This is a genomic window from Mycobacterium sp. MMS18-G62, assembly GCF_053877835.1.
The window spans coordinates 2,603,609-2,660,403 of record NZ_CM132662.1; the positions used below are offsets into that span (position 1 = coordinate 2,603,609).

General features: G+C 65.1%; 55 protein-coding genes and 1 pseudogene (2 of these 56 running past the window's edge). 28 read left to right on the forward strand and 28 right to left on the reverse strand.

Going from position 1 to position 56,795, the window contains the following annotated elements:
- Together ACWW36_RS13100 and ACWW36_RS13105 are read right to left on the reverse strand one after the other, a co-directional pair.
- Positions 1-706: the 5' portion of a cyclopropane mycolic acid synthase family methyltransferase gene (locus ACWW36_RS13100; protein ID WP_456141947.1), read on the reverse strand. Its footprint begins 179 nt before the window's first position; 706 of the gene's 885 nt are visible here — the first part of the coding sequence; the start codon lies at positions 704-706; the stop codon falls past the left edge of the window.
- Between the two features lie 86 nt (positions 707-792).
- Positions 793-1,725 carry a cyclopropane mycolic acid synthase family methyltransferase gene (locus tag ACWW36_RS13105; RefSeq protein WP_456141948.1) on the reverse strand — a complete coding sequence of 311 codons (933 nt, stop codon included), beginning with the start codon at positions 1,723-1,725 and terminating at the stop codon, positions 793-795.
- Positions 1,726-2,031: 306 nt separating this feature from the next.
- Between ACWW36_RS13105 and ACWW36_RS13110 the strand changes: the two genes are divergently transcribed.
- Positions 2,032-3,465 (forward strand): protein kinase domain-containing protein, encoded by a 1,434-nt coding sequence (locus ACWW36_RS13110; protein ID WP_456141949.1) that lies wholly within the window; start codon positions 2,032-2,034, stop codon positions 3,463-3,465.
- On the opposite strand, the gene ACWW36_RS13115 is transcribed toward ACWW36_RS13110, so the two are convergent.
- Positions 3,453-4,310, reverse strand: a complete 858-nt coding sequence (locus ACWW36_RS13115; RefSeq protein WP_456141950.1) for a hypothetical protein — start codon at positions 4,308-4,310, stop codon at positions 3,453-3,455. The genes ACWW36_RS13110 and ACWW36_RS13115 overlap by 13 nt on opposite strands.
- 68 nt (positions 4,311-4,378) lie before the next feature.
- Between ACWW36_RS13115 and ACWW36_RS13120 the strand changes: the two genes are divergently transcribed.
- Positions 4,379-5,515, forward strand: coding sequence for a BTAD domain-containing putative transcriptional regulator (locus ACWW36_RS13120; RefSeq protein WP_456141951.1), 1,137 nt, complete (start codon positions 4,379-4,381; stop codon positions 5,513-5,515).
- Here ACWW36_RS13120 and ACWW36_RS13125 read toward each other — a convergent pair.
- The 6 genes from ACWW36_RS13125 to ACWW36_RS13150 all read right to left on the reverse strand — a co-directional run bounded on the left by ACWW36_RS13125 (position 5,512) and on the right by ACWW36_RS13150 (position 10,686).
- Positions 5,512-6,279 carry an esterase gene (locus tag ACWW36_RS13125; protein WP_456141952.1) on the reverse strand — a complete coding sequence of 256 codons (768 nt, stop codon included), beginning with the start codon at positions 6,277-6,279 and terminating at the stop codon, positions 5,512-5,514. The two genes, ACWW36_RS13120 and ACWW36_RS13125, sit on opposite strands and share 4 nt — an antisense overlap.
- A gap of 19 nt (positions 6,280-6,298) precedes the next feature.
- On the reverse strand, positions 6,299-6,808 hold the full coding sequence (locus tag ACWW36_RS13130; protein WP_456141953.1) for a DUF4232 domain-containing protein: 510 nt from the start codon (positions 6,806-6,808) through the stop codon (positions 6,299-6,301).
- A 3-nt stretch (positions 6,809-6,811) separates the two neighbouring features.
- Positions 6,812-8,092 (reverse strand): hypothetical protein, encoded by a 1,281-nt coding sequence (locus tag ACWW36_RS13135; protein WP_456141954.1) that lies wholly within the window; start codon positions 8,090-8,092, stop codon positions 6,812-6,814.
- A 94-nt stretch (positions 8,093-8,186) separates the two neighbouring features.
- Entirely contained in the window at positions 8,187-9,089 is a 903-nt protein-coding gene (locus tag ACWW36_RS13140) for an NHL repeat-containing protein (RefSeq protein WP_456141955.1), read from the reverse strand.
- Positions 9,090-9,102: 13 nt separating this feature from the next.
- Positions 9,103-9,558 carry a DUF6636 domain-containing protein gene (locus ACWW36_RS13145; protein ID WP_456141956.1) on the reverse strand — a complete coding sequence of 152 codons (456 nt, stop codon included), beginning with the start codon at positions 9,556-9,558 and terminating at the stop codon, positions 9,103-9,105.
- A 192-nt stretch (positions 9,559-9,750) separates the two neighbouring features.
- Positions 9,751-10,686: an alpha/beta fold hydrolase gene (locus ACWW36_RS13150; RefSeq protein ID WP_456141957.1), complete on the reverse strand. Its 936-nt coding sequence runs from the start codon at positions 10,684-10,686 to the stop codon at positions 9,751-9,753.
- A gap of 79 nt (positions 10,687-10,765) precedes the next feature.
- On the opposite strand from ACWW36_RS13150, the gene ACWW36_RS13155 reads away from it, so the two are divergent.
- From ACWW36_RS13155 to ACWW36_RS13165, 3 genes are all read left to right on the forward strand, one after another.
- Positions 10,766-11,317, forward strand: a complete 552-nt coding sequence (locus tag ACWW36_RS13155; protein ID WP_456141958.1) for a YceI family protein — start codon at positions 10,766-10,768, stop codon at positions 11,315-11,317.
- A 181-nt stretch (positions 11,318-11,498) separates the two neighbouring features.
- Entirely contained in the window at positions 11,499-12,965 is a 1,467-nt protein-coding gene (locus ACWW36_RS13160; RefSeq protein ID WP_456141959.1) for a DUF4407 domain-containing protein, read from the forward strand.
- 22 nt (positions 12,966-12,987) lie between these two features.
- Positions 12,988-14,346, forward strand: coding sequence for a cytochrome P450 (locus tag ACWW36_RS13165; protein WP_456141960.1), 1,359 nt, complete (start codon positions 12,988-12,990; stop codon positions 14,344-14,346).
- Here the strand turns inward: ACWW36_RS13165 and ACWW36_RS13170 are convergent.
- Complete coding sequence (locus ACWW36_RS13170; RefSeq protein ID WP_456141961.1) at positions 14,294-15,097, reverse strand: aminoglycoside phosphotransferase family protein; 804 nt, start codon at positions 15,095-15,097, stop codon at positions 14,294-14,296. The two genes, ACWW36_RS13165 and ACWW36_RS13170, sit on opposite strands and share 53 nt — an antisense overlap.
- 76 nt (positions 15,098-15,173) lie before the next feature.
- Here ACWW36_RS13170 and ACWW36_RS13175 point away from each other — a divergent pair, with 76 nt between their 5' ends.
- Positions 15,174-17,606 carry a CocE/NonD family hydrolase gene (locus ACWW36_RS13175; RefSeq protein ID WP_456141962.1) on the forward strand — a complete coding sequence of 811 codons (2,433 nt, stop codon included), beginning with the start codon at positions 15,174-15,176 and terminating at the stop codon, positions 17,604-17,606.
- Here the strand turns inward: ACWW36_RS13175 and ACWW36_RS13180 are convergent.
- From ACWW36_RS13180 to ACWW36_RS13190, 3 genes are all read right to left on the reverse strand, one after another.
- Entirely contained in the window at positions 17,603-18,496 is an 894-nt protein-coding gene (locus ACWW36_RS13180) for a hypothetical protein (protein WP_456141963.1), read from the reverse strand. The genes ACWW36_RS13175 and ACWW36_RS13180 overlap by 4 nt on opposite strands.
- Before the next feature lie 646 nt (positions 18,497-19,142).
- On the reverse strand, positions 19,143-19,529 hold the full coding sequence (locus ACWW36_RS13185; protein ID WP_456141964.1) for a DUF2237 family protein: 387 nt from the start codon (positions 19,527-19,529) through the stop codon (positions 19,143-19,145).
- Between the two features lie 80 nt (positions 19,530-19,609).
- The gene (locus ACWW36_RS13190; RefSeq protein WP_456141965.1) at positions 19,610-19,942 is read right to left on the reverse strand and encodes a hemophore-related protein; all 333 of its coding nucleotides are present in this window, start codon (positions 19,940-19,942) and stop codon (positions 19,610-19,612) included.
- A gap of 377 nt (positions 19,943-20,319) precedes the next feature.
- Here ACWW36_RS13190 and stpK7 point away from each other — a divergent pair, with 377 nt between their 5' ends.
- Positions 20,320-22,122, forward strand: a complete 1,803-nt coding sequence (stpK7, locus tag ACWW36_RS13195; protein WP_456141966.1) for a serine/threonine protein kinase StpK7 — start codon at positions 20,320-20,322, stop codon at positions 22,120-22,122.
- Between the two features lie 117 nt (positions 22,123-22,239).
- Here the strand turns inward: stpK7 and ACWW36_RS13200 are convergent, their stop codons facing one another.
- Genes ACWW36_RS13200 through ACWW36_RS13215 form a run of 4 tightly spaced genes read right to left on the reverse strand, consistent with a single transcriptional unit; the run spans position 22,240 to position 27,097 of the window.
- Positions 22,240-23,256: an NAD(P)/FAD-dependent oxidoreductase gene (locus tag ACWW36_RS13200; RefSeq protein ID WP_456141967.1), complete on the reverse strand. Its 1,017-nt coding sequence runs from the start codon at positions 23,254-23,256 to the stop codon at positions 22,240-22,242.
- Positions 23,253-23,762, reverse strand: coding sequence for an isoprenylcysteine carboxyl methyltransferase family protein (locus ACWW36_RS13205; protein WP_456141968.1), 510 nt, complete (start codon positions 23,760-23,762; stop codon positions 23,253-23,255). Before ACWW36_RS13205 ends, ACWW36_RS13200 begins: the two co-directional genes overlap by 4 nt.
- Positions 23,762-24,823, reverse strand: a complete 1,062-nt coding sequence (locus ACWW36_RS13210) for a type III polyketide synthase (RefSeq protein WP_456142474.1) — start codon at positions 24,821-24,823, stop codon at positions 23,762-23,764. Before ACWW36_RS13210 ends, ACWW36_RS13205 begins: the two co-directional genes overlap by 1 nt.
- Before the next feature lie 12 nt (positions 24,824-24,835).
- Complete coding sequence (locus ACWW36_RS13215) at positions 24,836-27,097, reverse strand: MMPL family transporter (RefSeq protein WP_456142475.1); 2,262 nt, start codon at positions 27,095-27,097, stop codon at positions 24,836-24,838.
- A gap of 166 nt (positions 27,098-27,263) precedes the next feature.
- On the opposite strand from ACWW36_RS13215, the gene ACWW36_RS13220 reads away from it, so the two are divergent.
- Together ACWW36_RS13220 and ACWW36_RS13225 are read left to right on the forward strand one after the other, a co-directional pair.
- Positions 27,264-28,802, forward strand: a complete 1,539-nt coding sequence (locus tag ACWW36_RS13220; RefSeq protein ID WP_456141969.1) for an APC family permease — start codon at positions 27,264-27,266, stop codon at positions 28,800-28,802.
- Positions 28,803-29,261: 459 nt separating this feature from the next.
- The gene (locus ACWW36_RS13225; protein ID WP_456141970.1) at positions 29,262-29,750 is read left to right on the forward strand and encodes a DUF5994 family protein; all 489 of its coding nucleotides are present in this window, start codon (positions 29,262-29,264) and stop codon (positions 29,748-29,750) included.
- Here ACWW36_RS13225 and ACWW36_RS13230 read toward each other — a convergent pair.
- On the reverse strand, positions 29,713-30,240 hold the full coding sequence (locus ACWW36_RS13230) for a DUF5994 family protein (RefSeq protein ID WP_456141971.1): 528 nt from the start codon (positions 30,238-30,240) through the stop codon (positions 29,713-29,715). The genes ACWW36_RS13225 and ACWW36_RS13230 overlap by 38 nt on opposite strands.
- Before the next feature lie 311 nt (positions 30,241-30,551).
- Between ACWW36_RS13230 and ACWW36_RS13235 the strand changes: the two genes are divergently transcribed.
- The 9 genes from ACWW36_RS13235 (at position 30,552) to ACWW36_RS13275 (ending at position 37,110) form a co-directional block, all read left to right on the forward strand.
- Positions 30,552-30,755: a cold-shock protein gene (locus ACWW36_RS13235; RefSeq protein ID WP_325332355.1), complete on the forward strand. Its 204-nt coding sequence runs from the start codon at positions 30,552-30,554 to the stop codon at positions 30,753-30,755.
- Between the two features lie 236 nt (positions 30,756-30,991).
- A complete protein-coding gene (locus ACWW36_RS13240) occupies positions 30,992-31,450 on the forward strand; it encodes a DUF5994 family protein (RefSeq protein WP_456141972.1) in 459 nt (152 codons plus the stop codon).
- A 221-nt stretch (positions 31,451-31,671) separates the two neighbouring features.
- A complete protein-coding gene (locus tag ACWW36_RS13245; RefSeq protein ID WP_456142476.1) occupies positions 31,672-32,820 on the forward strand; it encodes a glycosyltransferase in 1,149 nt (382 codons plus the stop codon).
- Entirely contained in the window at positions 32,817-33,839 is a 1,023-nt protein-coding gene (locus ACWW36_RS13250) for a glycosyltransferase (protein ID WP_456141973.1), read from the forward strand. The genes ACWW36_RS13245 and ACWW36_RS13250 overlap by 4 nt, the downstream gene beginning before the upstream one ends.
- Entirely contained in the window at positions 33,836-35,314 is a 1,479-nt protein-coding gene (locus tag ACWW36_RS13255) for a glycoside hydrolase family 130 protein (RefSeq protein ID WP_456141974.1), read from the forward strand. The genes ACWW36_RS13250 and ACWW36_RS13255 overlap by 4 nt, the downstream gene beginning before the upstream one ends.
- Before the next feature lie 25 nt (positions 35,315-35,339).
- Entirely contained in the window at positions 35,340-36,143 is an 804-nt protein-coding gene (locus tag ACWW36_RS13260) for a transglutaminase-like domain-containing protein (protein ID WP_456141975.1), read from the forward strand.
- 114 nt (positions 36,144-36,257) lie between these two features.
- Entirely contained in the window at positions 36,258-36,416 is a 159-nt protein-coding gene (locus tag ACWW36_RS13265; protein WP_456141976.1) for a DUF6307 family protein, read from the forward strand.
- Between the two features lie 70 nt (positions 36,417-36,486).
- Complete coding sequence (locus ACWW36_RS13270) at positions 36,487-36,684, forward strand: hypothetical protein (protein ID WP_456141977.1); 198 nt, start codon at positions 36,487-36,489, stop codon at positions 36,682-36,684.
- A gap of 15 nt (positions 36,685-36,699) precedes the next feature.
- Entirely contained in the window at positions 36,700-37,110 is a 411-nt protein-coding gene (locus ACWW36_RS13275; protein ID WP_456141978.1) for a hypothetical protein, read from the forward strand.
- A 39-nt stretch (positions 37,111-37,149) separates the two neighbouring features.
- Here the strand turns inward: ACWW36_RS13275 and ACWW36_RS13280 are convergent, their stop codons facing one another.
- Positions 37,150-38,316, reverse strand: a complete 1,167-nt coding sequence (locus ACWW36_RS13280) for a N(5)-(carboxyethyl)ornithine synthase (protein WP_456141979.1) — start codon at positions 38,314-38,316, stop codon at positions 37,150-37,152.
- A complete protein-coding gene (locus ACWW36_RS13285) occupies positions 38,300-38,437 on the reverse strand; it encodes a hypothetical protein (RefSeq protein WP_456141980.1) in 138 nt (45 codons plus the stop codon). Before ACWW36_RS13285 ends, ACWW36_RS13280 begins: the two co-directional genes overlap by 17 nt.
- Positions 38,438-38,659: 222 nt before the next feature.
- On the opposite strand from ACWW36_RS13285, the gene ACWW36_RS13290 reads away from it, so the two are divergent.
- A complete protein-coding gene (locus ACWW36_RS13290) occupies positions 38,660-39,928 on the forward strand; it encodes a fatty acid desaturase family protein (RefSeq protein WP_456141981.1) in 1,269 nt (422 codons plus the stop codon).
- Here ACWW36_RS13290 and ACWW36_RS13295 read toward each other — a convergent pair.
- Together ACWW36_RS13295 and ACWW36_RS13300 are read right to left on the reverse strand one after the other, a co-directional pair.
- Entirely contained in the window at positions 39,873-40,160 is a 288-nt protein-coding gene (locus ACWW36_RS13295; protein ID WP_456141982.1) for a hypothetical protein, read from the reverse strand. The two genes, ACWW36_RS13290 and ACWW36_RS13295, sit on opposite strands and share 56 nt — an antisense overlap.
- Before the next feature lie 8 nt (positions 40,161-40,168).
- The gene (locus ACWW36_RS13300; protein ID WP_456141983.1) at positions 40,169-40,555 is read right to left on the reverse strand and encodes a hypothetical protein; all 387 of its coding nucleotides are present in this window, start codon (positions 40,553-40,555) and stop codon (positions 40,169-40,171) included.
- Positions 40,556-40,698: 143 nt separating this feature from the next.
- Here ACWW36_RS13300 and ACWW36_RS13305 point away from each other — a divergent pair, with 143 nt between their 5' ends.
- Complete coding sequence (locus ACWW36_RS13305; protein ID WP_456141984.1) at positions 40,699-41,400, forward strand: TetR/AcrR family transcriptional regulator; 702 nt, start codon at positions 40,699-40,701, stop codon at positions 41,398-41,400.
- Here the strand turns inward: ACWW36_RS13305 and ACWW36_RS13310 are convergent.
- Positions 41,393-43,207: a sulfatase-like hydrolase/transferase gene (locus ACWW36_RS13310; protein ID WP_456141985.1), complete on the reverse strand. Its 1,815-nt coding sequence runs from the start codon at positions 43,205-43,207 to the stop codon at positions 41,393-41,395. The genes ACWW36_RS13305 and ACWW36_RS13310 overlap by 8 nt on opposite strands.
- Positions 43,200-43,667, reverse strand: a complete 468-nt coding sequence (locus ACWW36_RS13315; RefSeq protein ID WP_456141986.1) for an SRPBCC family protein — start codon at positions 43,665-43,667, stop codon at positions 43,200-43,202. The genes ACWW36_RS13310 and ACWW36_RS13315 overlap by 8 nt, the downstream gene beginning before the upstream one ends.
- 185 nt (positions 43,668-43,852) lie before the next feature.
- Here ACWW36_RS13315 and fucP point away from each other — a divergent pair, with 185 nt between their 5' ends.
- From fucP to ACWW36_RS13330, 3 genes are read left to right on the forward strand one after another with little or no spacing between them, the layout of a single operon-like run.
- Positions 43,853-45,199, forward strand: a complete 1,347-nt coding sequence (gene fucP / locus ACWW36_RS13320) for an L-fucose:H+ symporter permease (protein WP_456141987.1) — start codon at positions 43,853-43,855, stop codon at positions 45,197-45,199.
- Positions 45,196-46,464, forward strand: coding sequence for an ABC transporter substrate-binding protein (locus tag ACWW36_RS13325; RefSeq protein ID WP_456141988.1), 1,269 nt, complete (start codon positions 45,196-45,198; stop codon positions 46,462-46,464). Before fucP ends, ACWW36_RS13325 begins: the two co-directional genes overlap by 4 nt.
- A gap of 40 nt (positions 46,465-46,504) precedes the next feature.
- On the forward strand, positions 46,505-47,149 hold the full coding sequence (locus tag ACWW36_RS13330) for a rhomboid-like protein (RefSeq protein WP_456141989.1): 645 nt from the start codon (positions 46,505-46,507) through the stop codon (positions 47,147-47,149).
- Here the strand turns inward: ACWW36_RS13330 and ACWW36_RS13335 are convergent.
- Positions 47,124-48,653: an MFS transporter gene (locus tag ACWW36_RS13335; RefSeq protein WP_456141990.1), complete on the reverse strand. Its 1,530-nt coding sequence runs from the start codon at positions 48,651-48,653 to the stop codon at positions 47,124-47,126. The genes ACWW36_RS13330 and ACWW36_RS13335 overlap by 26 nt on opposite strands.
- 48 nt (positions 48,654-48,701) lie before the next feature.
- On the reverse strand, positions 48,702-49,130 hold the full coding sequence (locus tag ACWW36_RS13340; RefSeq protein WP_456141991.1) for a lipoprotein LpqH: 429 nt from the start codon (positions 49,128-49,130) through the stop codon (positions 48,702-48,704).
- Between the two features lie 139 nt (positions 49,131-49,269).
- Between ACWW36_RS13340 and ACWW36_RS13345 the strand changes: the two genes are divergently transcribed.
- The 3 genes from ACWW36_RS13345 to ACWW36_RS13355 all read left to right on the forward strand — a co-directional run bounded on the left by ACWW36_RS13345 (position 49,270) and on the right by ACWW36_RS13355 (position 51,696).
- Positions 49,270-49,734: a Crp/Fnr family transcriptional regulator gene (locus ACWW36_RS13345; RefSeq protein WP_456141992.1), complete on the forward strand. Its 465-nt coding sequence runs from the start codon at positions 49,270-49,272 to the stop codon at positions 49,732-49,734.
- A 38-nt stretch (positions 49,735-49,772) separates the two neighbouring features.
- The gene (locus ACWW36_RS13350) at positions 49,773-51,296 is read left to right on the forward strand and encodes a serine hydrolase domain-containing protein (RefSeq protein ID WP_456141993.1); all 1,524 of its coding nucleotides are present in this window, start codon (positions 49,773-49,775) and stop codon (positions 51,294-51,296) included.
- A 79-nt stretch (positions 51,297-51,375) separates the two neighbouring features.
- Positions 51,376-51,696 carry a hypothetical protein gene (locus tag ACWW36_RS13355; protein WP_456141994.1) on the forward strand — a complete coding sequence of 107 codons (321 nt, stop codon included), beginning with the start codon at positions 51,376-51,378 and terminating at the stop codon, positions 51,694-51,696.
- A gap of 4 nt (positions 51,697-51,700) precedes the next feature.
- On the opposite strand, the gene ACWW36_RS13360 is transcribed toward ACWW36_RS13355, so the two are convergent.
- Together ACWW36_RS13360 and ACWW36_RS13365 are read right to left on the reverse strand one after the other, a co-directional pair.
- Positions 51,701-52,330 (reverse strand): M15 family metallopeptidase, encoded by a 630-nt coding sequence (locus ACWW36_RS13360; protein ID WP_456142477.1) that lies wholly within the window; start codon positions 52,328-52,330, stop codon positions 51,701-51,703.
- 78 nt (positions 52,331-52,408) lie between these two features.
- Positions 52,409-54,364 (reverse strand): protein kinase domain-containing protein, encoded by a 1,956-nt coding sequence (locus ACWW36_RS13365; RefSeq protein ID WP_456141995.1) that lies wholly within the window; start codon positions 54,362-54,364, stop codon positions 52,409-52,411.
- Positions 54,365-54,567: 203 nt separating this feature from the next.
- On the opposite strand from ACWW36_RS13365, the gene ACWW36_RS13370 reads away from it, so the two are divergent.
- A complete protein-coding gene (locus ACWW36_RS13370; RefSeq protein WP_456141996.1) occupies positions 54,568-55,968 on the forward strand; it encodes a WS/DGAT/MGAT family O-acyltransferase in 1,401 nt (466 codons plus the stop codon).
- A 151-nt stretch (positions 55,969-56,119) separates the two neighbouring features.
- Positions 56,120-56,795, forward strand: a pseudogene (locus ACWW36_RS13375) (TIGR03086 family metal-binding protein) (it continues 628 nt past the right edge of the window).

Here is a 56,795-nt window from a genome sequence, read left to right on the forward strand (position 1 = left end):
GGCTCAGCAGGTCGGTGTGTTCCACCGAAAAGCCTGCGTCGCGCGAGTACTCCTCGACATCTTCATCGCATGGCACCGAGCCGCCCGGGAAGATCTCCTTGGCGATGAACCGCATGAACTTCAGGTCGGTCATCGTGATCGGGATGCCCATGTCAGGCCAGCGCTTGAGCGGGTGACCCATGATCGTCTGCAACACCATCCGGCCGTCGCTGGGCATGATGCTGTAGCAGGTCTCGAAAAACGCCTTGTACCGCGTTTTCGGGAAGGCCTCGAATGCCTCGATGCTGACGATGCGGTCGACGGGCTCGTCGAACTCCTCCCAGCCGCGGAGCAAGACCCGCCGTGAACGGTCGCTGTCGAGGCCGTCGAGAAGCTCTTGCGCGAAGCTGCGCTGGTTCTTGCTCAGAGTCAGGCCGACGACGTTCACGTCGTGCTTCTCGACCGCACGCTGCATCACCGAACCCCAGCCGCAGCCGACGTCGAGCAGCGTCATCCCCGGCTGCAGTCCCAGCTTGTCCAAAGCAAGGTCGATCTTGGCGATCTGCGCTTCTTCCAGCGTCATATCGTCGCGCTGAAAGTACGCGCAGCTGTAGGTACGAGTCGGATCCTGAAACAGCCCAAAGAACTCATTCGAGATGTCGTAATGGGCTTGGATGTCCTCGTACGCCGGCCGCATATCCGTCGAGCCCGACCCGCTCTTCGACATCTGCGATTGACCTCCTCCGGTGGATCAAATTTGCGACCGCGTTATCTGGTCGCCCCCGGTTTTATAACGCAAAATTCGTAAATTGGCTAAGCGACCGCCTTTTCGCAGGTGAACTGGCAAACATCGGTGTAGCCGTTGCGGAACAGATCGGCGCAGCCGGTGAGGTACTTGTGGAACCGCTCGTAGATCTGCTCGGACGTGATCGCGATCGCCTCGTCCTTCTTGGCCTCGAGGTTGGCCGCCCAGGTGTCCAGTGTGCGCGCGTAGTGCGGCTGCAGATGCTGCTCGCGGGTGACCGTGTACCCGGCCTTGACGGCGTGTTCCTTGACCTGCGCGGCCAGCGGCAACCGGCCGCCGGGATAGATCTCGTCCATGATGAACTTGATGAACCGCACGTTCGACATGGTCAGCGGCAACTTTTTCGCTTTGATCTCTTCATCGCTCGGGATGATGATCGTGTGTAGGAGCATCACGCCGTCGTCGGGCATCCAGTTGAACGTCTTCTTGAAGTAGTCGTCGTACTTGTTGAAGCCGAAGTGCTCGAACGCGCCGATCGACACGATCCTGTCGACCTGCCCCTCGAACTCCTCCCACGGCTGCAGGCGCACCTCCATGTGCCGCTTGCTCTTCGAGTTCGCGAACCAATGGTTCTCGATGTGCTGCTTTTGGTTTTCCGACAGGGTCAGGCCGATCACGTTGACGTCGTATCGGTCGACGGCCCGCATGATCGTCGAGCCCCAACCGCAGCCGATGTCCAGCAGCGTCATCCCCGGCTGCAGGCCGAGCTTGCCGAGGGCCAGGTCGACCTTGGCCATCTGCGCTTCTTCCAGCGACATGTCGTCGCGTTCGAAGTAGGCACAGCTGTAGGTCTGAGTCGGGTCCTGCCACAGCTTGAAGAAATCGTTGCTGATGTCGTAGTGGAACTGGACTTCGCCCTTGTCCGACCCGCGGGTTTGCGCCGCGGATTTCGACAGCCACTTGGACTGAGCTTTGGATGATGCACTTGATGTTTCTGTCACTGTCCGCCCTGATAAAGCTAGGAATCGGCTGATTGAGTTTAACGTGCTAATGGCTCAACACGACGCCCCGACACTACCCCCGCCGATGCGCAGCTGTTGACATTTGGGCCCGTCGCGGGGCTACCCGCTGAGATGGCCGGTGTCACGCGCCAGTATGTCTGGCGCACAAGGCAACTGCTTCGATGTACTCGCGGTGCGGATTGACGTCATTGTCAGACGCGATGCCCACGATGGCGGCAAACAGTCGCTTCGCCCGGCCGCCGGGGTGATACTTCCTCGGTAGCTAACTGAACCAGGGAGACTGCGGTGGACTCGCGCGTCGGTACGGCGTTCGGCAAATACAACATCACGCGTCTGCTCGGCAAGGGCGGGATGGGCGAGGTGTACGAGGCCTATGACACCGGCAAGGGCCGAACCGTCGCGCTGAAGATACTCGCCGAAGAGCTGTCCCAGGACGTCGCATTCCGGACGCGGTTTCAGCGCGAGTCCCAGGCCGCGGCGATTCTGCAAGAACCGCACGTCATTCCGATCCACGACTGGGGCGAGATCGACGGCAGTCTCTACATCGACATGCGCTTGGTGAAAGGGCAGACGCTTCTCGACCTGATCGAGAAGGGCCCGCTGGAGCCCGCACGGGCGGTCAGCATCATCAGTCAAATCGCGGCGGCTTTGGACGCCGCCCATGCGGAGGGGTTGATCCATCGGGATATCAAGCCGCAGAACATCATCGTCACGCCGGCCGATTTCGCCTACCTCGTCGACTTCGGTATCGCCGAGGCCAGCGGCGAGAGCCGCCTGACTACCGCCGGAAGCCAGATCGGCACCTTGAATTACATGGCGCCCGAACGCTTTAGGGATCCCGTCAGCACGCCCGCAGTCGACGTGTACTCGCTGGCGTGTGTCCTGTACGAAGCGCTGACGGGCGAGATTCCGTTCGCCCGCGACAGTCTTGAGAACTTGGTCGCGGCCCACATCGCTTCGCCGCCCCCTCAGCCGAGCGCCACCAATCCGCGGGTGCCGGTCGCCTTCGACGACGTCATCGCTCGCGGCATGGCCAAGGAGCCCGACGATCGCTACGGATCGGTCGGTGCGCTGAGCCGTGCGGCGCAACGGGCGCTGTACAAGGCGTCGCCGACACCACAGGCAACCGCGCCGACGCAGGTCGCTGGTGGGGTTTCGCCGACGGAGGCGAGCCCGACCGTCGCCCAACCGCCTGGTGGCCCGTCGACCGGGCCCACGACCGCCGTCAACGGCGGCTCGCGTCGTCGGTGGTTGTTGCCGACGGTCATCGCGGTCGCGGCGGCCCTGATCCTTTCAGGCATCGGTGTGGCCATCGGCCTGCTGGCCGACGGCCACTTCGGCGGGGGCTCGGATCAGAAAGACCAGCCTGCGTCGGCGACGCCACCGCTGCTGACCGGGCCTGACAACAGCGTCCGCCATCAATCCTGCGACCAAGGTTTTTCGCTGCCGAACGCCAGCGGGTTTGGAACACACGCCGGGCGCGGGACTCCAGAGACGTCGTGCTTGTTCACTGAGAGCGTGTTGACGTCGTACTGGGGTGCATACGGCAATGCCAGCCCGCTGCCGCGCGCCGTGTCGGCGCCGGGCGCCGTTGACTGCCGATCGGTGCCCGGCGCGTTATGCGACGGCTCGAACTTCCTCATGCATTGTCAGACCCAGCCCGGCGACAGATGGATCACCTGCATCGGCGGGAACAATGCGCGCGTCTACCTTTGGTGATCGCAGTCGCCGGCGGGTAGTTCGCGTAGGTGCGTGGTCAGCCATGCGGCGATCTCGGTGAGGGCCGCGGTGCCGTCGTCGAATCTTCCCGACGCCGGCTGTGCGGCCAGAGCGACGGCGCTCATTCCGTTCGGGGTCACCAGCACCCCCATCTGCCGCACCAGATAACTCCCCGCGGGTGACGGTCCCCAACCGCCCTTGAATTGGCTACCTGCAACGGTGCCGAGTCCCCAGCGCTGGTCCGCTTGAACGTTGCCCATCAACGCGAAGATCGGCGCATTTGCGTTCTCGCACACCGCGACAGAGGTGAACCGCGCCTGCTCGGTCAACGGCCATTCGGTCTGGCCAAACGCAGAGAATTCCGGACGGACCTTTTGCGACTGGACGGTTGTCGGGTCGCCGGTCTGCCTCAGCACATCGTCGACCTTGTGCGCGGCGGTGACCGGATCGCCAAGACTCGCCCAGATCGATTCGGCTGCAGCGTTACTCGATTCGGTGATGGCGACGGTCATCTCGTTCGTCACTGTCGGTGGCTGCTCCTCACGCAGGGCCGCGATGACGAGCGGGACCTTGATCGTCGACCAGGCTGGTCCACTTCGCCACTGTCCCAGCATCATTGAATCCTGCTGAGCACCGACTGCGCTGACCGCGACACCGGCCGTCGCGTGCAGTTTCTCTTCCAGCTGGGCGAAGTCGGCCGCCAGCGCCGCCGCTGTCGCAGCAGGCACGGCGGCCGGCGTCTTGTCCTTCCCCAGCCGAAGCCCGACGATGACACCCGAAGCCAACACGACCGCCGCAAGCGCAACGGCGCCGGCGATCAGCAATGCCTTCCGCCGGTTAGACATTGCCGTACCCGCCGTCGAGCGGGCGGCAAGGCTTGACGAACCACCTCGCGGAGGGGTTTGCTGCCGCCATGGCGAACGGCGCTCTCCGGTTTGGCGTATTGGGACCGCTGCAGGTGAGCGCGGACGGCACCGAGCTGACGTTGGGCGCGGCCAAACAGCGGGCGGTGCTGGCGATGTTGTTAATCAACCGGAACCGCCCCGTTGCGATCGACTCGTTGCTTGACGCGGCGTGGCGCCGGGAGCCGCCGCCGGAGGCTCGGGCCAGCCTGCACACATACGTATCCAACCTCCGCCGACTGTTGAGCAAGGCTGACGTCGATCCCGCCGCCGTCTTGGTCCGCGCTCAGCCAGGGTATCGGCTCAACGTGCCCGACCCGGCGTGCGACATCGGCTGTTTCATCACCGAGCAGACCGCGGGAATGCGCGCCGCGGCCGAGGGCCGGTTCGAGCACGCAAGCAGCCATCTGTCGGCCGCGCTGGCCGAGTGGCGTGGGCCTGTCCTCGACGATCTGCGCGACTTCGAGTTCGTCGAGGCCTTCGCAGCCGCGCTTGGGGAGGACAAGCTGGCGGCGCAAACGGCACGAGCCGAGGCTGAGATGGCCTGCGGACGAACACTTTCCATCATCGGTGAGCTGGAATCGCTTGCGGCCGAGAATCCCTACTGTGAGCCGCTGTGGGCGCAGCTGATCACCGCCTATTATTTGGTGGAACGCCAATACGACGCTCTCGAGACGTACGGACGGTTGAAGACGACGCTCGCCGACGAGCTGGGGATCGACCCCGGTCCGACGTTGCGGGGCTTGCACGAGCGGATCCTTCGCCAAGAGCCACTTGACGTCAAGCATGCGGCCCGCGCGACGGCCAGGCGGGCCGTCGCGACCCTCGAACGGCGCACACGTGCTTCCGAGCTGTCCGCTGCTGCGCAGCTGCGCAACGCCGACGGACGTACGCATCCGATACGAGGAGCGGCCACCCGCATCGGGCGCCTTCCCGACAATGACATCGTTCTCGACGATGCCACGGTGAGCCGCTACCACGCGATGATCGTCGACACCGGCACCAGCTTCGTCGTCACCGACCTTCGATCCGCCAACGGAGTCAGTGTGGCGGACAACCGGATTCGGGGCAGTGCGACGCTGGCCGACGGCGACAGCATCCGCATCGGCGACCACGAATTCACCTTCGAACTGGGCGGTTCCGGCTAGGCCAGGATTGACGCGAGCTCGGCGCGGGGCACTGAAACTTGATGCGGCCCATTGTTGTCCCGGATCACCTCGTCTTCGCCGAAGAAGAAGATCACCGCATCGTTGGTGACCGCGAAGTTTTCATACGTATGCTCGTCGAGGTCGTTGACCGGACTGTCCGTGTCCTTTTTCTGCAGTTCGTGCAAGACAATCGGGTTCAGCACCTCAAGCGGGTTGACCTCAGGCTTGAACAGCGTGCCGAACGTGATCGCGGTGCGCGTGCCGAGGTCGTAGTTGAGGGCGGCGAACCACGTGTTCGGGTGGGCTTCATGGGCCGCACCGGTGTCGTCCTGAACCTTGAGCACGACGCTCTGGGTGCCTGAGTCGGAAGTCCCCGAGCGGTACGTCTTCGCGGTGACCTCGTGCTGGTACGGCGTTCCGCGCCCGTGGGACCCGGCCTCGGCGACCCAGTCGACAAACTTGTCACGGTCCTGCTTCAGGACATCGGTCAGCGCCTTCTGGTCGGGATAGTCGAGCGGAAAGCTCATGGTGAGCGTGTACGTAGGCGTGGTGCTGCGAACATGACAGGTCTGGTCGGGGCCGACCGTCCCGCCGAGGTCGGCACACGCCGATTGCGGGGCGGCGGGCGCGGGAGAGGTAGACGCCAATGGCGTTGCCGCGCTTGGCGAACTCGCCGCAGTTTGGTGGGTGCTTGAACCGCACGCCGGGGCCGCGATGATCACCGCAGCGCCGGTCAATGCCACCAACACCTTCCGTGTACTCATGTCGATTCTCTTTCTGGCTCTAGGGCTTCGAATTCACGGGATGGACCTGCAGCGTGCACGTGTCGATGCCGACCGCGACGGTGACCGCGTCGACGGTGTCCGGCGGAATCACTTGCAGGCTGGTGTATGTCGGGCAGGGGCGGTCGGAATCCCCGACCGCGGCGCCCTCGACGATGGCGTAGGCCGGCTGCGATGCTGACACCGTGACGGTGGGTGGAGATTCCGTCTGCACGCCGCCCATGTAGCCGCGCAGGGTCCACTTGGCCTGGATCGACGGCCCGCCGGCCCCGGACACGACTCCGGGATAGCCGGTCAGCGTGCACGGCGCGGCATCGGGAGCCAGGCTGAAGACGAGGAGCACCCGGCGATGTCCGGCCGCCGCCTGTTCTTCGCCGTTGCTCACCTGGACTTGCCCGGATGAGCATGGCGGTGGTGGCGTGTCGGCCTGCGCGACCGGCCCGGCAAAACCGGCGATGGTCGCGCCTGCGAGCAACGTCAGCGTAGTGATCTGGCGCGCAATGTGATTCATGGTCTACTTCCCCTCCGGGAACAGGATGGCCTCTTCGACGCCGCCGCCGTTGACGGGCGGACCGAGCAGCACGGTGGACGTGTTGGCCGCCGGGTCGTAGCTCACCAGCGCCGTGCCACCGCCACAATCCATGTGGCCGTGCAGCACCAACTTGTCAGCGGTCGCCCCGGTGACGAACACGCTCTGGGACATACCGGGAACCTTGACGCGCGTGGTGTGGCCATCCGGGGTCAACCGAGACAAGAACGCCGTGCCACAGGCTCCCGCGGACTGGAGGAACGTGCCCGTTGGCAGCTCCCATGCGCTTCCGTCCTCGATGTCGTTCCCGAATCCAGGATCGTCGCCCTGGCCGGAGTTGACCGCAGTGAGTGCGGTGGGTGTCCCACCGTCGATGGGCACTCTCCAGAGCTGGCTTGCCGAACCGTGCTCGGCCGAGCAGTTGGCGAGGACCACCGTGGGTGCCCACCACCTCACCGGCGCGCAGTCGGCGTTCTTCATCGGTGTCGGTATCGTTCGAATGATCTTGCCGTCGTTGCCGACCACCACCAGGCTGTCGTCGCTGCGCGGCACGAGTTCATTTCCGTAGTTGGCGGTGCTGAGAACGAGGTGCGTCCCGTCGGCCGACTCGAGGTACCTGCCACTGAACTGACCCGCTCCGCCGAGATCCTCGGTGGGGAAGGTCTGCTGCACATTGCCGTTGAAGTCGATGCGCTTCAGCGTTCCAGGCTCATTGCCGTTGGAGCTCGTCGAAACCAGGAGTGCCTTGCCGGCGGGCCGCGTATAGCTTGGGTAGCCCTCGGCGGGGATGACGGTCTGCTTGCCGGTGTGCAGGTCGACCGAGATGACCTTCGTACCGTCAGCGAGCAGGGCATTGCGGCCGTCGCCGGACCAGTCCGTCAATTGAAGGCGCGCGTCTGCACCATCCAGCGTGGTGATCGCGTAGCGGTTACCTGCCGGGTCCACAAGATAGAGCGTCGTGGCGGCGGTATTGGGGTCTGGCTCGTCCGGGGCCGGCTTTTCGCCGGGCCGGTGGGCGATAGCGGGGCTCCAGGTGGCGAGTGTCCAACCCTGGCCCACCTTTTCCCACGGCACATCGTTGATCGTGGCCTCGACACCGTGTGCGGCGGCAGGCGCGGCCGTCGTGGGTGCCGACGTGACGGCTGAGGTGGGCGGGTTGGCCGATGTCTCCTGGGCCGCAGGGAATTTGGTCTGCGACGAGCATCCCGCCGCCATCGACGCGGCGATCGCGAAGACGCCAACTGTGGCGAGCAATCTGTGGTTCATGCTCGTGTCCTTTCGGTGAAACGGGTTTGTGGTCGTTGTCATGACCAGGTTGCGGTCAATGGCTCGAAGGATTCTCAAGTGATTCTTGGCGCCCTCACCGGGCCGGCAGCTTCAGTACGCGGAAGTGGAGGTCGTCGACGACGTAGACATCGCCGGCAGGGTCGACCGCCACAGCGGAAGGGTGTTTCAGTCCGTTGAACGGCAACACCGTTGGGCCGATGGCACCGGGCGCCAGCTTGAACACGCGATCGGCGCCGAAATCGGTGACGAACACGTCGCCCGCGGTGTCTACCGCCACCCCGGAGGGGATGTTCACGTCGTTGAACGGCAACACCGTGGGACTACTCGCACCTGCCACCAACTTCAAGACCCGTTTGGCGTCGGAATCGGTGACGTAAACGCTGCCCGCATCGTCGACCGCCACACCGCCGGGTCGAGTGTCGTTGAACGGCAAGTCGACTGGGCTATTCGCACCCGCCGCGAGCTTCAGCACGCGGTGTGCGTTCGAGTCGGTCACATAGACGTTGCCCGCGCTGTCAACCGCGACCGCATTCGGCTGAATGTTGCTGAACGGCAACACGGTTGGGGTGGTGGTCCCCGGCGCCAACTTCACAACCTGGCTCTTGAAATCGTCGACAACGTAGAGGTTGCCCACCGTGTCGACCGCCACGTCGACGGGTCGGTAAAGGTCGGTGAACGGCAGCTTTTCGAGGTGAACCGCGCCAGGCACCTGCTTCCACACCTGGCCGTAGTAGTGGTCGAGGACGTAGACATTGCTCGTGGTGTCGACCGCTACACCGGCGAGGTGGTTGATGGTGTCGCCGAACGGCAGCTCGACCTGAGATGAATAGGTCACGTCGTGCGACGGCTCGGTAGCGATCACCGTCGTCGCCGATACAGAGGTTGCCGGCGACGCGCCGTGACCGTCGGCCGAACATCCGGCTGCCGCAACAATTCCCGCTGCTGCGGCAAGACCGACGATGAGCTTCCGTTTCATCACGGGCGCCTGGTCAGCCGAGCTCGTAGGAGTCGCGGGACACCCGGAAGAAGTGGCCGGTGCTGGTGTCGGTGCACGTCACACCCGAAGGCTCACTGGCGCAGGTCATTACGCCGGAGGACTTTGTCTGCCCGTAGTCCAGCGTCCTGTCGGTGCGCAAACCGTGGTACGTGCCGGGCGGGGTGTCGGAGCAATCCACGGTGGTCGCCTTGCCCTCGGAGAGCCAGAAATGATTCGGCCACTCGGCCGGGCCGCAATCGGATGGCCGTTGCCGGTCGCCGTAGGTGTAGTCGACGATCGAGCAGGCGGCCGCGTTGTCGGCGATCCAGCACATGATGTTGCCCGACGGGGTTTGAAAAGACGGTGGCACGCCGGCGTATGCGGTTGCAGGCAGGGCAATGGCGACCGCGGCGGTGGCCATTGCGGTCAGCGTCAGCTTCGTCCGCGAAATACGCGAAACGGTGGTCATGTCGGTCTCCTTGTGCGGCATATGAAGTGGTCACCGCAAGACTGCGGCCGACACCTCACGCGTTTCTCAAGCGATTCTTGGAAGCTCACGTCGTAGTGTGCGCAGCCGACCGCCCCCGGCACATGAGGCGTTTACCTCGTGTTTTGTCGCATCTGGGCCCGCCACGGCGCGACGGTTGTCGGCCCGCACTGACTACAAGTGCGACCGCAAGAACGTCAGGACGTCATCGGCGGCGGCGAAACCACCGAGATGGCTCTCGTCGGGCATCAGGATCAGCTCGGCGTCGGGCAGTCGCGCTGCTGCGGCCTTGGCGTCATCGAAGGTGACGATCGGGTCGGCGTCGCCGTGCCACCACCGCACGGGCACCTTGACGTCGGCCAGCTGAAAACCCCAATGACGGCCGAACAAGCGGGCGTCGTCGATCAGCGCCTGGAACCGACCATGCGCGGCCAGCACGATGTCGTCGACGAACATCGCCTCGATCTCGGGATCGGCGAACACCCGCTTGTCACCTTCCGGCATGAGGCCGGAGAAGCCGCGATATGCCAGGTGCGCCAACGGAAGGATCGGCATCAGCAGACCCGCGGTTGCCATGGCCAGCGGCCGTCGCAAAGTTGACAGTGCAGGAGCGAAGGTGCGGGCCAACGCGATCGCTCCGCCCGTCGCGGCGTCCGGCCCCACCGATGGCGTGACGCCACCGAGGACCGCGACGGCCGCAACGCGTCCGGCCAGTCCGGGTGTTGCCGCGCAGGACAGTGCGTACGGACCGCCGCCGGAGAGGCCGACGACGCCGAGCCGGTCGGCACCGAGCACATCGGCGACGTGGACCATGTCGGCGCCCCAGTCGGCGACCTGCTCGTACACGTGAGAGTCGGACAGGCCCGATCCTGCGCGCTCTACCACCACGACCCGCAGCCCGAGCTTTTCGGCGGCGCGCCGCCCGACCAAGGGAAACTGGCGGCGGCCCCCCGGTGTGCCGTGGAACCACAGCACCACAGAGCCCGCCGGATCGCCGAACTCCGCATAGCCCAACCGCCGGCCGCCGGAGAGGAAGAAGCGTCCTTCGGCTCGCGGGGATTCACATCGTGGAACGCCCGGGGGATAACGCCATGGGTTACTCGGGGACATGGTTCGGCAGCTCCTGCTCGGCGGGGCATCGGTGACCCGCTCACTGCAGATAGTCGCATCTTGCGGATACATTCGGCCGGTGACTTTCGACGTTTGGCATTTCGACGGTTCGGAGGGCCAGCTGCTGGTTCATACGAGCGTCACGGGCAGAGCCGCGAAAATGGGGCATCGCCTCACGATCGCGGTGAACACCTGGACGGCCGCGGTGAAGTGGGCCGATGGCCAACCCGCCGAAGTCGAGTTCACCGCGGAGGTCGATTCGCTTCAGGTCTTGCGAGGTGAGGGCGGCGTAACGCCACTGTCGGGACCGGAGAAGGCGCTGGCGCGGTCGAACGCGTTGAAGGTGCTTGGCGCCGACCGTTTCCCGCAGATCCACTTCCAGGCAAGCGACATCGAGAAGACGGGCGACGGCTACCGGCTCACCGGCTCCTTGGATATCCACGGCGTGACGCGCGAACGCGTGATCGAACTGCACGTCGACGATCGTGGTGACAGCTGGCGGCTGTCATGTGAAGCAGATGTCCGTCAAACCGAGTTCGGCCTCAAGCCGTACTCGATGCTGCTGGGGTCGATGAAGGTCGTTGACGCGGTGACCGTGGCGTTCACCGCAACCCGGCCGAAGAGTGATTGACGGTTCGTCGAGCAAGAGCGGCAGAGGGCAGCAGCGGCACGGCACCCGCCGCTGTGAGAAGATTGGCGAAATTCGCACCGGCGTGACGGCGCGATCCGCGGGGGTTTCGATTCTGCATGGCTGACGTACGCGGCCCGCGCTGAGTCACGCCGGGAAACGCTTGGAGACTATTGGAGTTCGGATGTCTGCCAACAAGATTGGTTCTCAGCTGACGTGGCTGCTCGCGGCGCTGGCATGGCTTGTCGCGACGTTGGCCGTCACCGAGTCGACACATTGGCCGCCCATGGCAGTCCTCCCGCTGACCTTGATCTTCGGCCTGCTGGTCGGGCTGCTGACCCACGCCATTGCCAGCGGCCCGACGCGGAGCTGGTCAAGCGTCCTCGGCCGCGCGACGGTCGCGCTCGTCGTTGGCGTCGTCGTCGGCGAACTCGCCGCAGTGGTTATGTTCTCCGGCTCGATCGACCGCCGTCTGGACGAGCAGGCGGCGCGGGCCGCCGATACCACGCCCGCCGTGATGCAGGCTGGCGCCGAACTCGACCGGGCACGCCAAGCACGCACCGCACTCGACACCGCGGTCGATGACGCAAGCCGGCGCCGCGACGACGCGCTCGTCGTCGCACGCTGCGAATTCAACCCGTCGCCGGGCTGCCCGCAGACCCACATCACAGGTGTGCCCGGCGGCGGTCCCGAGACCAGGACGGCGAACGACTTTCTCGGCGACGCGCAGCGCGAGCTGGACAATGCAACGGCCGAACGCGACCGGCGGGCACCAACGCTGGACGCCGACATCGAGGCCCACCAGCAGGCGCTGACCCAGGCTCGGCAGACCTCCATGAAGGACAAGGAAGGTGGCCTCGGCGCGCGGTGGGCAGTCATGAACGAGTACACCTTCGGCACTGCAGGCGCGATGGTGCTGCGACTGCTGACGATCGGGTTTTTCGCGCTGCTGACCGCCTTGCCGCTGGTTCTCAAGCTGTGGCGGGGCGAGACCTCCTCCGACCGCGGCGAGCAGGCCTCGGCCGAGGTCGAGCGCGCAGAGCTCGAGGCCGACACCGCGATCGCCGTGAAGCGTGCCGAGGTGCGTGCTGCCGTCGAAACGCTGTGGGCCGAACAGGAGTTGGCCAAGGCCCGGTTCGCGGTCGAGGCGCAGACCGAGATCGACCGCGAAGAGCAGCGTCGCAGGGTCACCGAGGCGCTCGAGGGTCCGGTGCAGGTGCGTTCGGAGCGTGCATCGGAGCCGATGGCCGAGTTGCCCGACGCCGAAACCGTTGAGACGCGAAACCTTCCCGCGCGAGTCGAAACCGGTGGGACGTCGTTGATACCGACGATCCCCGACGTCACCAAGGCCGCAGCCCGGTGGCTTCGTCCGTTCGTGCCGCCGATCGTCGCCACCGCGATAGACGCGACGACCAAGCCACTGCGCACCGCACGCGAGGTCTTCGAAGAGACAGAAGAGATTCACTTCTCGCTGCGGCGTACCCACAAGGTCACCGTTGAGTCCGAGGAATCTGCCGCGCAGGACGAACCGCAGCGCGCGTCCGCGTCGGTGGGTCCGTCTGTGAAGCGTCAGCATGTGTTGACGGAGCGAACAGGACAGCAGGAACTGCGGCGATCCGACGGCCCGCGCCAATTGCCCCCGGCCGAATAGCTCCGCTCGTAGGCTCACGAATGTGAGCGACGAGGACGTCCTGCCGCCTGGGCCCCGGCTTCCGCGGTGGGTGCAGCTGGTCCTGTTCATGCGGTACTGGCCGCGACTCGCGGCCGCCTGTGGGCGTCGCTATGGCGACGTGTTCACGCTGCGCATCGCGACGCTTCCTCCGCTGGTGTATCTGTCCGACCCGGCCGAGATCAAGAAGGTGTTCGCCGGTGACCCCAGCGTCTTTCATGCCGGCGAGGCCAACTCGGTGCTTGCTGGGATCCTTGGTGATACTTCGGTGTTGGTGATCGACGACGACGCACATCGCGAACGTCGTCGGCTGATGCTGCCGCCCTTCCATCGCGATGCGGTTGCCAGGCAGGCCGAGGCGATGGCCGAGATCGCGGCGGCCAACATCGCGGGATGGCCGGTTGGCCGGCCCTTCGCGGTGGCGCCGAAGATGTCCGAGATCACGCTGGAGGTGATCCTGCGGATCGTCATCGGCGCCAGCGACCCGTCGCGACTCGCCGCTCTGCGCGCGGTCATGCCGCGGCTGTTGAACGTCGGGGCGTGGGCGTCGCCGGCCATCGCGAATCCAAACCTGCGGCGCTATCCCCCATGGCGTGGCCTGGCGCGACATATCGACGAGGTTGACCGGCTGTTGTACGCCGAGATCGCCGAGCGTCGTGCCGATCCGCACTTGGACGAGCGCACCGATGTGCTCGCGATGTTGGTGCGCTCGACCGACGAAGACGGCCGCACGATGACCGACCGCGAACTGCGTGACCAGCTGCTGACGTTGTTGGCCGCCGGGCACGACACGACGGCCACGGGCCTGTCGTGGGCGCTGGAGCGGTTGACCCGTCACCCCGCAGTCCTGGCCAAGGCGGTGCGGGCGGCCGAGGCCGAAGACGGCGACGAGTACCTCGACGCGGTCGCCAAGGAGACGTTGCGCATTCGGCCGGTGGTCTTCGACGTCGGTCGCGTGTTGAAGGCGCCGGTGGAACTCGCCGGCTACCGGCTGCCCGCCGGCGTCATGGTCGTACCGGGAATCGGTCTGGTGCACCGTGATTCGGACGTGTATCCGGATCCCGATCGGTTCGATCCGGATCGAATGGTGAACGCGACGCTGACGCCGACGACGTGGTTTCCGTTTGGCGGCGGCAATCGACGTTGCCTCGGTGCGACATTCGCGATGGTCGAGATGCGGGTCGTCCTACGCGAGATTCTGCGCCGAGTCGAGTTGGCCACCACGACGGCCGCGGGCGAACGGCAGAAGGTCAAGCAGGTGATCCTCGTGCCGCACCGCGGTGCGCGCATTCGGGTGAAGGCGATGCGTCTCAGTCCTGCACAGCCTTCGCAAGCGCCACGTATTTCGTCGAGTCGGCTGTAGCCAGCTCCCTCACAGCCGCATCGACAACCCGAACGATCACCCACGCGCGGGCCCGTTCCTCGTCGAATCCGGCCGCGTCGACGAGCGTGTAGAAGCGCCGCCTCACGCCCTCGCGGATGTCACCCGTGAGCTCGTCCCAGCGGTTCCACAGCATCGGGGCCAGCTCGTAATGGGGATCGCCGTTCATGGGCTTGGGGGCGATCGCCAGCCACGGCTCCCGCTCGGCCGCCAGCACGTTCTCGTAGTGAAGGTTGGTGTGGATGACGGTGCCCGAGCTCGCGGCGTCGGCCGCCAGCTCGCGGCTGAGCGTCATCGCCTGCTCGACGAGCCGGTGCGGGATCGGCGCGCTGCGGGGAAGCGCCGCGAAGTCGCGTGCACGTTGCTCGAGAAATGAAGTGAGCGTGGGCAATTGGGGCATTGCCGGGACGTGGAGCCGTCGGTAGAGCCCCGCGACCACCTCGCAGGCTTCGACGTCGGGCAAATCGCCCAAACTGTCCCACCGAAGCCGCTCCAGGAGTACGGCACGATGCGGTGGGTCCGCGCTGAGCAGGCGAACCGCGCCATCGCCGCCCCATCGCCGCAGCACGAGGTGGCCGTGTTCAGCCTCGGGAAGCTTCAACACGGCGGGCACTCCCTCGGGCGTCCGCACGGGCACGACGATCGAGCCGGCCCCATGGACTGGTTCACCGTCGCGGCGAAGTTTCCACCGTTCGAGCTGGCTTTCCGCGAGGTCGGCCAGGTCGTCGGTCACCCTCAGATCGTTTCATTTTCAGGGATTGGCCGAAGACCCGTACGGACGTTTGTTGCGAAGGGTATGAATTTCACCCATGGGTGCGGGGGCATACATAGGCCGAATCGGCGGACTGGCTATCGCGTTGGGCATCGGGGCCGCAGTGGTCACCGGCCACGGCGTGGCATTGGCCGATACCACGGACTCGTCGGGGTCGGTGTCGTCGTCGACCAGCACATCGTCCACGGATGCGACGGACTCGTCATCGACGACGTCGTCGACGAAGACCACAACAGATCCGACCGCCGAACCGCAACCCACATCGGCGACCGCGACCAAAAAGCCAGAGCCCACAGCGGATTCGACACCGCCAACCACAAAGAAGCGGCCAAGCGACTCCAAACCGGACACCAGCACAGCGGATCCGGTCACCAAACCGACCAAGACGGCAAGCCCGGCCGCCAAAACGACGGCATCGCACTCGGACACGACGGCGTCCGCGAAGACCAGCGACGACCAACCCGACGTTGTCTCCGACACCGAACCGACGGCGCTTGCGGTCACCCCGACGACGAGCACCGCCAACGTCGAGGTTCAGCAGCCTGCAGTAACGGCGACCACAGCCCCACCGGATCCGGTCGAGGTGGTGACGACCGCGGTATCGACCGTCGTCAACGCGTTCTTCAACCCGTTCGCCGGAAACGCGCCCACCGCACCCGTGGAATCGCCGTTGACGTGGACGATGCTCGCGGCCGCGCGGCGCGAGTCGTTCGCCACCGCGCCGAGCCTCAACAAGGCCGCAAGCCCCGTGACGAACAGCCTGACCACCGATGCCGCTGTCCCGACGGCGGCGCCGGCCGTCGTCGCGATCGAGCAGACACCGCCGTTGGCCTTCCTGCAGCAGCTGCCGGTGATCGGGCCGATGTTCGTAACGCCGATCGTCGCGTTCATCCACCAACTACCGCTCATCGGCGACGTGTTGCATCCGTTCATCGGCTACCCGATCCAAATCGGCCTGCCTGCAGGCACTCCGACGCCGCGCGACGTGAAGGTCATCTCATTCGACGGCACACCGATCTACGTCCATTTCATGCCGGCCTCCGGGCTGGCGCCAGGACTCAAGGCGCCGACGATCCTCGACGGGCCGGGGTTGGGTCTGCCCGGCTCGACGAACCCCGACGCCGAAGAAGACGAGTTCCTGCCCAACGACATGGTCGGCATCGCCCCGCTGCGGCGGGCCGGCTACAACGTCGTCACGTGGGACCCGCGCGGCGAATGGAATTCGGGCGGCCAATTGGAAGTCGACTCACCGGATTTCGAAGCCCGCGACGTCTCGGCCATCATCAGCTGGCTGGCAACCCAGCCCGAGGTTCTCTCCGATGACGGGGACCCGCGGATCGGCATGGTCGGCGCGTCGTATGGCGGCGGCATCCAACTGGTATCTGCGGCAATCGATCCGCGGATTGACGCGATCGTCCCGACCATCGCCTGGCACAGCCTGAACACCTCGCTGTACAAGAGCGAGGCGTTCAAGAGCAGCTGGGGCACCATATTGACGGCGGCTCTGATCTCCACCGGTGCGCGAGTGAATCCGCGGCTGTACCCGGCGGCGATCTGGGGCGATTTGACGGGCATGGTGTCGCCCGACGACCAAGCGCTGCTGGATCAACGCGGCCCAGACGAACTGGTCGAAAAGATCACCGCGCCAACGCTTTTGATTCAGGGAACCGTCGACACGCTGTTCACCCTGGCCGAGGCCGACGAGAACGCCACAATCCTCATCGCCAATGGAGTCCCGACCAAGGTGGTGTGGTTCTGCGGCGGTCACGGCGCATGCCTGACGAGCACCAACGACGGCGTGCTGATCGAGCACGACACGCTCGCGTGGCTGGACCGGTACGTCAAGCGCGACGAGCTGGTGCCGACCGGCCCGCAGTTCGAATGGGTCGACCAGCATGGGCAGTACTTCTCGTCGAACACGTATCCCGTTCCGCAGGACGATCCGATCGTCGCCTCCAGCAGTGGCGGCGTGCTGCCACTGCTTCCGTTCATCGGTGGCTCAGGGCCGCAGCTCGGCGTGTTCGGCCTCGGCCCCATCAGGGCGCTGCTCGGGCTGCCGTCCGGCGCACCGGCGATCAACGCGCTGAACCTGAAGATTCCGGCCGCGACGACCACCACCTACGTCGTCGGCGCGCCGCAGCTGACCCTGACCTATTCCGGCACAGGGACCAGCCGCCACGTCTACGCGCAGCTCGTCGACGACACCACGGGCTTGGTGCTCGGCAACCTCGTCACTCCCGTGCCGGTGACATTGGACGGGCAGACGCACACGCTCACGATTCCGCTGGAACAGGTTGCCCAGACATTGGCGCCGGGGGAGACGCTGACGCTGCAACTGGTCGCTTCGGCGTTCCCGTACGAGACGATCAACTCGCTCGGAGTACTGAACGTGTCGAGCATGCAGCTGTCGTTGCCGACGGCCGACGCCGCGGCGATATCACCGGAGGCCGCGACAACCACCGCCGCCTAGTTGAGGAAGCGGTCTGCACTTTCGATCAACGCCAATTGCGCCTTCGCTTGGCGGTAACCAAGGCAGATCCCGCTGACGGTCATCAGAACGATGCCCGTAACACCAGGCATCGCGACCGACACCATGCCGGCCAGCGACCTGGACGGAAACGCGTAGGTGTAGCCGTTGGGGGTCTGCCCGCGAGCGGCTAGGCCGCCGCTGGCGGGCAGGGTTTCAGGCAGTGGCTCACTGCTCGATGCCCGAAGGAGCGCCGGTGACGGCTCACCGTTCATCGGCGGCGACAACGTGACGACCTGCCCGCTGGACAGTCCGCGCGGTGCGACCGATGCGCCGAGGACGACGAACGGCACCTTCAGGATGGGGAGTTCGTGGCCGTGGGAGTGGTGTGCGCCGGCTTCCGCGGCTGCCGCGTCCACCGTGTCGGGCTCGACGGGTGAGCTGGGAACGTCGGGGGGCAGGTCGAGCGGCGGGGGCGCCTCAAGGGCGGGTGCGACGGTTTCTGGGACCGGCGCGATTTCCGCGGGAGCCGGCGCTTCCGGAACCGGTGTGCTGATCGTCTTGCCGTGGTGGTTCTCCGCGCAGGACTCCTTGTCGACAGGCTTTTTCTGCTCGGCGTCGTCGGTGTCCTGCTTTGGTTCAGACTCTGTTGCGGCGACGCTGTTGGTCTGGACGCCTTCGGAGGCCAGCCCGCTTTTCACACTGTCGTCGCTGGACTTGACGTCGGGCGTGTGATCAGAAGGAGCCTGGTCGGCGTCCGACGAGCTGGTGTTGGTGCTCTGGCTTCCTGCCGAATCGGGAGTGTCGGCGGCGGCGACCGCGCAGTGGGCGACGGCCAGCAGCAAAGCTACGCCGATCGCGCACGCTGCCAGATGCGTGTCTGCCCGACCCATCGCGCCTCACCAACGCCAGCGTGGCGCTGCTCGCCAGCATCCACGGTGTCGTGTCATTGTGGCATGTCGTAGCTCGCGAGTCGCACTCATCGACAGAATCTCGGCCGCGAGGTGCCTTGTGTCGCAGCGTATTTGGCGGACTGGCGAGGCGCGTCACGGATACCGCGGCAACGTTATCGTTCAGTTGCCAACACCGCTGCGGGCAAAGACACTGCGCGCAACTCATGGGAACCATCGTCATCGTCGGGTGCGTCGCTGCGTAGTACGCGCCGGTGCCTCCTCAGCCGGACATGCAGCACTCATGGCTGCGCCGCAGTCGGCCGCGGTGGCGGGCGGAGTAATCCGACGGGTTGTAGTACTTACATGTGACGGGTCCGCGCCGCAAAATGTAATGACGCGAAGGAAAATTTCTCTGGCTACTTGGTTAGGGCAATAAAGCGCCCCTGATTCTGTGGCAAAAATGTGATCTTCTGCGGATATCGCAAATCGCCGTCGGCGACAGGTCCGTGCCGTGTTGCGCCGAAATCCGAGCCTCGCCGACGACGGAACTGCAACGGTCTTTGTGCCCGCCTCTGCGCGACAACTGAGCGACTGCGGCAGACCTAAGACCGGTTGTCGCTACCTTGTCGCGCGGAGGCGGGCAAATTCATAAGTCGCCCAGATCGTCGGGCACATCGACGGCGTTCTCCTGCAACGCGTTCAGGGGAACCACGTCAAGAGTTGATGCGTGTGTCGAGGCAAGCACCACCGGAGCGGCGCAGCCGTCCTGGTAAGCCAGAAGCCAGTTCGCGGCCGTGACACACCAGCGGTCGCCGGGCAGAAGGCCCGGGAACCGGTATTCGGGTCGGGGCGTCGACAGGTCATTGCCGATCGAGCGTTGGTGTTGCAGAAACTCGGCGGTCACGACGGCGCAGATGGTGTGACGGCCGAGATCCTCTTCCCCGGTCGTGCAGCAGCCGTCGCGGTAGAAGCCTGTGAGCGGATCCGTGCCGCAGGGTTCCAACGGACCACCGAGGACGTTGCTATCGGGCATGCGCTCAGTATGACCAGTGGTTGCCGGTTAAAAGAATCAACCGCGGCGCGCGCCGCTCAAAGTCGCTGGGGCGGCCGACTTTAAAAGTTGTTGCAGGTATTAGCCACTGCCAGGATGACCGGCGTGTATTGCTGAACGGCCGGAATGGCCTGTGCCTGCGCCACCATCGACTTGCGCTGTTCCGGTGGGGCAGCGATGAGCGCCTGCAACCATCCCGTGGCCGCCGGGGTCTGCGTCAGCTGCTGCGCAAGCCCGGAATCCTGTGCGTTGAGTGCGGCGACGACCTGCGGATACGTGCAGGTCGAGTTGATGATTGGGGTTACATCGGGTCCTGCGGAAGCGATCCCGGCTCCAGCGGTCAGCGACAAGGCCAGACCGCCAGACGCGACAAGCAGTTTCGTCGTCGAGAGCATTAGTGGTTCACCTTCCAAACATGTAGCCGCTCAAATTAACGGTAGCACCTCGGCCGACAACAAGATCGTCCTTTTCGCGGTCTGCGAAATTGCCGTATTTGTATTGTATTGACCGAAGTCGCGTGTGTGGTTAACGCGACGATACGCGATTAAAGGACATGACCGCTGAGATGTCCTATGGCCCATAGCGTTACGCATCAGCCGTGGACCAGCGCTGCAGCGCAAATAATCGTCGCGCTTCCTCGGCCGCTGTTGGGGTCGGAAGGCATATCCGCATGCTTTGACCACATTGTTTCACCGCGCCACGACATTGCTGGCAAACCTGGTGTAGTTTCGATCGGCACATCGATGCGGGGTCGGGTGCCGAGGAGTAAACGGTGGATGCGACGCCATTCGGGCACTATCAGCTGCAGAAGCTGATCGGCCGGGGCGGTATGGGTGAGGTCTATCGGGCCTACGACACCAAGACCGACCGCGTTGTGGCGCTCAAGGTGCTGCCCCCGCACATGGCCGCCGACGAAACGTTTCAGCAGCGATTCCGTCGCGAGTCGCAGGCAGCGGCCGGGCTCAACGACCCGCATGTGGTGCCGATTCACGGCTTCGGAGAGATCGAGGGTCGGCTGTATTTGGATATGCGGCTGATCGACGGCCGCAACCTCGGGACGATGCTCGAGCAGGACGACACGGCGCTCGAGCCGGAGTTCGCGGTGAAGATCATCGAGCAGGTCGCGACGGCGCTGGACGCCGCACACGAGGCGGGCCTGATCCACCGCGACGTCAAGCCGTCCAACATCTTGATCACCGACCGCGAGTTCGTGTACCTCATCGACTTCGGTTTGGCCCGTACAGCGGGTGACAAGGGCTTGACCACGGCGGGCAGCACGCTCGGAACCATGGCATACATGGCTCCGGAGCGGTTCGAGGCGGGGCAGATCGATCCGCGGTCCGACGTGTATGCGTTGACCTGCGTGCTCTACGAATGTCTCACGGGCGCAAGGCCGTATCCCGCCGACAGCCTGGAGCAGCAGATCGCCGGCCACATGACGGCGCCGGTGCCGCGGCCGTCGCTGGCCGACCCCCGGCTGGCGGCGTTCGACGACGTCATCGCCAAGGGCATGGCAAAGAAGCCGGCGAAGCGGTATCAGACTGCGGGCGAATTGGCCGCTGCTGCACGGCGTGCGCTGAATGCGCCCGTGCGCACGACGGGCCGAAGCGGGCGGCATTCGGCGCGGCGGCCATCCACGGGGCGGCGAGTGTCGCGGCGGGCGATGGCCGTGGTGGGCGCGGTGGTGTTGGTGGCCGCGCTGGGCACGTTCGGGGTGGTGCAGTGGCGCGGCGGCTCCGGTGGAGGGTCCGCGCGGCCCGCGAGTATCGCGGAGAGTTCGTCGACGCCTGCGGCCGCGCCGGGTGCGGTTCCTGAGATCGCGGCGACGGTGCCTGCGGACATCAGGGCGACGGGCAAGCTGGTGATCGGCGTCAATGTGCCTTACCCGCCAAACGAATTCAAGGACACCTCGGGTCAGATCGTGGGCTTCGACGTGGATCTGATGAACGCGGTGGCGCGCACGCTCGGACTTGTGCCGGAGTACCGGGAGACGGCGTTCGAGGCGATCATCCCGTCGGTGCGCGCTGGCGACTTCAACGTCGGGATGTCGTCGTTCACCGACACCAAGGATCGGCAGGGGCAGGCCGACTTCGTCACGTACTTTCAGGCGGGGACGCTGTGGGCGCAAAAGGCGGGATCGACAGTCGATCCGACCAATGCGTGCGGGATGCGCATTGGGGTGACGTACGCGTCTATCCAGGAGACCGAGGAGATCCCGGCGAAGAGTCAGGCGTGCACGGAGTCGGGCAACTCGGCGATCGAGAAGGTGGTCTTCGTCAGCCAGGACGATCTGACCAAGGCGCTGATGGCCGGGCAGTTGGACGCGATGTCGGCGGATTCACCGGCGACGGGATTCGCGGTCAAGACGTCCGGCGGAGCGCTCGAGCCGGCGGGGGAGATCTTCGACACCGCGCCGTACGGCTGGCCGGTGGCCAAGGACTCCGGATTGGCGGACTCACTGCGCAAGGCCCTCGAGCACGTGATGCAGACCGGCGAGTACCGGACCATCGCCACGATGTGGGGAGTCGAGAAGGGAATGATCACCGGCCCCGTCATCAACGGCGCGGTCAGATGAGCTAAGGCCCAAGGGGCTGCCCGGCGTACTCCCCGATTGCCCGCCTCTGGGCGACATTGTCGTCACTGGCGACTTTGTCGCCGCTAGGCGGGCACAGAAGCAGTCCTGCCTAGAGGCCTAGTCCGCAAGAAGATTGACCAGAGTGGTGAACACGCCGGGGACCCTACTGGCAGCCGGCACCATCCGGGAGCGCAGCGGTGCATACCAACTCGCTTGCAGCACTGCCGCTGTCAGCATCCGGTACCGGCGCGACATGCGCCGCCACTGGCGGTCGTAATCACCGGGGCGGTCGGACACCACGCAGTTCACCAGTAGTTCGGCCGCGCTGAACGATATCCCGAGTCCCTCGCCCGTCAGCGCGTCGACGTAGCCTGCGGCGTCACCGACCAACAACACCCGCCCGGCCGTGCGAGTGCGTACCTTCTGTCGCAACGGTCCGGCGGCGCGATCAGCACCGTGCGCGCTACCGTGCACGCGTTCCTGCAGAGCGGGGAACGCGGCAAAGTGGTCGGAGAATCCGCCGCGACGCTTGGTGAGGATCGCGATGCCGACGCAGTCGTCGGCGACGGGCGTGACATACGCCTCCGCGTCGCGCGACCAGTACACCTCGACGTTGTCGCTCCACGGCGCAGTCTGGAAATGGCGCCGGATGCCCCACCGGCGCGGTCCCGGCGCGGGCAACGCCAGCCCCAGAGCAGACCGGATCGGCGAGTGCAGCCCGTCGGCAGCGGCCAGATAGCGAGCGCGATAGTCGCCGCCGCATACCGAGGTCGCGTCTTGGCTGACAGCGACGATCTCGTCGTGCACGATTTGGACACCGGCCGCCTTCGCGGCGTCAACTAGCTTGGAGTGCAACGTCGTTCGTCGGACTCCGAGGCCCGTGCCGGATCGGAACCTCCCAGTGACGCGGCGGTCGCCGTCGATGTAGGTGATGCCGTTGAAGGCCTTGCCCGCAGGCTCTGCACCCAGTCGGTGCAGCTGCTGAACGGCATGCGGCATCAGCCCCTCGCCGCAGGCCTTGTCGACGGGCAGCGGACGACGTTCCACCACAACGACTTCCAGTCCGGCACGGGCGCCGTAGATGGCGGTGGCCAGCCCGGCCGGGCCACCGCCAACCACCAGCAGGTCGATCACCGCAGCTCCGCCAATGCAGTCTTCTCGACGGTGATCCGTGCGCGCAGCAGCGCCGCGTTGAGCACGGTGAACACCAGCGCCGTGATCCACGCGGTGTGCACCAGCGGCAGTGCCACCCCCTCGAGCACCACTGCCACGTAATTCGGATGCGGCACAAAGCGATACGGGCCGCCGCTCACCCGCGGCGCCCCGGGTATGACGACAACCCGGGTGTTCCACTGGTGGCCGAGAGTGGCGATGCACCACCAGCGCAGCGCCTGTGCCGCGAGCACGACCGCGAACATCGGCCAGCCGAGCGCGGGCACGAACGGTCGATGCAACAGGACGGCCTCGAGAAGACATCCCGCCAGCAGACCGCTGTGAAGGATCACCATCGCCGGGTAGTGGCCGACACCGAACTCGACGCCGCCGCGGGCGCGACTCCACGCCAGATTCCGTTGGGAGACTACGAGTTCCGCGACTCGCTCGACCGCGACAGCGGCGATCAGCAGCGCATACCAGACCATCAGTGCCAGCGCAGCAGGACCAGCTCCGAGCAGAATCCCGGGCCCATCGCCATCAGCAGTCCCGGCTCGCCGGTGGGCGGCGGCTTGTCCAGCGTATCGCGCAGAATGTGAAGCACCGACGCCGACGAGAGGTTGCCGATCTCGCTGAGCGAGCGCCACGTCAGCTCCAGCGCGTCGTCCTCCAAGACCAGCGCAGCGTTGATCGCCTCGAGCACCTTTGGACCACCGGGGTGACTCACCCACGCGCCGATGTCGTCGATCGTCAGATCATGGTCGCCGAGGAACGTGGTGACGTCGTCGTTGAGATACCGCTCGATGAGGTCAGGCAGATCGGGGGACAGCACCAGTTGAAAGCCGGAAGCGCTGATGTCCCAACCCATTGTGCCGAGCGAGTCGGGGTAGAGCCGGCTGCGCGACGCGATCACGTCGGGACCGCTCGCGCGGATCTGTTCGGCACGACGCTCACCGGCCGCGACCACCGCGGCAGCGCCGTCACCGAACAGCGCGCTGCCTACGAGGGTGGCGATCGTCGGCTTGGCGGACGGAAACATCAGCGAACACAGCTCGACGGACACCAGCGCGGCGACGTCATCGGGCGCGCCGCGCAGATAGTCGTGTAGGCGCGCGATACCCGCCGCGCCCGCCACGCAACCCAGGCCGAAGATCGGCACTCGGCGCACGTCGGGCCGCAGCCCCAGCCGGCCCGCAATGCGGGCATCCAGCGACGGGACCGCAATACCGGTGACCGTCGTCGTCACGATCAGGTCGACATCCTGCGGCTGCAATCCCGCCTCGTCGAGCGCGCCTAACAGGGCCTGGCAGCCCAATTCGACTGCATGCTCGATGAATACGTCGTTGGCAGCTCCGAAGTCGGTCAGGGAAAGATAGTCGTCCATCGGGAGTGCGAGGTGGCGAGCGTCGACTTTCGCGCTGCGGTGCAGGCTGCGCACGACCTCTTCGAAGCCCGCAAACGCGGGAACCTCGAGGAACCTGTCGGTGATCTCGTCTTGTGTGTAGCGGTGAGGCGGCAGTGCTCCGTGGACGCCGGCGATAACGCTGATAAGGCTCACTTCCTAGATACGTGTGGCGACGTCAGACGGTTCAGGCGGTGTCGCAGGCGGATCGCTCTCGCTGAAGCCGAGGCGTTCGTGCAGCCGGGCGAGCCGGCGCGGAGCCCACCAGTTCAGTGACCCCATCACATGCATGAACGCCGGCACCAAGACCATCCGCACCAATGTGGCGTCGGCCAGTACTGCCAGCGTCAGGCCCAAGCCGAACATCCGCATGAACGACACGTGCGCCCCGATCAGTGCGGCAAACGAGATCGACATGATCAGCGCGGCCGCGGTGATGATTCGGCCCGTGTGGGCGATGCCGAGTGCCACGCTTTCGTCGTTGTCGGCGCGGGTCTGGCTCGACGCGAGCCAGTACTCACGGATTCTGGACACCAGGAATACCTCGTAGTCCATCGACAGCCCGAACGAGATGCAGAACAGCAGCACGGGCACATTGGCGACGAGCGTTCCTGTCGGTGTGGTGCCGAGCGCGGATAAATGACCGTCCTGGAATATCCACACCATCGCCCCGAACGCGGCGGTGAGTGAAAGTACGTTGAGCGCCAACGCTTTCAGCGGCACGACGACGCTGCCGGTCAACAGGAACAGCAGCACGACCATGATGACGGCGATGAGTCCCAGCACCAGCGGCAGCCGGGTGGTGATGGCTTCGACGCTGTCGTGATTGGTCTGGGCGGTGCCGGTCATGTCGACGTGCCTGCCGCCAGGGCCGGCCACCGCGTGCAGGCGGTCGAGTTGGGTCTCCGAGCGGTCGGTGAACAGTGGGGCCGTGCTGTTGACGGTCAGGAATGCGCTTCCGGCGACTTGGTCGGTGGGCGCCGACGGCGGCCCGACGCGATTGCCGGTGACGAACGTGCCCGTCGGCGCGGAGACGGCCGACACGTCGGGCACACGGGACAGGTCGGCGGCGTACCGGTCGATGTCGGCAGGGGCCATGCCGTCGGCGTCCGGAATGACGATGGTGACGGCGGTGTCGGAGTTGCTGGTGAAGTCGCGACGCAGTTCGTCGCCCACTTGATGAGCGGAGGCGGAGTTGGGCAGCACGCGATCGTTGGGGAATCCCCACCGCACGCCGAGGAACGGCGCGCCGAGAACCAGAAGCAGCGCGACGCCGGCCAACCCGAGTGGAATAGCTTTGTGCATAACGCATGTCGCGGAGCGGTACCAGAATCGTCGCTCCATCGGGATGGGCTGTGGTTCCGGCCGGCCGAGGATGCGCCGGGCGAGCCGGCGGACGTCGAGCGAATCCAGACGATCCCCGAGGAGAACGAGAAGAGCCGGCGTCACCACGATCGCTGCGGCTGCGGCGAACGCGACGGTGGCGACACCGGCGTAGGCGAACGACTTCAGGAAGTGCATGGGGAAGATGACGAGGACGGCCATCGACAGCGCAACCGTCGTCGCGGAAAACAGCACGGTGCGGCCGGCCGTCACCATCGTGCGGATCAGCGCGTCGTCACGGCTGGCCCCCTCGGCCAGCTCGTCGCGGAACCGGCTGATCATCAGCAGCGTGTAGTCGATCGCGAGCGCCAGGCCCATCGCGGTGGTGAGGTTGAGCGCGAAGATCGACACGTCGGTGGTGAACGAGATGATGCGCAGAACAGCGAGCGCGCCGAGGATCGCCATCACGCCGACGGCCACGGGAAGCGCGGCGGCGAGCAGCCCGCCGAACACCCACACCAGCACGAGGAAGCTCAGGGGGATTGCAAGCGACTCCATCAACAGCAGGTCACTCTGGGATTGGTTGGTGACCTGGACGTTGACCATCGCGGTGCCGCCCGTGCGGACGGCGACGCCGTCGTGGCCGCGGGTCACCTGGTCGGACAGTTCCTTGGCGTAGGTCTGCTGCTGGGCTTCGTTGCCGTTGATGCCGGCGACGACCAGGCCGGAGCTGTGGTCCTTGCTGACGAGGTCCGCGGCGGCGGCCGGCGGCGTCGTCCAGTAGGACGTGACGTTGGCGACGTGGGGAGAGCGGCGCAGTTGGTCGACGATGTCGGTGCCGGCCTCGCGCGCGGCCGGGCTGTCGACACCGCCGGGCGCGGAGACGACGATCAGCATTTGCACGTCGCCTTGGTGAAACTTGTCGGTCAATAACTGGGTGGCCCGCGAGGATTCGGCGGTCGGGTCTTGAAACCCGCTGGGGGACAGGGTTTTGGCGACGGGTACACCGAAGATGCCAAGGGCGATCGTCAGCAACGCCGCGACGGTGATGACACGTCGTGGCGCGGCGATGGCCATGTGGGCGATTCGGTGCAGCAGCGTCTATCCTCCACTCTGCGTCGGGCCACGACGACGGTGGGTGACCTGATATAGGACACGAACCGCATCGCTTAGCAGTTCAAATTACCGGTTGCGTCGATTATCGGCAGGTGTCTGCGGCTGACGGCTTACCCTCGAATCGACCCTCTCCGGAGAGGACGGCGACATGGCGACCATAAGACCCGAGCAGCCGGAACAGTTCATCTCAGAGCGCATCGCGGGCGGCATGCTGCCCCGCGTCCTCAACACCTTCGACATGGTTGCGATCTTCGTGTCGGTGGTGCTGTTCATCACCAACGCGGCCGTTATCCAGAGCGCCGGGCCTGCGGCGTTCGGGTGGTGGATCATCGGCTTCCTGGCGTTCCTGATTCCGGGTGCGATCGTCACCGGTCAGCTGGGCCGCATGTTCCCGGGTGAGGGCTCGATCTACTTGTGGACGCAGAAGGCGTTCGGGTCGTTCTGGGGTTTCTTCGCGGGCTTCTGCGCGTGGTGGCCGGGTGTGCTCGTAATGGTCGCGACGGGCACAGTGGTGTTGAGCTATCTGGGCTATGTGTTCCCGTCGACGATCGGCGCGGCAAGCGTGCAGGTTCAGGGCGTGGTGATCATCGGTTTCATCGTGGCGTCGGCGGTGCTGGCCAATCTGCGGTTCCGGTTGACGCAGAACATCGTCAACGCGGTCTGCGTGTTGTACGGCGTGGCCATCGGCCTGGTGGTGCTCGCAGGCATTGTCCACCTGGCAGGCGGGCTGGCGCCGGAGACGAACCCGACGGACTGGTCGGCGTGGGCGCCGTCGTCGGACACCGGGATCAACCTGAGCAACTGGAGCTTCTTCGGCGTGGTGGTGCTCGCGTTGCTGGGTGTCGAGGTGCCGCTGAACATGGGCGTGGAGATCAAGGACGAGCGATCGATCACGCGGTACCTGGTGTGGGGTTCGCTGGCGGTGATGGCGGCGTACGTGCTGGCGACGTGGGCGGTCATGGTGACGGTGCCGGCGGCCGAGGGGCAGTCGGCGCAGGTGACGGCGCTCGCTTCGGCAGTTGGCACGGCGTTGGCTCCGTGGCTGGGCAAGGTGGTTGCGATCTTGTTCGCGGCGTTCTTCTTGTTCATCACGGTGGTCTACAACTTCTCGTTCGCGCGGCTGGTTTTCGTATCGGGACTGGATCAGAAGCTGCCGGCCGCGATGGCGAAGGTGAACAAGCACAAGGTGCCGAGCAATGCGGTCTGGCTACAGACGGCGGTCGCGGCGCTGTTCGCGTTGATTGCGTTCGTGGTGTTCCCGTCGCTGGGCATCGGCGGCGGGAAGCCGATCGATATTCAGACGAAGGTGTATGACGTGCTTCAGGCCGCGGTCACGGTGATCTGGTGCATCTCGATGGTCGTGTTGTTCGTCGATGTGGTGATCATCATCAGGCGGTTCCTGCCGCGGTATGAGGAGACCCGGTTGGCGCGGCCGGCCGTGTTCTACACCTGCGCGGTAATCGGTGGTCTGTCTGCGTTGGTGGCGGTGATCGCGACGCTGAGCGGATCGTGGACGCCGTTGATATCCAACGACTCGGGCGCACTGTCCATTGGTGGCGCCGAAATTGCTTACGGCACTTGGTTTTACCTAGTTGCGGGTATTGCGGTGTTGTCGTTGCTCGTGGCGGTGGGTATCTATTTCCTTGGCAACGCGACGTCTGCGCGAGCTGCCCGCGAAGCGGAATAGCGGCATCGAGTGCATGGCGGGCTCGGGGGTATCACCTATCCAGGTCCGGCGTCCGGACGGCTGTTCGACATGCGCGTTCATCGGCGCTATGGGCAGGCGACCACCACATTTCTGACGCTCGGGTGTAGATTGAGGGGTAAGCCGTTCGTGTTAGCGGTGCGACCGTAGACCTTTACGTGTAGGCGAGCAGCTCACGAATCGATCGCCCTTCGCCCAATACGCCAACCCGGCGGGCCGAACCTGAACCTATTTGAGGACTTGCTCCATGGAATCGTCCGACTTGTTTTCGCACCCCTACAAGCCCGAAGCCGCGTCGAACACTGACCGCAATTCGGACCCAGTGGAAAACCCGGCTTTCTCCGACGACGACAAGAGCGCATCTAAGCGGCCACCTTCGTGAATGGCTTGAACGGGACGCGGCGTATGGCTCGACCCGTCCGGCTCGCACTCGCACAGCACTTGGGCGCCGATATCGATGGCGCGTGGTGGCCGCACACCGGGTCGGTGGCGCGGGAATTGCCAGATCTGATCGGGGTTTTGCATAAGCAGCTCGGCGAGATCATCGATATCTGCGTCAACTGGTCTGACACCGAGGCCGCTGTGGATCTCAGCTCGCTCGTCACGGGCGCTCGGTGGCAACCGGGCGTGCAGCGTAGGCGTTACCGTCTGATGGTGGTGCTCGGCCGTGACGCGTCCGCGAAACTTCTTGTCATACCTCATATGACGCCGCAAACGCTTGGTCTCATGGTGATGCGCTGTGCAGCCGCGAGGCCCGTATCGGCCGCAGAACGCGACAGCCAGCTCTTCGAGACGGCCGACAGTGTCTTACGGGCGGCTCAAGACGAGAGCGCATTGTGGTCCAGTGCTCGCGTTCATGACCTGGACGCCGTAGGAAGCGTTGTGGCGCCAGTCAGCGAGGAGGCAAAGCCGCTTCAGAAGCGCCGATGAGCGGGTCGGCATCCACAGGAGTCGCACACGGCGCGTCTTGAGCACGCGCGGCACGCACGATGGCGCAGGCGGTCTCAAATGCCGGCATCTGCTGATGCGCGTACATGATGGGGAGATCCGCGGCTCGACGCAGCACCATGACGGCAAGGCTTTGACTCGTCCGGCATGGCACGACCAGCAGATGCGCCCGGGCGTGCTTACCGGTGAGCGTCATGACGCGAAGATGACGGGTTTCCCGCCCAGGCGTAGCGGCAACACCGCGACGGTTGAGGAGATCGAGCTCTGGCACACCCTCAACGGGTGACCAGTTGAGGCCGATATCGATGATGGGACCCAGGCGTGGACGCAGGCCGTCGATCAAGTCGGGAAGCTCGCGTGCAATCGAGCTCGTGTGCGGCCACCATGCTCCGTTGAGGCCGTCGGCCAGACTGGACGCCAAGGTGAATCGGACCGGGCTGCTAAGACGGCGCTCGTCGAACTCGCTTCTCATGAGTGTGCCGTCGTAGCAATGTGATTGGTGTGTGAGCCCGTGTGACCCATGGCCGGTTCCTTCAACTTCGAGGCTGACCCGGCGCACAAATGCGGGGGATCGACATACAAATTCGGATCGCACGTTGATCATGGTGACTGCGGAAACGGTCCACCTTTGAGACTACACCTATCGAGTTGCCAACGGCATGGATGGCGAAAAATGCTGTACGCCAAGTCAATTCGTCGCGATAGAAGGTATATCCACCGTCCGTGATATCCTTATTCAGAATGCCTTTCGGCATTCGTTCAAGAAGAAAGAAGTTGAAGAGTATGGCACAGGGAACTGTGAAATGGTTTAACGAAGACAAAGGCTTCGGTTTTATCGCTCCTGACGGTGGCGCGGAGGACGTATTCGTCCACTACAGCGCAATCCAGGGGAACGGTTACCGGTCGCTCGCTGAGAACCAGCGGGTCGAGTTCAATGTCGAGCAGGGGGCCAAGGGCCCACAGGCAGTCGGAGTGACTGCCGTCTAGCAGATCTACCTCATTGTGGGCTGGTGGGTTGATTCCCACCAGCCCACAATGCATTTCAGGGCACAGATGTCGGCCGGAATCAGCGACTGAGGCGCAGCCCGACGCTCATGTCCTTATCGGGGGCGATGGGCGTAGACTCAGTGTTATCGGCGGTTCGTCGAGCACAACCATCTGAGATCGTGCCGTCGCCGATTCGATTACGTTTGGCCGATCGGCGGTCAAGGCGGGACCTTCCCATGACACGACAGGAAAGCCGCAACGCGTCTGGACGGCCCCACACGGGACCCGACAACACGCCGCGGCTGCGATTGAAGCCGAAGGCGCCGACAAGTGGCCAGGTCGACGGTGCATGGTGGCCGCACGGTGAAGATCTTTCGGCTGAGCTGCCGGATCTGTTGGCCGTGTTGTCAGTGCGCCTCGGCGCCATTGATCGCGTGCTTTACAACCTCGCCGAGTGGGCGACCGTCCCGCGACGACTCAAGACGGGCGGGCGATCGGTTCGACTCGACGGCTACCAGCGGCAACCGGCAAACACCCTCGGAGTGGTCGGCGTCGGCCGCGAGAGGATTCTTCTACTGGTCGTACCTCCGCATACCGATGAGGCCCAGGCACACCAGATGATGATGACCGCCGCGGCGCCGGACAACGCCTCGACGGTCGAGGATCTGCTTACCGCCGGCGCGCCCAATCGCTAGAGCCGCAAGCGATTTAGTTCACGCGATACATACCGCCGGTCTGCGTCTGTGAGTGGCCAGGCCAGGGGGTGTATCGTTGAGCAAAGTTGAAAACCCAGCTAGTCCGGGATGAGTCAGCCGTGATGCCGCTGACCGCACCGAGCAACCGTTCACGCCGGACACGCAGGTGACAACCTTCAGTTGGGATCACCTTGACCACCGTCTCTGAAATTCCATCGTCGATGTTTCCCGTTGTGGCTCAAGGATTTTCTAACACCCCAAGCTTCGGCATTCTGAGTACGTACCCACCGACGCCGTGCGGGCTGGCGACATTCAGCGCCGCGCTGGCCCGGGGGCTGAGCGCCGAAGGCGCGGATGTGAGCGTCGTGCGAGTGTCCGATGGGCCGCCCGCCGAGAGCGACCGCGTCATCGGAGAGCTGGTCAACGGATCCCCTTCATCGGTAGCGGCCTGCGCAGCGTCGCTGAACCAGAACGATGTCGCCGTCATCCAGCATGAGTACGGCATCTACGGCGGCCCCGACGGAGACGAAGTCGTGGACATCATGGACGCGCTGCGCGTCCCTGCGATCGTGATCGCCCACACGATCCTCAAAAACCCTACGCCACACCAACGTTCGGTCCTCGAAGCGGTCGCAGCGCGCGCGGACCAGGTGATCGTGATGTCCGAGGCGGCCAGCCAACGGCTACGCCTCGGATTCGACATCGAACGACGCAAGATCGCCACCATCCCCCATGGCGCGACCATTCCGACCAACGCCCCGTGTGTGAGGGGCGGTCGGCCCACGCTGCTGACCTGGGGCCTGCTGGGCCCCGGCAAGGGCATCGAGCGGGTGATCGAGGCGATGGCGTCGCTCAACGATCTGCCCGGCCGGCCGCGCTATCTGGTTGCCGGTAGAACGCACCCCAAGGTCCTGGCGGCCGACGGCGAGGCCTACCGCGATGCCCTGATGGAACAGGCACGGCGCAGCGGCGTCGCGGATTCGGTGTCTTTCGAGGCGGGGTACCGCAACGTGGGGATGCTGACTGCCCTCGTACAGTCCGCAGCGGCCGTCGTCCTGCCCTACGACTCCACCGACCAGGTCACCTCCGGTGTACTGGTCGACGCCGTCGCGAGCGGCCGGCCGGTTGTGGCCACCGCGTTCCCGCACGCCGTCGAGCTGCTCGGCAGCGGAGCGGGCACCGTCGTCCCACACGACGATCCGGATGCGCTGGCATCCGCACTGCGCAGGGTGCTCACGCAGCCGCGCCTCGCCGGCGCGATGGCGGCCGAGGCCCGTCGACTCGCCCCCGAAATGGCCTGGCCGATCGTCGCGAATGCATACCTGAACCTCGCGCATCGGCTCCTCACGCAGCGGCGGGCACGGGTATGACCACCGCACCGCTGGCACCGGTATTCGACCATCTAATGCGGCTGACGGACCGTCGCGGCACTTTGGAACACGCGCGGTTCGCCGAGCCGCTGCCCGAACACGGGTACTGCACCGACGATGCGGCGCGCGTGCTCGTTGTCGCCACGCGAGACGATGGCACCGACCGAGCCCTGAACGGTCTTGCCGGAGGTGCGCTGCGATTCCTGAGTGACGCGCAGGCTCTCACCGGACCATGCCGCAATCGCATGGACAGCGCAGGAAACTGGGTCGACGAGCCCGCCGTCGAAGACGCCTGGGGCCGCTGCGTCTGGGGTCTGGGCACCGCCGCCGCGCACAGCAGGGTCGTCTGGGCCCGCCAATCGGCCATCATGCAATTCGAGCGCGCCGCCCAGGAGCGGTCGCCATGGCCGCGGGCGATGGCGTTCGCAGCACTGGGCGCCGCCGAACTCCTCGCGTCCGATCCAGAGCACGACGCGGCTCGCGCACTGCTCACCGACTATGCCGACACTGTGCCAGCGGCTAACGGCGACCCGACGTGGCCATGGCCAGAGCCGCGGCTCACGTACGCGAATGCCGTTCTGCCCGAGGCGATGATCGCGGCCGGCGACGCACTGGCAGACGCGGCGCTGTGTCAGCGTGGCCTGGATCTGTTGGCGTGGCTGGTGGCATTCGAAACGGTAGACGGCCGTCTGTCTCCCACGCCCGTTGCCGGCAGAGGTCCCGAGGATGCGCGGCCCGCATTCGATCAGCAGCCCATCGAGGTGTCCTCACTTGCCGATGCGTGCGCGCGTGCCGCCGCCGTCGACATCAACCCGGCCTGGCGTGCAGGCGTCGAGGCCGCCGCAGCCTGGTTCATGGGTGACAACGATGCGGGAGAGATGATGTGGGACCCGGAAACCGGTGGCGGATACGACGGGCTGCTTGCCGACGGGGTGAACGGTAACCAGGGCGCGGAGTCGACCCTGGCAGCGATCTCGACGTTGCAGCATGCGCGACGTTTATCCACTGTGTCGCAATGACTTCGGTGCGGACGGGGCTTGTCGTGCGCAGCCGGCAGCGGCTGGCGGCCGACCCGTCGAGGGTCATCACGCGGCTGTTCGTGCCCGGGCAGGAAGGTTTCGAGCATCAGGACTCCCGTGCGGGTGCGGTGTTGGACCGCATCCTCGCGCTCGACGAGGACGAGGTACGGGCGACGCTGGACGATGTCGTCACCCGCTTCGATGGTCGGCACCGCGATCTGGTCGGCATATTTCACCGGCACGCTCGTGAAGTCGCCGATCGCCTCGATCCAGCCAACCATCTTTCCGAGGCGCGAATGCTGTTGCTGGGTGCGGTATTCACCAGCGAGTACGCCATAGAAGGTGCCGCGCTGTGCAATCCCAGCATGGTCGCGCACCCGGACCAGACAGGAACTCCGCCAGGCAGCCTGCGATTCGTGATGAGCGTGCGAGGCATCGGGGAGGGGCACCTGTCGTCAATCGGATTCCGGACCGGGTTCGTCGACGAAGCGGGTGACGTCACGATCGACGATCCGGCCGCGTTCGCCAGCGTCGGAGCCGTCGTGCCGACGCTGCTGGACGGCGGGGTGATCCGTAGTGAGCTGCGCCGCCTGTACGGCGGGGGTGAGGCAGCGGACTACGTCCTGGATGCGCTCGGCGAGCGGTTCACCCGCGCCGACCTCGACGAGCAACTCGACAAGCTTGCGAGCCATCGAAGGACCCGCGGCCATGCAGCCGAGACGATTTCGCTGATCCGTACCATCGCCGAACGGTCCTACGGGGTCGAATTCACCGAGGACATAGCGCTTTCCGACCGTGTGCTGTGGCCAGCTATGAGCGCCGAGAGTGCCGGCATGGAGGACGCCCGGTTTGTCCGGTTCGTCGACGACGACGGCTCGGTCACCTTCTACGCCAGCTACACCGCCTACAGCGGATCCCACATCAGCCAGCAGCTGTTGGAAACGCACGATTTCCGCACGTTTACGTCGACGCCGATGGTGGGCCGGGCAGCGGCGAACAAGGGCCTGGCGCTATTCCCGCGGCGGATTCACGGACGCTTGGCGGCCATGTCCAGATCGGACCGCGAATCGAATTCGATTGCGTATTCGGATCATCCGTTCGAGTGGACGGACTCGGTTCCTTGTCAGCGGCCGGCTAGAGCGTGGGAGGCGTTGCAACTCGGCAACTGCGGGCCGCCCATCGAGACCGAGGCCGGGTGGCTGGTGCTTACTCACGGTGTCGGTCCGATGCGGACATACCGGATCGGGGCGATGCTGCTCGATCTCGACGACCCGACGCGGATTCTCGGTCAGCTTCGGGAGCCGCTGCTGAGCCCGGCCGCCGACGAGCAGGATGGTTACGTTCCCAATGTCGTTTACTCGTGCGGCGGCCTTGTGCACGAGCGAACATTAGTACTGCCATACGGCATCTGTGACGCGGCTATCGGTGTCGCGATGGTGCCGCTGGATGAGCTACTGGCCGCACTCGAGGGCTGACCGCGAGTCAAGAGGAGGGACATAGATGAGACGAGAGGTCGGCGCCGCGCTGGAGGTCGAGATCACCGCGCCCACGACATTGGAGTTTCAGATCGCGGTCGCACCGCATCCCAACACCGAGGTGCACGAGTCATTGTCGTTCGACTTGGACGGCGTGAACATGCAGCCGATGGAGATCAGCGGTACGCATGGCAACCGGATCCACAAGATGGATGTGCCGGTTGGAAATCTGAAGGTCGAGTACGCCGCCACGATCATCGGGCGGACCAACCCCGCGCCGGTGACCGAGTACGACCTGTCGATGTATCTGCGCCCGAGCCGCTACGCCGAGGCCGACAAGTTCTTCGGTTTCGCCGCAACGGAATTCGGTAACTACCTCGATTCGACCACTCTGCTGGCAAAGGTGTCTTCGTGGGTGGGCACCCGGCTGAACTACGTGCCGGGATCGAGCGACCCGATCGACGGTGCGGTCGACACCCTCCTTGCCGGTGCAGGCGTGTGTCGCGACTACGCGCACCTGGTGGTGGCGTTGTTGCGGGCCGTTAACGTGCCGGCGCGGGTTGTCTCGGTGTACGCGCCGGGACTGTCTCCGATGGATTTCCACGCCGTTGCCGAGGCGTTCGTCGACGGACAGTGGCGGGTAGTTGACGGGACCTTGCTTGCGCCGCGCCAGACGCTGGTGCGCATCGCTACCGGTCGCGATGCCGCAGACATCGCCTTCCTCGACAACCACAAAGGTTCAATCACGCTCAGCAAGTTCGAGGTGACGGCGATCGTCGACGGGGACCTGCCGAAGGATTCGATCGAAGAGCTGGTATCGATCGGCTGAGCCTCTGATTTGCGGACCCCGCAGAATCGGCCTAAATGACGGAAACAGGGGTAGTGTCATAAGTATCGGGCAGCTCGATTACGAGCGAACATGCCCGGCTGAAAAGGAAATTCGATGACTTCGCCAACGATTTTGCGTACTCCCTATATCCAACGTGTGGAACTGGTAGCAGATACCATCAAGGCCCACTCCAAGCTTGGCGACAAGGCTGCAAGCGAACTTGCCGTGCACGTCCTGCACGCGCTGAATTCCATCCCCGAAAAGATGCGCTGAACCACGGCTTCGCGCTCTCATCTATTCATCACCGCCCGGCAATTCACCGGCGCTCCTGGAGGTTTCGACCATGACAGTTACGGTGACGCTGCCCGACGGCGCGACAGACAAATACATGCGGTTCGGTGATTCGTACGTCAAGCACAACGACGGCAGGCTCGACGTCCTCCGCAGCGGGGCCAAAAAGCCGCACAGCTATGCGTGTGGAGACTGGACCGACGTAGAGGGCGACGAAAAGAATTGGAAAAAGGGACGTTTCTGGGGCTGATCTAATGAGGGCACAATGAGCAAGTCCGATGACAACCAGCAAGTGATCTTCCGGGACAACGTGATACGCGTCGGCGCGGGTTTCGTAGCCAAGGAGCGTCCGTTCGTATTGGATTCGTTGTCGACACTCGAGCCGCACCTGCGACGGTGGGATCCGCGAGACGTGGACATCGATGTGTCTCTACAGGACCGTGGCGGCAACGAACAGCGCATCACGTTGCGCACGAGGCTGCCCGGCCTTCCTCCGCTTGTCGCGGTCGCCGAGAACCCGGACCTAACGCGGGCCCTGGGTGAAGCGAAGCGCGAGCTGATCCGGCAGCTCGAACACCAGAAATCGGCGCGCGAACCCATGAACAACCGACGGCTCAGGGATGCCACGATTCGGCACCCGGGCGCACCCCCGCCGCCCGCTTCTGCAGACGGATAGGGACACCGAAGGCGTCGCTGACGCGCTTACTTGTGGCCGTCACGCACGGACACGGTGCGGATAGGAATCTTCGCGGTGCTGAAACGACAGGATGGCGGGATTGAGCACGACTCCGTCGCGGATCTCGATGGCTCGAGAGATCGTCGGAGTCGAATCCCACGCCGCCGGGCCGGTCAGAACCGTTTCCAGATGCGGCAACAGCGCCTCGCTGATCTCCCAGGTCGCCGAGTTCCACAGATAGGACGGGCTGTGGTCCACGGCGTAATAGTGCACGCCGTTTCCGACCTCGACGACCGGCTGGGTGAACGAGGTCGGGTGCGCCCAGCTGAATCCCATGCCTGAATCGCAGGAGACATCGACGATCAGGCTGCCTGCGGCGAAGGCCTCCAAGTCGTCGTCCGTCACGAAGATCAGTGGCGCGGCGGGGTCTTGCAGTACGCAGTTGACGACGATGTCGTTGTCGGCGAGAAACCGGGCCACCGGAATAACCCCGTCGTCCGGCGTATCCGCCCACGTCCGTCCGGGTGCGTCCGCGTCTTGCCCCATCTGGACAATCTGCGTGGAGTGAATCGGCGAACCGACGGCGGCCACATCGCGGTTGGTCAACACGCGCACATCGTCGACGCCGTGGGCATTCAGCGCGGTGACCGCGCCGCGGGCGGTGGCGCCGAATCCGATGACCGAGGCGCGCAGACGCCGGCCATAGCTTCCGGTGATCCCGGCCAATTGCATGGCATGCAGAACCGAGCAGTACCCGGCGAGCTCGTTGTTCTTATGAAAGACGTGAAGCGCGAATCCGCCGTCGGCCTGCCAGTGGTTCATCGCCTCGAAGGCGATGAGCGTGAGCCGCCGGTCGATGGCAATCTGCGTCAGGGCGGTGTCCTGCACGCAATGCGGCCAGCCCCAGACGACTTGTCCCACATTGAGTTCGGCGAGATCCTCGGCCTGGACTTTGGGCAACAAGATCACATCGCACTCGGCGATGAGCTGATCCCGAGACCTGATGCCACCGACGAGTCCGGCCAGCCCGTCATCCGTGGCCCCGAACTCCGCTCCGTAACCGTGCTCGAGGAAGACGCTCTGCCGGAGGTGCTGGTCGATCTTGACGAAATGCGCCGGATGAATCGGCAATCTACGTTCGTTCGGCTTGCGCGAGCGAGCTAGAACACCTAGCGAAAGGGGTTGTTCCTCAGCGCTTCTTGTCATGGAGCAATGCTTCGGTGGACGAGACCTTGGCCGCCTGCTTGGCGTGCTTGGCGGCGCGCTTTTCCTTGAGGGACTTTCCGGACTTCTTGGTCATTGTTTGGCGAGGAGACTTGTCGGACATCGCTGGCCCCTTGATCGTGGGGCCTGGATGGTCCCGATTCCCCGACGTTACCCGTTCGGCAGCGGCGTTGGCGCACGATGTTGGTTTGCGCCATTGGCGGCACGTACACTGGTGGTACGCCGACGCGCTGCCGTCGTCTCTCGATCTCGGCCGGTGGTCCGCAATTCGCGGGTTCTCGCACGAGCCCACCATCACCACCCGGACGCACCGACAGGACGACCATTGGCAATTGCGGACATCGCTGCGTACGCGCATCTGAGCGATGCGGACGTCACGGCACTCGGGTACGAGCTCGACGCCATCCGCTGCGACATCGAGGAATCACTCGGTGAAAACGACGCTGCCTATATCCAACGCACCATCAGGTTCCAAAGGACGCTCGACATCGTGGGGCGCCTGCTCATCGGCTGCAGCCGGTCACGGGCCGGCTGGGTTGTCGGCACCGCATCGCTGGCATTCGCCAAGTGTGTCGAGAACATGGAAATCGGCCACAACGTGAGCCACGGCCAATGGGATTGGATGAACGACCCGGAGATCCACTCGACCACGTGGGAGTGGGACATGGTCGCGGTTTCGTCGCAGTGGAGGTATTCCCACAACTACCGCCACCACGTGTTCAGCAATGTCGTCGGTGTGGACGATGACCTCGGCTTCGGCGTGATACGGGTAACCCGCGACGAACCCTGGCGACCTTCCCATCTGGTACAGCCGCTGCGAAACCTGTTGTTGGCAAGCATATTCGAGTGGGGTATCGCACTTCACGGTGTCCACTCAGAGCGCGACCGGGCGACCGCGGATGGCCGTACGGTAACCCCCGCACGAGTGGCGCTGATCAGAAAGATTGCCAGCCAAGCCGTCAAGGACTACGTGCTCTTCCCGGCGCTGAGCCGATCTCGCTGGCGCAGGACCCTGGCCGCGAACGCGACGGCGAATCTGCTGCGCAATCTGTGGACGTACGTGGTGATTTTTTGTGGGCACTTCCCCGATGGCGCGGAGAAATTCACCGCCGATGTGCTCGAACATGAAACCCGCGCCGAGTGGTACTTGCGGCAGATGCTGGGTGCGGCGAACTTCAAAGCCGGCCGGCTACTGGCGTTCTCGAGCGGCAACTTGTGTTACCAGATCGAGCACCACCTGTTCCCCGACTTGCCGAGTAACCGCTACGCGGAGATCGCCGTGCGGGTGCGGGCGCTCTGTGACAAGTACGACCTGCCGTACACCTGTGGTCCGCTTGTGCAGCAATATCTGTTGACGCTACGAACAATCCACAAACTGGCGCTGCCCAACGAATTCCTCACGGCCACATCCGACGACGCACCCGAAACCGCTTCGGAGCGCAAGTTCGGTCCCGGCCAGGCACTGACAAACCGATCGGGTGGCACGAGAGTCGGGCTGCGCACTGCGTTGCGGGCCCGCGCTGAGTTGCCGAAAGCGGTCAGACGTCGGTGGGCTTTGGTTCGGCAAGGGAACCGTGCTGTGGCGGCGATGTGACTTCGTCCGCGGCCTTGGTCTCTCGAGTGATGAAATTGCTTGGCCTGCCGGCGTACTCGTCGGCAAGCGTCTTCCGACGTCGAAGTTCTAGCAGGTCCTCCTCGGCCTGATCGCGGACCGTCTTGCGCCTCTTCGGGGTCCGCGTCTTGTACGCCACGGCCACGAGCACGCCGACGAGCACGAGTGCCGCCGCTGCCGTCACCACAATCAAAACGGTTGTGTTGGTGGCCATATCGCTCCTTAAATCGAGTAGCGGCCTTCTCTGGCCGCATGGTGTGCCGTCGCCCGGCTGCGCGGGTGGCCGACGGCCCTGTCGGCTCGTTCTTGGTGTTCGCTTCGCGTTTCGTGGTCTCGGTTGATGAACGCCATTTCACGCCGAAGGCGTGCGGCCGCACGCTGGGCGTCGGCTGCACGACTCGCGCTGCGCTGCGCGCCCGTGAGCAATAGGAAGAGCCCGAGCGACGCCACCGCGCCGACCGCGATCCCAAAGAGGAACAACGTGCCGGTCCCCCCCGTGAGGTGATATCCGAACACAGAAAAATCGGTCAGCGGGTGGGTCGCCCCAGCGTTGCTCAGTACGCCCACGATCGCGACGACCGCAGCGGTGAGCAAGACAATCAATCCCACGATGACGAGCAATGGAGACCTCTCGTCTGCTGGTAGACCTCCAGTACACGCCTCATCCACGGCCCTGTCAACATTGTTGACGTACAGCGTTAACATTGCGGGGTATTCCGGTCTGGAACGAACCCAAGGAGAGTGCTCACGCGATGGCCAAAGGTCGGTCCGCCGCAACGGCGCACGACGACGGCCAAGTCAGCCGGCCGGTGATCCTGCAATCCGCGCTGAAGATCGTCGACCGTGACGGTGTCGACGGCCTGACCATGCGCCGCCTCAGCGACGAGGTGGGCAGGGATCCCACGGTGATCTATCGGCATGTGCCGAACAAGGCGGCACTGCTCGACGGTGTCGTCGAGACGGTGCTCGGACAATTACGGGTGGACACCGCAGATCCGGACTGGACGGCTCAGCTGCGTGTCGTGGCCCATGAGTTCCGTCATCTCGCGCTCGCACACCCAAATGTGGTGCCACTGTTGGTGACTCGACCGCTTGCCACGCCATTGGGCCAGCGGCCCATCGGGATGCTGCGGCCGCTGGAGGACGTACTCACGCTGCTCACCTCGGCCGGCTTCTGCGGCGCGGACGCGCTGCACATCTACCGGATGCTCTTCGGCTACCTGCATGGCCACATCCTCACCGAGTTGCAGGAAGTCATCGAGCGACCCGAAGAGACTGACGATGTCTTGCGTCTGGGTCTGCACCGGCTCACCGTGACCGAGTTCCCTCAGGTGCGTGCGCTGGCATCGGCGCTCGCCAACTACGACGGCGCAGTCGAGCTCGACCGTGGCCTCGATCTGCTGCTCTCCGGTCTGACGGCGACGCTGACACCACCAGACGTCGGACCTAGCTGAACAGGCGGCGTACGAAACCTACGGCGGCAGAACGTATCTGACCGTGCTGGGCAGTCGGCGGTCGCCTGACCGCATACGGCCACGGGTTGTTTCTTTCGGGCACGGAGGTGGCTCGGGCCTGCTTGAGTTGCATCCGCAGGTAGGCGCGCAGCTCGTGCAGGTCAGGGTCGGTCCACCGGTTGTCGGCTTCGACCGGGTCGCCGGTCAGGTCGTAGAGCTCCCACTGGTCGTCCAGCGGGCTGGTGCGATACGCCTCGCCGCCAAGGCCGTTCGCCGCGAGGTGACGGACTCCCGGCTCCGTCCAGGTGGACGGATCGTCGAACGTCCGCACCAGCTTCCACAGATGTCCCGCGCCGCCATCGGCCTCAGAGACCCTTGCAACCAGCCCCTCGAAATTCGACCCGACGTGCGCGGGTACCCGAATGCGCAGCGGCGCAGGAGGATTCACTGTCCGGTTCAACCGGCGGCCCAGGCCCGAGGCTCCGGTATCGCCCTCGAGCATGTTGTCGCGGGTCATGAGGTAAACCGCTCGGGTGTCGTCGGCCTGGCCGCCGTCGACGACCGGCATGAGGTTGCGGCCCGGCAGCTCGTGCACTTCGGTGAACGACTCGGTCAGCGCTTCTGCGATCGAGGCCACGTCGACTCCGGCGGCTCCGAGCAGCGTCGGAACCAGGTCGACGTGTGACGTCGGCGCGCTGACGGCCCGTGGTGACGTTGCTTGATCCCCAATCCGGGCGATCACGAACGGCACGCGGGTGGCTTCGTCGTAGAGGTTGAACCATTTCTGATGCAGCCCGCCGTGCGCGCCGAGCAGGTCGCCGTGATCGGCGGTGCGCACCAGCACCGCGTTGTCGGATCCGCCGTCGGTGACGGCGCGCCGGACGCGGTCGATCGGGCTGTCGACCTCGGCATGCAAGCGGTAGTAGAGGTCGCGGTAGCGCTGCGCGTTGCGCTCGTAGGTCCGGTTGATGGCCGGCGCGGGGCCGTAGCCGGAGTAGTAGGCCTCGCGGAATGCGATCTGCGCGGCGGGTTTGGTCGCCAAATCCTCGTCGGCGGTCGGCGCGGGCGGCACCGGCGGCGGATCCAGCGGCGACGGCTTGACCGGGCTGCGGCGGGCCCATGTCGGGAACAACACAATGTCGTGCGGATTGACGAAGCTGGCGACCAAGAGGAACGGACGCAGCGCGGCCGCATCGCCGGCGCGGCGGCGCGCGTATCGGTCGGTGAGCCATGCGACGACGCGGTCGGCGATCAACGGGTCACGGCGAATCCCGGCGTTGGCCAGCAGCGCGCCGTGCGGTTCCGGCCCGACCCAGCCTGAAAAGCCGAACGGCCCCAACGGGTCTTCGTCGAGGTAGCGCTGGACCGCCGCGGGGTCGACGACGCCGTCGTCGTCATTGGTCGCGAGAATCTGTCCCGTCGCGGGGTCGGTGACGTCGGCGTGGGAGATGTGCCATTTGCCGTCGTAGTGGGTGTCGTATCCGGCCGCGCGAAACCAGTTGCCGAGTGTCGGCACCTCGCCCTGGCGGAGCCAGCGCATACGCGAGTCGCCGTAGGTTTTGCCGATGCCGTCCGTCTGAGTGACGCCGTGCAGGTCGGGGTAGTGACCGGTGAAAATCGTTGGGCGACTTGGCACACAGGCCAGCGAACCGGTGTAGTGGCGGCCGAAGCTGACGCCGTTGTCATCAAACCACTTGCGGCCCTTCAGGGTTCGGTCACGCCAGGCGAGGACGTCGGCGGATTCGTAGGGCGGGATCGCACGTTCCTCGTCGGTCATCAGGATGACGATGTCGGGGCGGTCAGACATGGAAGCTTTCCAATCGGTGGTTGAGTCCGGCGAGCAGTGCATCGAGCCGCTTGGTGGACGCAAGGCCGACGAGCCGTTCGGCCAGCCGCTGCAATGGGTTGGCGCCGATGTCGACCGTGTTGGTGAGGGTGACGACGGTGCCGCCCGGCGATGGGCGCAGCGTCCAGCGACTGGTGACGCGGCCGAACAAGTGGGGAAGGCCCTCGACGTGGTAGGCGAGTGCGCTGGGCGGGTCGAATTCGGTGATGCGTTCGACGAGTGTGTTGCGCCCGAGCTGGACGCGGCGGGCGGTGCCGACCGCAATGCCGTCGGCCGCGGGGGTCAGCAGGCAGGAATGGTCGACGAAGTCGGCCCACGAACTGACGCTGCCGAAGTCGGCGAGGACGTCCCAGATCGCCTGGGGTTCAGCGGCGATGGTTCGGGAGCGGCAATTGGCGACCACCACGGCATTCAACCGCATTGTCGACGCCTGGGTGGGTGATCGAGAGTCGCCGGCCGGCAGCCAGGAGCCGGCTCGTCGCCGACCGAGGTGAGGTTGCTTTCACCAGCGTAAAAACCGCCGCTTTCGGGAACACCGCAAGGGCGTGATGTAGATCACAGGTAGGGGTCGCGCCCTATCGCTTCGCATGGCGAGAGGCACCGAGCATGACGACCACCGAACACGCCGATCAACCCGCCGAAGCGCCATCGTCGAGCGCGAAACAAGGCCTCGTATATCCCAAGATGTGGGTGCTGTTCGGCGTCCTCATCTGCTGCTTCACCGCCTGGGGCGTCGCCGCCGACCTCACGACGCCGATGGTGGCCGGCTTCAAGCGGATCTTCGACATGAACACGTTCCAGGCGTCGCTGGTTCAGTTGGCGTACTTCGGCGCGTACTTCCTGCTGGCCATTCCCGCGGCGCTGATCAATGAGCGGTTCGGGTACAAGGCCGGGCTGCTCTCTGGTCTCTTCCTCGCGGCGGCAGGCGCCATCGCTTTCTATCCGGCCAGCAAGATCATGACCTACGAGGCATTCCTGGTCGCGTTGTTCGCGATCGCGGCCGGCTGCTCGATACTCGAGACATCCGCCAATCCCTACGTCCTGTCACTGGGGCCCGAGGAGACGGCAACGCGGCGACTGAACTTCGCGCAGGCCTTCAACCCGGTCGGCACGAACATCGGGGTGCTCCTGGCCGCGACGCTGATCTTGCCCAAGCTCGACGAGCCGGTGAACATGGCCAATCTGAGCCCCGCGCAGTTGCACGCGATCCGCGCCGGTGAACTCGGGGCGGTGATGGGTCCGTATCTGGGCCTCGGGTTCGTCTTGATCGCCATCGCGCTGGTGATCGCCATCAAGAGGTCGCCGCCGATCGTGGAGGAATATCCCGACGCCGACCTCGAGGGGCAGTCTCCCGTGCGTATTCTGTTGTCCAACAAGCGTTATGTGTTCGGAGTCGTCGCGCAGTTCTTCAACGTGGCGGCCCAGGTCTGCACGTGGACCTACCTCATCCAGTATTCGCAGCAGGCGCTGAACGGATCCTTGCAGTTGGGCGGCTATCTGCTGCAGGTCAGCTTGATCGTGTTCCTGGTCTCGCGGTTCCTCATGACGTGGGTGATCGGGCGCATCCGCGCGACGAAGGTCCTCACGGTTCTCGGCGCACTCGCGGTGTTGCTGTGCATCTTCGCTATGGTCTCGCCGAACGTGGCCGGCGTGGTCGCAGTCGTCGCGTTGTCCTTCTGTCTGTCGCTGATGTTCCCGACGATCTACGGTGTGGCTCTCAAAGGGCTCGGCCCGGCAACGAAATTCGGCGCCGCCGGACTGGTGATGGCCATCGTCGGCGGGGCGATCATGCCGTTGATTCAAGGCAAGCTGCTGGACGCGACCAGTCCGGCGACGTCATTCGTCGTCCCCGCGGTTTGTTTCGTGGTGGTCACCTGTTATGCGGTGTATGACCTGCGAGCCGAACCCCCACCCGTCGGAGCCGCCCCCCACGTGGTTGGAGAACCAGCATGAAGCGCTACTTGCTCATCGCGTTGGCATTGTTGCTCGCCGCGTGCGGCGGAGGGCAGAAGGCGAACTTCTCCGAACCCACTGACCGGCTCGAGGTCGTGTCGTGGTGGGTATCGCCTTCCGAGCACCCGGCTTTCGAGGTTCTGCTGAACGCGTTCAAAACGCAGAATCCGAAAGTGGAGGTGATCGACGGTTCCATCGCGGGCGGCGGCGGAAGCAATGTGCAGGTCGCGCTGGCCGCCCGGCTGCGGGCGGGAGATCCTCCGGATGTGTGGCAGACATTCCTTGGCAGTTCTTTGCGCGCATGGGTTGACGCCAGCCGCATCGCGGATGCTTCGGCGGTGTACGAGCGCACGAACTTGGCCGCCAAACTGCCACCGAAGTTGCTCGACGCGGCGACGTACAAGGACAAGCAGTGGGGAGTGCCGACCGGTTCGCATCGCGGAAATGTGTTGTGGTTCAACCAACGTGTGCTTCATGAGGCTGGCGTCGCGGCTCCCGTGCCGGGCTACTCCTCGGAGGCCTTCGGCCACGACTTGGACAAGGTCGCGGCAAGCGGCCGAACACCGTTGTGCCTCGGCGGCAAGGACAGGTTCACCGCGACCGAGCTGTTCGAGAACACACTGCTTGGAGTGATCGGGCCGGACGGGTGGACGAGGATCGGCGACGATTCGTTCGACTGGCGGGGCCCGCAGCTGAGGCAGGCGCTGGCGAGGTTCGGGCAGATCATCTCGCGAGCCGATCCGAACGCCGGTGGGCTGACATGGGATCAGGCGGCGAAGAAACTGGCGACGGGGGAATGCGCGTTTCTGTCGATGAACGATTCCGTCTACGGCGAACTGGTCGCCAACCATGTCACCGAGGGCAAGGACTTCGGGTACGTGGCGTATCCCGGCACGACGGGCGCGTACCTGGCGATCGTGGACACCTTCGTAGTGTCGGCGGATGCCAAGGACGGCATGAACGCGCTCAAATTCCTTCAGGTGGTGGCAGATCCGAAGACCTCACTGGAGTTCAACAAGGTCAAAGGGTCGGTACCGGTGCGCAACGATGTGGATGTGTCGTCGCTGCCGGCGTATCAACGGCAGGCGTCGGAATCGTTGTGGCGGGACAAGATTCTGTTGTCCATCACCCACGGTGAACTCATGCCGTCACAGTTCCAGCAAGCGATTTACGACGCGGTGGCCACATTCGACCAGAGCAAGAGCGCCGACGCATTCATCGACACACTGCAGAATGCGATAAATGTGCCCATCGCCGGACGGTAAGACACATCGATCGCCTCAACAGCGCGACACCATTCTGGACATGTTGTCGCGGGCAGTGGCGAGCGCTCCGATGACATTCGGGTGGCTGCTCGTTCTGCTGGTGACGACCCGCATCCAGCGATCGGCCGGTCCCCACGGATGGCGCCGGATACAGAAGAGACATTCCACCAACCTGCGGCGACTGCGCAGAGAACCGTCGCGGGTGCTGATGACGAGCTTGTTGTGGCTCGACGACCGCAGGTGGTGGCCGTACGTGCCGGTGTTCGTCGGCGTGATGGCGCCCGCCGAACGCCGATTGCGTTGGTGGCGTTGGCTTCTCGTCGGATTCGCGGCTCATGTGATCGGGACGTACGTGGGGCAGAGCTACCTGAGGCTGCTGATACGCAAAGGCAGAGCGCCGACGCGGCTGGTGAACGCGCGCGATGTCGGGGTGAGCTACTTCGAATTCGGGGTGGCGGGCGCACTGTCGGGATATGTCGAGCGGTCGTGGCGATTGCGGTGCCAACTGGCGGTATTGGCCGCGTTGGTCGGCAATGTCGCGATCCGGCCAACCTTCACGGAGGTGGGGCACTTGACGGCCTTCGTCGTTGGGCTGGCGGCCGTGCCGTTGGCGCCCGATCGAGATCGGGCGATCTACCCGGGTCGCCCTCGCGAGGACGTTAGCTCTCGGCGTCCGACGGCTTGATCAGCCAGAGAGCCAAGATGATCGCGACGATCGGCCCCACCGCCATGATCAAACTGAGGGTGTGAATCGCGTCGACGGCGTTGTGTGGCGCCTGGGCGACCACCAGCTGCGCCTGCTCCGGGTTGGCCAGATGAGCCGAATGGCCGCCGTGCGTCGTCAGCAGTGCTGCGCGGGTCTCCGCGCGTGTGATCCCGGACTGTGAGAGGTCGTGCACGCTGTCGGTGAGAAAGAGGTTGATCCCCACAAGGGCGAAGAGGGCGGGGCCGAGCGAATATCCGCCCTCGTTGACGGCGCTCTTCACGGCGGAGACGGCGCCGCCGAGGTCTGTCGGGGCGCTGCCCATCATGATCGTGGCCTGAGGTGTCGTGACGAGCGCACCGCCGACCACGATGAGCGCCGCAGTGGCGAAAACGACCGTCCTGGACGTGTTCAGGTCGAAGAACCTCAGCACCAGCAGACCGGCAAGCATCACGGTCAGCCCGCCGACAAGCACCGTGCGGGGGCCGAACCGGTTCGCGGCCGGGCCTGCGGCAGTGGCCGCCGCCGCGGCCAGCGCGGTGGCCGGAATCAGCAGCAAGCCGAACAGCTCATGGGATTCCTTACGAATCGTGACCAGGTAAAAGGCCAACAGCACCATCGACCCGCCAAGCACGATGTTGAACATCACCCCGGCGGTCACGGCCGCGTTGAACCGCCCCGAACGAAAGACCCGCATATCCAGCGCCGGATCCTGCGTGCGCCGCTCCTGAATCACAAACGCAGCGGCTGCCACCAGGCCGACTGCAATCGCGGCGACACCGAGAGTATTGATACCGGTCTCCACCCGCGAGATGCCGAAGATCAGCCCCAACAGCGCGACGGCGAACAACGCCATGCCGAGCACATCGAGCCGGCGGGTGGCACGCACCGTTTCGGGCACGTACCGCCACGTGATGAGCAAACCCAGCACAGCGAGGATCGGCACCACGAAAAAGCAAGCGCGCCAACCGAAAGCATGGGCGAGCGCGCCGCTGACTGCGGGCATCGGAGTGGCAACGGCGTAGCCGACGCCGAAGTACGCCGCGATCGCCGCCGCACGTCGTCGGGGCGGGAACACCGCGTTGGTGATCGCCAGCGAGAGGCCGATCAGGAAGGCCAGGGTCACGCCGACACCTGCACGGGCGACGATCAAGACCGACGGTATGGGCGCGGCGGAGGCCAGCACGCTGAACGCGATCGCGCCGGCCAACCCGACCAGATACATCCGACGCATGCCGTACAGATCGCCCAGCGCGCCGGCGCTGAGCACCGCGGCGGCCATGGTCAGGGTCGCCAGGCTGGCGACGAACGTGGCCGTCGTGCCCGAGAAGTGCAAGCCGCTCGAGACGACCTGCAGGTTGGCCGAAAGACTCGTCGGGTCGCCGATCGCAATGGCGTAGCCGAAGCCCATGGCGATCACCGTCATGGCGGCCGCCAGTCCCGAGACTTGACGATGCTCGGCATCGACGTCGGAGGCCCTCGGCACCCGCTGGATGCTACCTGCGGAGGATCGATCTCTTGCGCCGCTGACGGTTCAGCAGGGTGCCTTGATCTCGAACGGCATGCTCCGCGTTTGCCCTGGATGGGCACGATCGGTACCGACGACGGTGCCGGTGATGGTGTAGATGTCGCCGTCGGTGGAGGCCTCGGCGTTGCCGTCTCCGCCTCCGGCGACGCCGTGCACGTCGTTGATGTTCTCGATGTTGACCGTCTGGACGACCGGCTTTTCACCACCCAGTTGCAGGGATGCGAAGGCACGTCCTGGATCGGTGCTCGCATTGATCGTCAATGACCACTGAACCTGAGTGCACTTGACTGACTGCGTACCCCGTGTGTTGCCGTCGATGGTGACTCGGCCGGATTTGGCGGGCGGTTCATTCGGTGGCGTTCCCGTCAAGCCGCATCCTGAGGCGACGGCCGCTGCCGCCACGGCTACCGCCAACCCAGTCGACCGGCTCCTCATCGAGCACCTCCGTCTCATCCAGGGGTTACCCACAACGAGGAAAAGCACGCAACTCTTCACGCCCGCGCATTCCGACCTGCAGACAACGGCTTCTCGCTAGGCTCCGGGTTGTCAGGTCACATGAAACGGGGGAGGCACCATGAACCGGCGTGAGACCACCGAGGCGAGGCAAGCGCGTGAGAAGGAGTATGACGAGGACGCCCGCCGGTTGCGGGAGTTCGACGCATTCTCGAAGTTCTCCGACGACGATCTGAAGCGCATCGCTCGAGCAACACATCGAACGTCGACCTCCGGGCCTTGGCCGCTGATACGCGAACAGACCCCATCGGACTCCTGCTACATCCTGCTCAGCGGAGAGGCAGCGGTGTATGTCGGGGGTGACCGCATTGCGGTCGTGGGGCCGGGTGAGGTGATCGGCGAATCGTCGCTTCGCCGAGGGAAACTGCGTAACGCAACTGTGACGACGACAGGACGCGCCGAGGTACTACATATCGCGCGCGATGATCTCTCACGCTTGCTCGACGAGGTGCCTGCTCTGCGGAAAACCATGGACGAGACGGTGGCGCGACGCATTCCGGGAGCGGCACCCGCCGACCCCAGCTGAACGGCGGCAGGCAGACGTCGAAGTTGGGACCGCTGCGGATGGCCGGGCTCGGAAGGGCCGCTGCTGTCGGCGCTGTCTTGTTCGCACTCGCGGCGGTTTCCGTGCAGGGCTATGGGGCGCACACAGGAGTAAGCGACAGCGCACAGGCGACGCACGGGCCGGAAGCACATCCCAGCGCTAAGCCGCCAGCTGTGAATGTCACGCCTATGCGGCCGCCTGACGCGGCGCCCACACCGGATTTCGCGCTCATCTCCAAGCTGATGAACGACGCGATTGCCGCGCATCGGATGCCCGGTGCTGTGGTGGTGGTCGGGCATGGCGGCAACGTCGTCTTCCACCGGGCTTACGGCTTGCGCAAGCTGCCAGGTGAACAGGGGCTCGACGGATCGCCTGCCCCTGCAGAGCAGATGACCGAGGACACGATCTTCGACGTGGCGTCGTTGACCAAGATCCTTGCGACGACGACTGCCGTGATGCAGCTATACGAGCAAGGCGAGCTTCAGTTCGACGATCCCGTGCAGAAATACTTGCCGGACTTCAACGCCTCGAACGATCCGCAGCGTGCACAAGTGACGGTCCGCATGCTGCTCACGCACACCTCAGGCGAACCGGGCGACGTCGAACTCAAAGATCCGTGGGGGCTCGAAGAAGGTAATAAGGGCGAAGGCATTCATCGCGCGCTCACCACGCCGCTGCAGTCGGGTCCCGGTCAGTGGTTCAGCTACTCGGACATCAACTTCATTCTGCTCGGGGCGCTGATAGAGAAGGTCAGCGGCGAGCCAGAAGATTTTTACGTCGAGCAGAACATCTTTGCGCCGCTCGGCATGCAAGACACCCGCTATCTTCCGCCGGCCAAGGCATGTGGTCCCGGCGAGATCAGAGGAGCTGCCGTGGCGTGGGTTCCCAACGGCGGGGAACTCGCCGCGTGTTCGGCAGGTACGTGGGACGCAAACCTGTTGTCGCGCATCGCACCTACAGCACTTGACGAGGAAGGCAGGGCCGAGCCGGGCAAGAATCCCGACCTCGATCACCTGCTTCGCGGCACCGTGCACGACCCGACGGCGCGCCGCATGGGCGGAGTGGCCGGGCACGCCGGAGTGTTTTCGACGGCGTCGGACGTCAGCATCTATGCGCAGGCCCTGCTTGATCGGCTCGCGGGCCGCCCGAGCGAATTCCCGTTGAAGCAAGCGACTTTGGAGTTGATGACCACTCCCGAGCAGCCCGGGCATACACCCGAGCAACTGCAAGCAGCGAACAATGCCGCCCGCGAAGCCGTCACGCCAAAGTATCCGGCGATCAAAGGACAAAATCTGCGCGGCTTCGGCTGGGATATTGACACCGGCCATTCCAAGCCGCGAGGCGCGGTCTTTCCGATCGGCAGCTTCGGGCATACGGGTTTCACCGGAACCATGCTGTGGATGGACCCAGGATCCGACACCTACGTCATCCTGTTCACCAATGCCATTCAGGTGCGAGGCAGTACACCGATCTCGGATCTGCAAGGCGAAGTCGCGACGGCGGCGGCCCGCGCGCTGCGTCTATACAGCAGTGCGCCCCGGTAGGCCTGAGGTGTCGGTGAGGGCCGGCATGCTTTTTCAGACCGTCAACACATGATGACGGTCTGGAGAGGGTGGTCCTGCCATGGAGAAGAGCGAGCCTTGGTGGGCACGTGACCCGGAGATCGCAGCCATCCGTCGACGCGTGGAGGACGAAATCGAAGGCTGGCGCCGCCAGCCGCCGGTGACGACGGACGAGCCGGATCCCGTTGTGCAGGACTTCTATGGCGGCGCGAGCCTGCAGGAGCTGGCCGCGGCTCGCGACGACCTCGAACACGCCCGCGCCCGTTACGCGGACGCCGTGCGCAGCGCCCGGGCAGTCGGCCTCTCGTGGGGCGAGATCGGCCGGGTCCTCGGAGTCTCAAAACAAGTGCTGCACCGTCGCTTTCGCGAACCAACTATGTGACCGGTCAGTGCTCAAAGTGCTGATAGTCGATGGGCGTTCGCCATGAGCCGCCCCAGTGCCAACCGCGATCGGTGAAGACCCGCACGGCGGGGTCCTCCGCGTGCAAGAGTCCGGGATCTCTGCGGGTGCGGTCCAGGTATGGCGCGGCGTTCTTGGGCTGGAAAGCGCCCGTCCCGTCGATGTAGGGATTGAGTCGCGGGTTGAGGTCGACGGCCCGGCCGTAAGCGTGCAGAGACCAGCGGCCGGTGCCGGGGATGTCTCGGCAGTTGAACGCCGAGGTGTTGTTGTCCTCCATGGACAACTCGTCGTCGGCGACCGGATACGTGTCCACTGTGCGGATCTTCTCGATCGGATAGCGCTGTTGAAGAAGCTGTTCGAAGATCGCGACGACTTCGGATGCCAGGTCTTCGTTCACGATCAGGGCGCCGCGGTGAATCTGTCCGTCGAATCCGAAGTAGTCGACCTCGACGCGGCGCAGCTCGCGCGGGTCGATTGGACAGCCGGGCCGCCAGCTCGCGCCGAGATCCGCTGTAGTGACCGGCCGAACGGCAGGTGGCTGCGAGGTCGACGAGGGCGTGACGACGGACGGTGGTGACGTCGCCGCCGGAGGGGCCGGTGCCGAGCTGCATTGCACGAGAACGGCACAACCGACCGCCAGCGTGACGATCCGCCACGCGTGTACCGGCAGCGAGGCCGTCGAGTTCACATCTAGCTAGTCACCCGTGCGTTCGAACCTGTCGGTGAAGTCACCGCCGCCGGTGCAGGCGCCTCCGGCCGCAACGACTTCATTGCCGTGTCCGGTGAGGAGCGCGATCGGATCCTCCATCTCCGCGGGCAACGGATACTCCGCGTTGACCGTGATCTGCGCCGTGCCGCCGCCACCGCACATCGTGGTGCCCTGCTCGTTGCGGGTCCACTTGTCTTTGGCGAACATCAATGTGACGGCCCCATCGGGTCCGTGAAACAAGCTCATGCACCGATCGCCGTTCCGAAGACAGTACGTGTTGGCCGTAAGAAGCCTTGGCGCAACGACGGTGGCGTTTGTGAAGGTCGACGTCTCGCGATAATGGCCGCGGAGCGCGTCGGCGGGAGTGGTCGACCGCGGCGGCAGGACGGCCGGATCCGCAACCTTGTTGGGGTCGGCGTCGCCGGTGCGGGTGAACTTCACGGTTCGTTTGGCGGAGCAGGCGCTGTTGGTGGAGGCCCGGATGGATTCGCCGCTGAGGGTGCCGTCGGGGTGCGGTTGCAGCGTGTAGATCACCCATATCTCGTCTGGTTTGTCGCCGCCACATAGTGCCGACGCGAGGCCAACCGCCACCCAGGTGCCGCCCAGCTGATCGAACGTCAGATTCGACACGAGGGCAATGCCGCCTTCACTGACGTTGGCGGCCGTCGCCACGCACCCGCCCGCGCCGCACGCCGACCGGACGACCCAACTGGCCGTCGTCGCAGGCGCATTCGCGACTGGCTTGTTTTCGAGATCGGTGCCAGGCCCAAGGTCGGCACGATACGTCCCGCTGAAGTTGTCGCCGGCGGGCGCCGCATTGGTCGGTGCCGTTGCGGTGGCGTTCGGCTTGTCGTGTCGGGTGAGTTGCACGACCGCGAAGACACCCCCGGCGATCAGCAGGGCGACCGCGACCAGTGCGCCCGTAAGGATGAGCGGCTTGCGTGACGACCGTTTTGGCGGCGGTGACCATGGTGGCCCGGCCATCCATGGCGGTGATGTGGGTGGCACGCCGGCCGGGGGCGTCGTCGGCGGGTAGTTCAGCACCGGCCCTGGCGGGGCGCCCCAATTCGGATTGCTGTGAACCACCTGGGCGGGTTCTGTTGGTGCGGCGGCCTGAGGTCGACTGGTCGGTTCGGTGATCGCTTGCCTTGCCGCGGCGGCCATTTCGACAGCAGTGGGGTACCGGTCGGTGGTTTGTTTGGCCAGCCCTGTCTCGATCACCCGGTCCATTGCGGTCGGAATGGTCGCGCGTTCCTCGGAGGGGTGCGGCGGCGGGGCCACCATGTGACCCACCGCGACCTGCTCGAGCGTAGAGCCGGGGAACGGCGGCTCTCCGGTGAGGCATTGGTAGAGCACGCAGGCCAAGGCGTAGATATCGGAGCTGGGTTCGATTTCGCCGGTGCGGAAGCGCTCGGGCGCCATGTAAGCCCAGGTGCCGATGGTCGACCCTTCGGACGTCAACGCCGTGTCGTCGGCTGCGCGGGCGATGCCGAAGTCGATGAGATAGGCAAAGTCGTTGTCAGCCAACAGAATATTGGACGGTTTGACGTCGCGGTGCACCAGGCCGGCTTGGTGGGCGGCGTGCAGCGCGGCAGCGATCTGCTCGATGATGTGTACGGCGCGTTCTGGATTCAGTGGGCCGGTCTTGAGCAGAGTGTCCAAGTCGACGCCGTTGATGAGCCGCATGGTGAGATAGAGGCGACCGTCGATCTCCCCGACGTCATGGATCGGCACGACGTGGGGATCGTCGAGGCGTGCTGCGGTGCGGGCTTCGCGACGGAACCGCCTGTCGAAGTCGGGGTCCTTGGCGAAGTGCGGAAGCAGCATCTTCAGCGCCACCACCCGATCGATGGTGGTGTCGTAGGCCTTCCACACCTCGCCCATGCCGCCGCGGCCCAGCAACTCGATCAGCTGGTAACGGCCGAACGGCGTCCCGTCCACCGGATCACGATAACGGGCAATCGCCGGGCCGCGGCAAATTCCGCCGTTCGTCGCCTTCGGGCGCAACCGCGCCAGGGCTCTGTAGGAGTTGCCCGCCTCGGAGCGACAACTGCGCGGATGCACACAGCAACTTCACGGAACGTGTTGTCGTTTGCCCGAATTGGGGGGTGTATATGCCAGATGAACGCGCCTAGCCTCGACGTATGGAACGGCTCAGCGGACTCGACGCCAGTTTCCTCTACATCGAGAGCCTGAACCAGCATCTGCATGTGTGCTCGATCCTCGAGCTGGACACCTCAACGGTGCCCGGTGGCTACACGTTTGATCGGCTGCGCGACGAGCTGGCCGTGAGGATCACCGCCATCCCCGAGTTCCGGGCAAAGCTGGCCGACAGCCAGCTCAATCTGGACTATCCGGTGTGGGTCGAGGACGACGCGTTCGACCTCGACCGTCATCTCAACCGCATCTGCCTGCCTTCGCCGGGAGGACGCCGGGAATTGGCCGAGGTATGCGGACACATCGCTTCCCTGCCGCTGGATCGCAGCAAGCCGCTGTGGGAGATGTGGGTGATCGAGGGCATTGCCGACACCGACGCCCGAGCGGGCGGCCTGTTGGCGATGATGACCAAGGTTCACCACGCTGCAGTGGATGGGGTGAGCGGCGCCAACCTCTTCTCTCAGCTGTGCACGGTCAAACCCGAAGTGCCTGCGCCGGCGCCGGTGGAGGGCCCGGGGATGGCCGGTCCGCTTCGAATCGCGGCGGGTGGCCTGGTCAGAGTGGCCTCGCGCCCGTGGCAGCTGGCCAACTTGCTGCCGACGACCGTCGCAACGATTGTGAAGACGCTTCGCCGCGCGCACGGCGGCCTGACCATGGCCGCGCCGTTCGCGGGTCCGCCAACCCGCTTCAATGTGTCGATCTCTGCCGAGCGCAACATCGCGCTGGCCCAACTCGACCTCGACGACATCAAGAAGGTCAAGAATCGCTTCGATATCACCGTCAACGACGTGGTGATGGCCTTGTGTGCGGCGGTGTTGCGCTGGTTCTTGGGAGATCATGACGAGCTACCCGCCAGTTCACTGGTGGCGATGGTGCCGGTTTCCGTGCACGAAAAGTCTGACCGTCCTGGCCACAATCAGTTGTCGGGGATGTTCTGCAAACTCGAAACGAACATCGTTGATCCCGCCGAGCGACTACAGGCGATCGCCCGCGCAGACGCCGCTGCAAAGAACCACAGCTCGGTCATCAGTCCCACGCTGTTGCAGGACTGGGCGCAAATCGCCGCCCGGGCGGTCTTCGGCGCCGTTTTCCGGCTCGTCGCCGACTCACCGCTGATCGGAAACCCGGTCCACAACCTGATCATTTCGAATGTGCCGGGCCCGCAGGCGCAGCTGTACTTCTTGGGCTGCGAGGTCGAGGCCATGTATCCGCTCGGCCCGCTGTTTCACGGCTGCGGGCTGAACATCACGGCGATGTCGCTGAACGGAAAGCTGAACGTGGGCGTTATCTCCTGCCCGGAGCTGCTGCCGGACCCGTGGCGACTGGTCGACGACTTCGACGCTGCGCTCGAGGAGTTGCTCGAGTGCGCGGCGCCGGCGCGTAGCTGAGCCGCGAGGCTGCCCATCACGCGAAAAGCCCACGTACACAACCTGTTTGCGTAGCCGCGCGGCTACCGTATAGCTGCCCGCCACCGGTGCGCGTCCCCGCCACCATTGACCAATACGTTAGTGACGGCTAACGTATTGACGTGTGCCCGACATGCTGGAGGTCGCGGCGGAGCCCACGCGCCGCCGGCTGTTGCAGCTTCTTGCGTCGGGCGAGCGCACCGTCACCGAACTCGCGTCGCAGTTTTCAGTCACCCGCTCGGCGATATCGCAGCATCTGGGAGTCCTTGCCGAGGTCGGTCTGGTCACCGCCCGCAAGCAGGGGCGGGAGCGGTATTACCGGCTCGAAGAGCGCGGGTTGCGACAACTTCGTGCGCTCTTCGAATCGTTCTGGAGCGACGAGCTGGACCGCCTCGTCGCGGACGCCACGAAACCCCCACCGCCGTAAGGAGATTCGCCATGCCGTTTGACAAATCAGTGATCGTGCCACTGGATCCCGACGCCACCTTCAACCTCATCACGCAGCCGGACAGGCTGCGGCGCTGGATGACTGTCGCTGCGCGCGTGGACATGCGTGCCGGGGGTGACTACCGATGGACCGTGACGCCGGGTCACATCGCGGCCGGCACGGTCATCGAGGTGGACCCGGGCAAGCACGTGACGTTCACGTGGGGATGGGAGGGTGAGGGCGATCCCGCGCCGGGCGGCTCGACGGTGACGGTCACGCTGACGCCGGTCGACGGTGGGACAGAGGTTCGTCTCGTGCACGACGGGCTGACCGACGAGCAGGCCGCGCGCCATGCTGTGGGGTGGAATCACTTCCTTGACCG

Bases quoted from the DNA above. Each gene is read 5' to 3' on its own strand.
- ACWW36_RS13310 (WP_456141985.1), bottom strand. From the start codon at position 43,207: ATGTCTGACCGCCCCGACATCGTCATCCTGATGACCGACGAGGAACGT.
- ACWW36_RS13130 (WP_456141953.1), bottom strand. From the start codon at position 6,808: ATGAATCACATTGCGCGCCAGATCACTACGCTGACGTTGCTCGCAGGC.
- ACWW36_RS13220 (WP_456141969.1), top strand. From the start codon at position 27,264: ATGGCGACCATAAGACCCGAGCAGCCGGAACAGTTCATCTCAGAGCGC.
- ACWW36_RS13135 (WP_456141954.1), bottom strand. From the start codon at position 8,092: ATGAACCACAGATTGCTCGCCACAGTTGGCGTCTTCGCGATCGCCGCG.
- ACWW36_RS13230 (WP_456141971.1), bottom strand. From the start codon at position 30,240: ATGAGAAGCGAGTTCGACGAGCGCCGTCTTAGCAGCCCGGTCCGATTC.
- ACWW36_RS13355 (WP_456141994.1), top strand. From the start codon at position 51,376: ATGGAGAAGAGCGAGCCTTGGTGGGCACGTGACCCGGAGATCGCAGCC.
- ACWW36_RS13235 (WP_325332355.1), top strand. From the start codon at position 30,552: ATGGCACAGGGAACTGTGAAATGGTTTAACGAAGACAAAGGCTTCGGT.
- ACWW36_RS13190 (WP_456141965.1), bottom strand. From the start codon at position 19,942: ATGCTCTCGACGACGAAACTGCTTGTCGCGTCTGGCGGTCTGGCCTTG.
- fucP (WP_456141987.1), top strand. From the start codon at position 43,853: ATGACGACCACCGAACACGCCGATCAACCCGCCGAAGCGCCATCGTCG.
- ACWW36_RS13180 (WP_456141963.1), bottom strand. From the start codon at position 18,496: ATGGGTCGGGCAGACACGCATCTGGCAGCGTGCGCGATCGGCGTAGCT.
- ACWW36_RS13160 (WP_456141959.1), top strand. From the start codon at position 11,499: ATGTCTGCCAACAAGATTGGTTCTCAGCTGACGTGGCTGCTCGCGGCG.
- ACWW36_RS13115 (WP_456141950.1), bottom strand. From the start codon at position 4,310: ATGTCTAACCGGCGGAAGGCATTGCTGATCGCCGGCGCCGTTGCGCTT.
- ACWW36_RS13370 (WP_456141996.1), top strand. From the start codon at position 54,568: ATGGAACGGCTCAGCGGACTCGACGCCAGTTTCCTCTACATCGAGAGC.
- ACWW36_RS13345 (WP_456141992.1), top strand. From the start codon at position 49,270: ATGAACCGGCGTGAGACCACCGAGGCGAGGCAAGCGCGTGAGAAGGAG.
- ACWW36_RS13325 (WP_456141988.1), top strand. From the start codon at position 45,196: ATGAAGCGCTACTTGCTCATCGCGTTGGCATTGTTGCTCGCCGCGTGC.
- ACWW36_RS13120 (WP_456141951.1), top strand. From the start codon at position 4,379: ATGGCGAACGGCGCTCTCCGGTTTGGCGTATTGGGACCGCTGCAGGTG.
- ACWW36_RS13205 (WP_456141968.1), bottom strand. From the start codon at position 23,762: ATGGTCTGGTATGCGCTGCTGATCGCCGCTGTCGCGGTCGAGCGAGTC.
- ACWW36_RS13185 (WP_456141964.1), bottom strand. From the start codon at position 19,529: ATGCCCGATAGCAACGTCCTCGGTGGTCCGTTGGAACCCTGCGGCACG.
- ACWW36_RS13125 (WP_456141952.1), bottom strand. From the start codon at position 6,279: ATGAGTACACGGAAGGTGTTGGTGGCATTGACCGGCGCTGCGGTGATC.
- ACWW36_RS13350 (WP_456141993.1), top strand. From the start codon at position 49,773: ATGGCCGGGCTCGGAAGGGCCGCTGCTGTCGGCGCTGTCTTGTTCGCA.
- ACWW36_RS13240 (WP_456141972.1), top strand. From the start codon at position 30,992: ATGACACGACAGGAAAGCCGCAACGCGTCTGGACGGCCCCACACGGGA.
- ACWW36_RS13255 (WP_456141974.1), top strand. From the start codon at position 33,836: ATGACTTCGGTGCGGACGGGGCTTGTCGTGCGCAGCCGGCAGCGGCTG.
- ACWW36_RS13280 (WP_456141979.1), bottom strand. From the start codon at position 38,316: ATGACAAGAAGCGCTGAGGAACAACCCCTTTCGCTAGGTGTTCTAGCT.
- ACWW36_RS13175 (WP_456141962.1), top strand. From the start codon at position 15,174: ATGGGTGCGGGGGCATACATAGGCCGAATCGGCGGACTGGCTATCGCG.
- ACWW36_RS13315 (WP_456141986.1), bottom strand. From the start codon at position 43,667: ATGCGGTTGAATGCCGTGGTGGTCGCCAATTGCCGCTCCCGAACCATC.
- ACWW36_RS13150 (WP_456141957.1), bottom strand. From the start codon at position 10,686: ATGTCCCCGAGTAACCCATGGCGTTATCCCCCGGGCGTTCCACGATGT.
- ACWW36_RS13145 (WP_456141956.1), bottom strand. From the start codon at position 9,558: ATGACCACCGTTTCGCGTATTTCGCGGACGAAGCTGACGCTGACCGCA.
- ACWW36_RS13275 (WP_456141978.1), top strand. From the start codon at position 36,700: ATGAGCAAGTCCGATGACAACCAGCAAGTGATCTTCCGGGACAACGTG.
- ACWW36_RS13250 (WP_456141973.1), top strand. From the start codon at position 32,817: ATGACCACCGCACCGCTGGCACCGGTATTCGACCATCTAATGCGGCTG.
- ACWW36_RS13340 (WP_456141991.1), bottom strand. From the start codon at position 49,130: ATGAGGAGCCGGTCGACTGGGTTGGCGGTAGCCGTGGCGGCAGCGGCC.
- ACWW36_RS13260 (WP_456141975.1), top strand. From the start codon at position 35,340: ATGAGACGAGAGGTCGGCGCCGCGCTGGAGGTCGAGATCACCGCGCCC.
- ACWW36_RS13140 (WP_456141955.1), bottom strand. From the start codon at position 9,089: ATGAAACGGAAGCTCATCGTCGGTCTTGCCGCAGCAGCGGGAATTGTT.
- ACWW36_RS13285 (WP_456141980.1), bottom strand. From the start codon at position 38,437: ATGTCCGACAAGTCTCCTCGCCAAACAATGACCAAGAAGTCCGGAAAG.
- ACWW36_RS13305 (WP_456141984.1), top strand. From the start codon at position 40,699: ATGGCCAAAGGTCGGTCCGCCGCAACGGCGCACGACGACGGCCAAGTC.
- ACWW36_RS13270 (WP_456141977.1), top strand. From the start codon at position 36,487: ATGACAGTTACGGTGACGCTGCCCGACGGCGCGACAGACAAATACATG.
- ACWW36_RS13265 (WP_456141976.1), top strand. From the start codon at position 36,258: ATGACTTCGCCAACGATTTTGCGTACTCCCTATATCCAACGTGTGGAA.
- ACWW36_RS13245 (WP_456142476.1), top strand. From the start codon at position 31,672: ATGTTTCCCGTTGTGGCTCAAGGATTTTCTAACACCCCAAGCTTCGGC.
- ACWW36_RS13330 (WP_456141989.1), top strand. From the start codon at position 46,505: ATGTTGTCGCGGGCAGTGGCGAGCGCTCCGATGACATTCGGGTGGCTG.
- ACWW36_RS13295 (WP_456141982.1), bottom strand. From the start codon at position 40,160: ATGGCCACCAACACAACCGTTTTGATTGTGGTGACGGCAGCGGCGGCA.